At 68.1% G+C, this 57,671-nt stretch carries 36 protein-coding genes and 8 pseudogenes (1 of these 44 running past the window's edge); 29 read left to right on the forward strand and 15 right to left on the reverse strand.

From position 1 onward, the window contains the following. A pseudogene (locus F7R91_RS42310) lies at positions 1 to 209 on the forward strand (hypothetical protein); the annotation flags it as partial. A gap of 41 nt (positions 210 to 250) precedes the next feature. Here F7R91_RS42310 and F7R91_RS34380 read toward each other — a convergent pair. Next, positions 251 to 1,581 (reverse strand): annotated as a pseudogene (locus F7R91_RS34380) (APC family permease); the annotation flags it as partial. Positions 1,582 to 1,724: 143 nt separating this feature from the next. On the opposite strand from F7R91_RS34380, the gene F7R91_RS34385 reads away from it, so the two are divergent. The 3 genes from F7R91_RS34385 to F7R91_RS34400 all read left to right on the forward strand — a co-directional run bounded on the left by F7R91_RS34385 (position 1,725) and on the right by F7R91_RS34400 (position 4,454). Continuing rightward, positions 1,725 to 2,333 carry a TetR/AcrR family transcriptional regulator gene (locus F7R91_RS34385; RefSeq protein WP_191971761.1) on the forward strand — a complete coding sequence of 203 codons (609 nt, stop codon included), beginning with the start codon at positions 1,725 to 1,727 and terminating at the stop codon, positions 2,331 to 2,333. 397 nt (positions 2,334 to 2,730) lie between these two features. Next, positions 2,731 to 3,411: an RNA polymerase sigma factor gene (locus F7R91_RS34395; protein ID WP_150956196.1), complete on the forward strand. Its 681-nt coding sequence runs from the start codon at positions 2,731 to 2,733 to the stop codon at positions 3,409 to 3,411. Continuing rightward, positions 3,408 to 4,454, forward strand: coding sequence for a CU044_5270 family protein (locus F7R91_RS34400; protein ID WP_150956201.1), 1,047 nt, complete (start codon positions 3,408 to 3,410; stop codon positions 4,452 to 4,454). The genes F7R91_RS34395 and F7R91_RS34400 overlap by 4 nt, the downstream gene beginning before the upstream one ends. A 537-nt stretch (positions 4,455 to 4,991) precedes the next feature. On the opposite strand, the gene F7R91_RS34405 is transcribed toward F7R91_RS34400, so the two are convergent. Continuing rightward, positions 4,992 to 5,219: a hypothetical protein gene (locus F7R91_RS34405; RefSeq protein WP_150956203.1), complete on the reverse strand. Its 228-nt coding sequence runs from the start codon at positions 5,217 to 5,219 to the stop codon at positions 4,992 to 4,994. A gap of 197 nt (positions 5,220 to 5,416) precedes the next feature. On the opposite strand from F7R91_RS34405, the gene F7R91_RS34410 reads away from it, so the two are divergent. Together F7R91_RS34410 and F7R91_RS34415 are read left to right on the forward strand one after the other, a co-directional pair. Then, positions 5,417 to 5,641, forward strand: coding sequence for a hypothetical protein (locus F7R91_RS34410; protein ID WP_150956206.1), 225 nt, complete (start codon positions 5,417 to 5,419; stop codon positions 5,639 to 5,641). A gap of 170 nt (positions 5,642 to 5,811) precedes the next feature. Beyond that, the gene (locus F7R91_RS34415) at positions 5,812 to 8,655 is read left to right on the forward strand and encodes an AfsR/SARP family transcriptional regulator (protein ID WP_150956209.1); all 2,844 of its coding nucleotides are present in this window, start codon (positions 5,812 to 5,814) and stop codon (positions 8,653 to 8,655) included. Between the two features lie 84 nt (positions 8,656 to 8,739). On the opposite strand, the gene F7R91_RS34420 is transcribed toward F7R91_RS34415, so the two are convergent. After that, a complete protein-coding gene (locus tag F7R91_RS34420; RefSeq protein ID WP_150956211.1) occupies positions 8,740 to 8,922 on the reverse strand; it encodes a hypothetical protein in 183 nt (60 codons plus the stop codon). Positions 8,923 to 9,468: 546 nt separating this feature from the next. Between F7R91_RS34420 and F7R91_RS34425 the strand changes: the two genes are divergently transcribed. From F7R91_RS34425 to F7R91_RS34435, 3 genes and pseudogenes are all read left to right on the forward strand, one after another. Continuing rightward, complete coding sequence (locus F7R91_RS34425; RefSeq protein ID WP_150956213.1) at positions 9,469 to 10,503, forward strand: AraC family transcriptional regulator; 1,035 nt, start codon at positions 9,469 to 9,471, stop codon at positions 10,501 to 10,503. A gap of 297 nt (positions 10,504 to 10,800) precedes the next feature. Then, a complete protein-coding gene (locus F7R91_RS44430; protein WP_150956216.1) occupies positions 10,801 to 11,217 on the forward strand; it encodes a PAS domain-containing protein in 417 nt (138 codons plus the stop codon). Beyond that, positions 11,124 to 11,890: pseudogene (locus F7R91_RS34435) on the forward strand (SpoIIE family protein phosphatase); the annotation flags it as partial. The gene F7R91_RS44430 and the pseudogene F7R91_RS34435, both read left to right, overlap by 94 nt. 219 nt (positions 11,891 to 12,109) lie before the next feature. On the opposite strand, the gene F7R91_RS34440 reads toward F7R91_RS34435, so the two are convergent. Next, a complete protein-coding gene (locus tag F7R91_RS34440) occupies positions 12,110 to 12,991 on the reverse strand; it encodes a hypothetical protein (protein ID WP_150956219.1) in 882 nt (293 codons plus the stop codon). Between the two features lie 239 nt (positions 12,992 to 13,230). On the opposite strand from F7R91_RS34440, the gene F7R91_RS34445 reads away from it, so the two are divergent. Beyond that, positions 13,231 to 13,527: a WXG100 family type VII secretion target gene (locus F7R91_RS34445; protein ID WP_150956222.1), complete on the forward strand. Its 297-nt coding sequence runs from the start codon at positions 13,231 to 13,233 to the stop codon at positions 13,525 to 13,527. 226 nt (positions 13,528 to 13,753) lie between these two features. Here F7R91_RS34445 and F7R91_RS34450 read toward each other — a convergent pair whose 3' ends face one another. The 7 genes and pseudogenes from F7R91_RS34450 to F7R91_RS42315 all read right to left on the reverse strand — a co-directional run bounded on the left by F7R91_RS34450 (position 13,754) and on the right by F7R91_RS42315 (position 18,562). Then, a complete protein-coding gene (locus F7R91_RS34450; protein WP_225320953.1) occupies positions 13,754 to 14,248 on the reverse strand; it encodes a sigma-70 family RNA polymerase sigma factor in 495 nt (164 codons plus the stop codon). Positions 14,249 to 14,584: 336 nt separating this feature from the next. Next, complete coding sequence (locus F7R91_RS34455; RefSeq protein ID WP_150956228.1) at positions 14,585 to 14,998, reverse strand: DUF6009 family protein; 414 nt, start codon at positions 14,996 to 14,998, stop codon at positions 14,585 to 14,587. Beyond that, positions 14,995 to 16,513, reverse strand: a pseudogene (locus F7R91_RS34460) (DNA primase family protein). Before F7R91_RS34460 ends, F7R91_RS34455 begins: the two are co-directional and overlap by 4 nt. After that, a complete protein-coding gene (locus F7R91_RS43895) occupies positions 16,510 to 16,929 on the reverse strand; it encodes a bifunctional DNA primase/polymerase (RefSeq protein WP_225320958.1) in 420 nt (139 codons plus the stop codon). Before F7R91_RS43895 ends, F7R91_RS34460 begins: the two are co-directional and overlap by 4 nt. Positions 16,930 to 17,032: 103 nt before the next feature. Next, positions 17,033 to 17,341, reverse strand: a pseudogene (locus F7R91_RS44105) (bifunctional DNA primase/polymerase); the annotation flags it as partial. 151 nt (positions 17,342 to 17,492) lie between these two features. Then, the gene (locus F7R91_RS34470; protein ID WP_230989828.1) at positions 17,493 to 18,362 is read right to left on the reverse strand and encodes an IS630 family transposase; all 870 of its coding nucleotides are present in this window, start codon (positions 18,360 to 18,362) and stop codon (positions 17,493 to 17,495) included. Beyond that, positions 18,359 to 18,562, reverse strand: a complete 204-nt coding sequence (locus F7R91_RS42315; RefSeq protein ID WP_191971767.1) for a hypothetical protein — start codon at positions 18,560 to 18,562, stop codon at positions 18,359 to 18,361. Before F7R91_RS42315 ends, F7R91_RS34470 begins: the two co-directional genes overlap by 4 nt. A gap of 155 nt (positions 18,563 to 18,717) precedes the next feature. Here F7R91_RS42315 and F7R91_RS34475 point away from each other — a divergent pair. After that, positions 18,718 to 18,963 (forward strand): annotated as a pseudogene (locus F7R91_RS34475) (CGNR zinc finger domain-containing protein); the annotation flags it as partial. A gap of 988 nt (positions 18,964 to 19,951) precedes the next feature. Beyond that, a complete protein-coding gene (locus F7R91_RS34480) occupies positions 19,952 to 21,328 on the forward strand; it encodes a right-handed parallel beta-helix repeat-containing protein (RefSeq protein ID WP_191971762.1) in 1,377 nt (458 codons plus the stop codon). A 162-nt stretch (positions 21,329 to 21,490) separates the two neighbouring features. Here F7R91_RS34480 and F7R91_RS42320 read toward each other — a convergent pair whose 3' ends face one another. Beyond that, positions 21,491 to 21,652, reverse strand: a complete 162-nt coding sequence (locus F7R91_RS42320; RefSeq protein WP_191971763.1) for a hypothetical protein — start codon at positions 21,650 to 21,652, stop codon at positions 21,491 to 21,493. A 197-nt stretch (positions 21,653 to 21,849) separates the two neighbouring features. Between F7R91_RS42320 and F7R91_RS34485 the strand changes: the two genes are divergently transcribed. From F7R91_RS34485 to F7R91_RS34500, 4 genes are all read left to right on the forward strand, one after another. Beyond that, positions 21,850 to 22,872: an aldo/keto reductase gene (locus F7R91_RS34485; protein WP_150956234.1), complete on the forward strand. Its 1,023-nt coding sequence runs from the start codon at positions 21,850 to 21,852 to the stop codon at positions 22,870 to 22,872. Between the two features lie 367 nt (positions 22,873 to 23,239). Further along, on the forward strand, positions 23,240 to 24,442 hold the full coding sequence (locus tag F7R91_RS34490; RefSeq protein ID WP_191971764.1) for an MFS transporter: 1,203 nt from the start codon (positions 23,240 to 23,242) through the stop codon (positions 24,440 to 24,442). 194 nt (positions 24,443 to 24,636) lie between these two features. Next, the gene (locus tag F7R91_RS34495; RefSeq protein WP_191971765.1) at positions 24,637 to 25,749 is read left to right on the forward strand and encodes an FAD-dependent oxidoreductase; all 1,113 of its coding nucleotides are present in this window, start codon (positions 24,637 to 24,639) and stop codon (positions 25,747 to 25,749) included. Between the two features lie 175 nt (positions 25,750 to 25,924). Beyond that, the gene (locus F7R91_RS34500) at positions 25,925 to 27,253 is read left to right on the forward strand and encodes a DUF6461 domain-containing protein (RefSeq protein WP_225320955.1); all 1,329 of its coding nucleotides are present in this window, start codon (positions 25,925 to 25,927) and stop codon (positions 27,251 to 27,253) included. A gap of 198 nt (positions 27,254 to 27,451) precedes the next feature. On the opposite strand, the pseudogene F7R91_RS34505 reads toward F7R91_RS34500, so the two are convergent. Then, positions 27,452 to 27,745: pseudogene (locus F7R91_RS34505) on the reverse strand (carbohydrate ABC transporter permease); the annotation flags it as partial. A 104-nt stretch (positions 27,746 to 27,849) separates the two neighbouring features. Here F7R91_RS34505 and F7R91_RS43245 point away from each other — a divergent pair. The 6 genes and pseudogenes from F7R91_RS43245 to eccCa all read left to right on the forward strand — a co-directional run bounded on the left by F7R91_RS43245 (position 27,850) and on the right by eccCa (position 37,252). After that, entirely contained in the window at positions 27,850 to 27,984 is a 135-nt protein-coding gene (locus tag F7R91_RS43245) for a hypothetical protein (RefSeq protein WP_269144798.1), read from the forward strand. Between the two features lie 118 nt (positions 27,985 to 28,102). Next, positions 28,103 to 28,816, forward strand: coding sequence for a cysteine hydrolase (locus tag F7R91_RS34510; protein ID WP_150956245.1), 714 nt, complete (start codon positions 28,103 to 28,105; stop codon positions 28,814 to 28,816). Positions 28,817 to 28,994: 178 nt separating this feature from the next. After that, positions 28,995 to 30,292: pseudogene (locus tag F7R91_RS34515) on the forward strand (IS256 family transposase). 623 nt (positions 30,293 to 30,915) lie between these two features. Further along, the gene (locus tag F7R91_RS34520; RefSeq protein ID WP_225320956.1) at positions 30,916 to 31,407 is read left to right on the forward strand and encodes a helix-turn-helix transcriptional regulator; all 492 of its coding nucleotides are present in this window, start codon (positions 30,916 to 30,918) and stop codon (positions 31,405 to 31,407) included. A gap of 773 nt (positions 31,408 to 32,180) precedes the next feature. Continuing rightward, positions 32,181 to 33,020, forward strand: coding sequence for an RICIN domain-containing protein (locus F7R91_RS34525; RefSeq protein WP_150956251.1), 840 nt, complete (start codon positions 32,181 to 32,183; stop codon positions 33,018 to 33,020). A gap of 302 nt (positions 33,021 to 33,322) precedes the next feature. After that, a complete protein-coding gene (gene eccCa, locus F7R91_RS34530) occupies positions 33,323 to 37,252 on the forward strand; it encodes a type VII secretion protein EccCa (RefSeq protein ID WP_150956254.1) in 3,930 nt (1,309 codons plus the stop codon). 125 nt (positions 37,253 to 37,377) lie between these two features. Here the strand turns inward: eccCa and F7R91_RS34535 are convergent, their stop codons facing one another. Together F7R91_RS34535 and F7R91_RS34540 are read right to left on the reverse strand one after the other, a co-directional pair. Next, positions 37,378 to 38,565, reverse strand: coding sequence for a S8 family serine peptidase (locus F7R91_RS34535; RefSeq protein ID WP_150956257.1), 1,188 nt, complete (start codon positions 38,563 to 38,565; stop codon positions 37,378 to 37,380). A gap of 80 nt (positions 38,566 to 38,645) precedes the next feature. Further along, complete coding sequence (locus tag F7R91_RS34540) at positions 38,646 to 41,942, reverse strand: right-handed parallel beta-helix repeat-containing protein (protein ID WP_150956260.1); 3,297 nt, start codon at positions 41,940 to 41,942, stop codon at positions 38,646 to 38,648. Between the two features lie 483 nt (positions 41,943 to 42,425). Between F7R91_RS34540 and F7R91_RS34545 the strand changes: the two genes are divergently transcribed. From F7R91_RS34545 to F7R91_RS34575, 7 genes are all read left to right on the forward strand, one after another. Further along, positions 42,426 to 42,743 carry a hypothetical protein gene (locus F7R91_RS34545; RefSeq protein WP_150956263.1) on the forward strand — a complete coding sequence of 106 codons (318 nt, stop codon included), beginning with the start codon at positions 42,426 to 42,428 and terminating at the stop codon, positions 42,741 to 42,743. Between the two features lie 79 nt (positions 42,744 to 42,822). Then, on the forward strand, positions 42,823 to 43,143 hold the full coding sequence (locus F7R91_RS34550; protein WP_150956266.1) for a WXG100 family type VII secretion target: 321 nt from the start codon (positions 42,823 to 42,825) through the stop codon (positions 43,141 to 43,143). Between the two features lie 68 nt (positions 43,144 to 43,211). After that, on the forward strand, positions 43,212 to 43,655 hold the full coding sequence (locus tag F7R91_RS34555) for a type VII secretion system-associated protein (RefSeq protein ID WP_150956269.1): 444 nt from the start codon (positions 43,212 to 43,214) through the stop codon (positions 43,653 to 43,655). Positions 43,656 to 43,711: 56 nt separating this feature from the next. After that, positions 43,712 to 46,519, forward strand: coding sequence for an AAWKG family protein (locus tag F7R91_RS34560; protein WP_150956272.1), 2,808 nt, complete (start codon positions 43,712 to 43,714; stop codon positions 46,517 to 46,519). Between the two features lie 52 nt (positions 46,520 to 46,571). Continuing rightward, positions 46,572 to 47,021, forward strand: coding sequence for a YbaB/EbfC family nucleoid-associated protein (locus F7R91_RS34565; RefSeq protein WP_191971766.1), 450 nt, complete (start codon positions 46,572 to 46,574; stop codon positions 47,019 to 47,021). 4 nt (positions 47,022 to 47,025) lie between these two features. Further along, positions 47,026 to 47,370: a hypothetical protein gene (locus tag F7R91_RS34570; RefSeq protein ID WP_150956278.1), complete on the forward strand. Its 345-nt coding sequence runs from the start codon at positions 47,026 to 47,028 to the stop codon at positions 47,368 to 47,370. Between the two features lie 2 nt (positions 47,371 to 47,372). Beyond that, on the forward strand, positions 47,373 to 57,671 hold the 5' portion of the coding sequence (locus F7R91_RS34575) for a toxin glutamine deamidase domain-containing protein (protein ID WP_150956281.1). Its footprint extends 9,909 nt past the window's final position; the window shows 10,299 of its 20,208 coding nt (coding positions 1-10,299); its start codon is at positions 47,373 to 47,375; the stop codon falls past the right edge of the window.

Genomic DNA, 57,671 nt, shown 5'->3' on the forward strand with positions numbered 1-57,671 from the left:
CGGTTCTTAGGGGGCGGGGACGCAGCAATGCGTCCCCGCTACCCGACGAGCTGTTCTTCTCAGCGACGACCCGCCGGGTGCTGCGGCACGGCGACTTCTCCAGCCGCGACGACCTCATCGACAAACTAGACACCTACGTGATCAACCACAACACCACCGCCAAGCCCTACCGCTGGACCTACGACGGCACCCCGCTCAAAACTTCCTGATGCCCCAACACCCCTCCACGAACTTGCGCGGAGCAGCACTAGACCATTGGGAACAGGCCGACGGCGAGACCGCCGATGCCGATGGCGATCGAGGCGGCGCTGAGCTCACCGAGAGACTCGATGAAGATCCAGAACATGAACAGGGCGCCCAGGAACGGCCATAGCCCGCCGAAGAGGAAGTTGGCCGGGGACGCCAGCAGCATCTTGCGGTAGGCGACGACTACGGCCAGGCCGGTCAGCCTGTAGTAGACGGCGATCTGCAGGCCGATGGCGGAGATGGCGTCCGAGAGGACGTCGCCGACCGTGCCCAGGGAATTGGAGGCGACGAACAGCACCAAAGCCACTGCGCCGGCCACAGTGATGGCCACCCACGGGGTGTTCCACCTGCGGTGCACCTTGCCCAGTGCGGCGGGCATGGTGCGGTCGCGGCCCATGGCGAACAGCGACCGGGTGACCTGGAGGAGGGTGGTCTCCAGTGGCGATCGTGGACAGCATGACGGAGAGGACCATCAGTTGGCCGCCCCAGCCGGGCCAGATCTCCTCACCCAGCGCGGCCAGGACGTTGGTGTCGTTCGCCTGGATCTGCTCCGAAGTGAGGATGACGTTCACGGCGATGGTGAACCCCTCGAACAGGAGGAAGACGATACCCACGCCGATCAGCCCCGCGAGGCCCGTGGTGCGGCGGCTGTCGCGGGTCTCCTCACTGAGATTGCTCGTGACGTCCCAGCCCCAGTAGTAGAACGCGGCGATCAGTGCGCCGGAGGCGAATCCGTTCATCCCGTCGAAGTGCCCGACGCCGAGCCAGGACCAGTCGAAGGGCCGGGCGTGGCCGCTGTGCACGAGGGCACCGATCGCGAAGAGGGCCAGAATGCCCAGTTCCACGCCGGACATGATCAGTTGTGCGCGGACAGTGAGCCGTGCCCCGCCCAGCACGACGAGCAGCATGATCAGGAACCAGCCGGCGCCGACGACGGTGGTCACAGCGGTGTTGTCGGCCAGCGAGGGGGCGAAGAGCGAGAGGGTCATCGCCCCGGCGGGCAGCGAACCGGCGACCAAGAAGATCGTCGCGGACACCACCAGTGCCCAGCCGCTGATGAAGCCCAGGAAGGGGTGGAGCGTGCGCCCACCCACGAGTAACTGGCGCCCGCGTTCACGTCGATCCGGCCGAGGTAGCTGAACGCGAGCGCGATGCCCAGCATGGGTATCGCGCAGTACAGCAGGGCGGCAGGGCTGGCCAGGCCCACCGCGCCGACCAGACCGCGCTGGTCGCGGTCAGCGAGTACGCCGGGGCGCTGCCGGCGACCGCCATCACGACGGTGTCGAACGTACCGAGGGCGTTGGCCTGAAGCCCTCTGCCCTTGTGGTTGCCCATGGATCCGCTGCTTTCCGTCACGCACGATACGGGGGAGTTCACTCCCTGCTACGCAGCCGGTCCCGGAGGGGTTCTCACGCGGCGGCCCGATGCACAACCGTGACTCACTGAACGGATCCGTCGCCCAGCGTTAGGCTGTGCTTGTGCCCCGACCTGCCAATCCTCTCGTACGCGAGAGACTCCTCGACGCCGGACTGACCCTTTTCCATGCTCGCGGCATCAACGCGGTGGGCATCAAGGAGATCACGGACACGGCCGGCGTCCCGAAGGGATCGTTCTACAGCTACTACGACAGCAAGAACGCCTTCGTGGCTGCGGTCATCGACCACTGCTGGTCCGGAGTCATCGGTGATCACGGCCTTCTCCTCACCGACACGTCGACCCCGGCCGTGAGCCGCCTCCTGGCATTCTTCGAGGCTCTGGCTCAGGAACATGCCGAGCGGGGATTCGAGCTCGGGTGTCTCCTCGGCAATCTCGCTCTCGAACTGACCGATGACAACGGGGAAGCACGGCACCGGCTGGCGGACGTCATGGACCAGTGGTCGGCGCTCATCGGTGCGTGTCTGGAACAGGCTAGAAGCGAGGTCGACGTCACCGAGACCACCACGACGACGGAGCTGGCATCGATGATCATCGAGTGCTGGGAGGGAGCTGTCATGCGCGGCCGCGTCGACCGGAGCCGCGTTCCGTTCGATCGATTCCTTACCGTGTCGCTACCCCGTCTGCTGGACACGGCCCGGGTGTCTGTCTAGCGCCGACCGCTTCTGCTGACCTGCTTTTTCGCGCGCCCGCTTCGACACGCGGTTCCGGCGCGCATGCAGCAGCCACGCGAGCGACCTTTTCCCACCGGCGTGACAGAACCACGAACCCCTTGGTGCCCTTAGGTTCGACGCCCAAGATCCTGTCCGGCAGGTCATGAGGGAAGTCAGATGCCGGTACCACAAGCGGTCGGACGTCGCTGACTGCCGCGAGCTTCCGGTTCGCCGTGCTCTCCTCGCAGCGGTGCTCGACCGACGGCAGCACGGTGACCGCCCCGCCCCGCCCCGGCCCGGGCCGCGGGCGGCAGCCGCAGCCAGGCAATGAACTCGCCGACGTCTTCCAAACGCACCGCCCGGCCCGGGAGCCACATGTCTCCTGACCGTGTGACGTATGTCATGGGAACCTGCCCTGCCGCGCGGACAATTGCCGGACGTGGACTACCCATTGCACACCCGGATACGGGCAGGCGACCCCGAGGCGTTCCGCGAGCTCTTCCAAGACCACGCCCGACTGGTGCACCGGCACGCGGTGCGCGTGACCGGGGACTGGGCCGTCGCCGAGGACGTCGTCTCGCTGACCTTCCTGGAGGCGTGGCGGCTGCGCGCCAAGCTGCGGAACGAGGGCGACAGCCTGCGCCCCTGGCTGATGGGCATCGCCGTGAACGTGCTGCGCAACACCACCCGCGCCGCGCGCCGCCACCAGCGGGCCCTGGAGCGCCTGCCGGCAAAGGAGACGGTCCCGGACTTCGCCGACGAACTGGTCGGCCGCATCGCCGATGCCGACCAACTGGCCGCCGCCCAGCGGGCGCTGAAGAAGCTGCGCCGGAGCGAGCGCGAGGTCTTCACACTCTGTGTGTGGTCCGGGCTCAGCTACGCGGAGACGGCGGCCGTGCTCGGCGTCCCGGTCGGCACCGTTCGCTCCCGCCTGTCCCGCGCCCGCAAACAGCTGAGCAGGCGTGCCGACGAAGAACTGAGAAAACGTACGGAACCGCTACCACGCAACGGACAAGTACAGGGTGGCCGCACTTCTGCGGCCAGGTCACACGAGTCGCACGAGGAGAGCTCCGAATGATCCGCAAGAAGTCACGGCGCGAGGAGTCGCTGGACCACGCGGAGCTGGCCCGGTTGCTGCCGGCGCCGGGAGACCCGCAGCTGTCGCTCGACCGTCACCTTCTTCTGGAGGAGCACCTGATGAACGAGATCCAGTGCACTGCACCGGCCCCCGCCCCTGCGGCGTCCCGCCGCCCACGCCGTGCCCTGCTGATTGGTGTCCCGGTCACCGCCGCTGCCTTGGCCGGCGTATTCGCCTTCACCATGCTGACCGGTTCCCGGGGTGCCACGACCGCGGCCACCCCGCCTCCGGTCGAGGCACCAGTCGTCCGTATCGAGCCCGGCAGCACCGCCCAGCTCGCCTCCACCGTCCAGCGCATCGCCGCCGCCGCCTTGGCCCGCAAGACGCCCGAGCCCGGCCCGGGCCAGTACATCTACATCAAGAGCGAGGTCTCCTACCTGTCCGTTTCGCACACCGACACCAACCCGTCCAAGGCAATGGTCCAGCCCGTGCACATCCGTGAGTCCTGGCGTTCCCCCGACGGACGCAAGGGATGGCTCGATGAACCCGGCTACCAGCCCAAGGGAGGCGTCACCCTCGACAGTGACGTCACCCGCGACTCGTACAACGAGACCAAGACGCTGCCCACCGATCCCGCGGCACTGCTGAAGAAGATCTACGCCCGCACGAACGACGAGAGCGACCGGGACCAGCAGGCCTTCACCGCCATCGGCGACATCGTCATCGAGCAGCTGGTTCCTGCCGGTACCTCCGCCGCCCTCTACCGGGCCGCGGCCAAGATCCCGGGGGTTGTGGTGGTGGACCATGCCAAGGACGCCGCTGGACGCGACGGCATCGCCCTGGCCCGCGTGGACCAGCAGAGCGGCGAACGCACCGAGTGGATCTTCGACCGCAAGACATACGCCTATCTCGGCAGCCGAGGTGTCCAGGTCAAGCAGTTCGAAGACATCAAGCCCGGCACAGTCATCCAACGTACCGCCGTGCTGCAGCGGGCCGTCGTCGACGCCGAGAAGCAGCGCCCCGGCGAGCAAGGTGCCGTCTGACCGTTGTCAGGGCGCGTATCGGGTTGTGATCAATTGTGAGGGCGGTGGGGGTGGGGGGCCGTGAGGGCGGGGGAGCGCAGCGAACGGAGCGGAACCCTGGTTGTGCAACAGCCAAGTTGTTCGGGATGCTGCTCCTCCCATGTGAGTGGGTGGGGTGGTGTCAGCGGGTTGGGCGCCACCGAGCTCGTACTACCTCGTACTACTCGGTCCAGCCGGCCGAGCTGCAGGTCGCCCAGGGAGACGCGCCCCGGGTTCCGCGCGACAGCGTTGGAGGGGCCCGCCGAGGTCTACGCCGACGCCATCGAGGACGACCCCTTAACCGGCGTCGACCGGTTCGCCAACGGCCTCGACAACTCGAGCGCCCGGCCGGGCCGGAGCTGTGTCATCGGCTACGGCGACGACCAGGCCGTCGGCTACGCCTACGGCGCCGTCCCCCCGCCGAACGCCCGGTGGTGGGGCGGACTGCTCACCGAGGCCGACGAGGACCTGGTGTGCAGGGCGGGGGCGAGTCCGTCGCCGAGCCGGGCCGCGACGGTGTCACGGGGCGGCGTCCTGGTCGACTTCTCCGACCGCCGCCAGGATCCCGGCGGTCAGCGCGGCTGCCTTCTCCCGCGTGGCCTGGACGGGAGGGTCGGCATCGACGCGCTGGAGCACCGTGCGGTCGTTCCCGATCAACGCCTCGATGATGGCCTGCAGTTGTTCCCGGATGCTCCCCAGCTCCGCCTTTGCCCGCTTGACCTGCAACGCGACCCGCTTGCAGAACACAACACCCCATGCGCTGGTACGACTTCAGCGCCGGCAGCTGGGCCAGTAGATGCTCGTCGCAGTCGGCACGGGCGGCGGCCCACTCGACCTCGTCACGGTTCGGCGCAAAGAACCGGCTTCATTGACAGACGACTGGTCACTTATTATCTGGGAGGCTTCATCCGTCTCCCGAATCGATCCCGACCAGGAGTCCGACCATGACGTCCGCCCGGACCAGCCTCTATGCGGAACACTCCACGCCCGCGCTTCCGGCCGGGGGCCTGCAGCTGGACCTTGCTCACACGACCCTGGTCGTCACCGACCCGCAGATCGACTTCCTCAGTCCGGAAGGGGTCACCTGGGAGATCTTCGGCGCCGGCATGCTGGTGAGTGCCACCTGGTCGACCGCCGAGGCCGTCACGGCGCTGCGGGGCAGCCGATGACGACACCGTGGACGATCGCGCAGATTCTCCAGACGCCCGATCATGGACCATCCGGGCGGCGGATCGTAGCGTCGCAGACAGCCGCGCCGACGGCCGCAGCGACGTCATCCACGTCCAGAACACGCACCGGTGGAAGGCACAGCACGCGGTACGAGCAGGGGAGAACGTGAGTGGGGGAGCAACTTCGCTTCGCTGTTCTGGGACCCGTCCGTGGCTGGCGGGGGCCGGACGAGGTTGATCTCGGACCCCCGAAGCAGCGTGCCGTCCTCGCCATACTGCTGCTCGGCGAAGGCGCACAGGTCTCGGTCCAGACGCTGGTCGACGCCATCTGGGGCACCGAATCACCGGGGTCCGCGCTGAGTTCGCTGCGCACCTACGTGTATCGGCTGCGTCAACTGCTCGGGGCCCCCGCAATCCTTTCAGTGGGCGACGGCTACCAGATGTCCACCTGTCCCGACTCACTCGACCTGACCGCCTTCCGCCACCTCGTCGGCCGGGCGGAGCAGGCCCGATGCGACAACGACGGCAAGACCGCCGCCCGGTACCTGAACGACGCCCTCGCTCACTGGCAGGGGACAGCGCTGACCGGAATCCGCGGCGAGTACGCCCAGGCACAGCGCGACCGGCTCGAACGACTGCGGCTTTCGGCCATGGAGGCAAGCTTCGCGGTCCGGCTCGACCTGGGCGAGCACACCGACATCGCAAGGGAACTGGCCTCACTGGTGGCCGAGCACCCGATGGACGAACGGTTCCGGGAGATGCTGATGCTCGCCCTGTACCGGTCGGGACGCCAGGCCGAGGCGCTCATGACCTACGGCGAGGCCCGCTCGCTTCTCGCCGACGAGTTGGGAATCGACCCGGGACCTGAACTCCGCGCCATGTACGAGCGCATCCTGCGGGCGGACGTCGCGCTGACCACCCCACCGGCACCCACACCACCACACCAACCAAAGCAGGCGCCCCGACATGCGACGCCCGCACAGCTCCCCGCCGATCTGCCGGCCTTTGTCGGGCGCGCGGCCGAGCTCGCCCAGGTCGACATGATGCTCGACGGCGACGACGGACTACCCGCCCACGTCGGCGTCGCGGTCATCTCCGGCATGGCCGGAGTCGGCAAGAGCACGTTCGCAGTCCACTGGGCTCACCGCGTCGCCTCGCGCTTCCCCGACGGCCAGCTGTACATCAACCTCAGGGGTTTCGACCCGGCCGGACTCCCGGTCTCCCCGGACCGGGCACTGCGCACCGTTCTTGAGTCATTCGGCACCGAACCGATCAGCCTGCCGCAGGATGCCGACGCACTCGCGGCCTGCTACCGCACGCAACTCGCCGGGCGGCAAGTGCTGCTCCTGCTGGACAACGCCCGCGACGCCCAGCAAGTGCGCCCGCTGCTTCCCGCGAACCCGGGCTGCATGGTGATCGTCACCAGCAGGAACCGGCTGTCCAGCCTGATCGCCACCGACGGGGCCCGCCCCGTCCACCTCGACGTGCTCACCGTCACGGAGGGGCGCGACTTCCTCGCACGCAGACTGAGCGCCAACCGGGCAGCCGCCGAGCCCGCAGCCCTCGACGAGATCATCGAACACTGCGCCCGCCTGCCACTCGCCCTGTCCATCGCGGCCGCACGCGCGCTGGCCCGTTCGGCCTTTCCCCTCGCGACTCTCGCCGGTGAACTGGGCGACGGCCAAAGCCGCCTGAACACCCTGAGCGACCGCGACGCGGCAGCCGACGTACGCGCCGTCTTCTCATGGTCGTATCACGCCCTCACCCCCGCCTCCGCACGCCTGTTCCGGCTGATCGCCCTGCACCCGGGCCCGGACACCTCGCTCGCCGCCGCGGCGAGCCTCGCCGGCCTCACCGTCCCGCACACGCACCAGCTGCTGACCGAACTGACAGAGGCCCACCTCGTGGACGAGTCCGTGCCCGGCCGGTACGCCATTCACGATCTGCTGCGCGCATACGCCGACGAGCTGACCCACGCCACCGACGCACCGGACGAGCAGCATGCCGCCCGCCTCCGCGCGCTGGACCACTATCTGCACAGTGCGCACCACGCAGGGCGGGCGTACTCGCCCGACCGGCACGCCATCGCGCTGCCCGCACCCTCTCAGGGTGTCCAGGCCGAGGAATTCCCCGCGGGTCCAGAACGCGCCGGGTCGGCCGCAGCCTGGTTCGACACCGAACAAGCCGTACTGATGGCGGCCATCAGAACAGCGGCCGTCCACGGGTGTGACACGCACACCTGGCAACTCGCCTGGGCCATCGGCCACCATCTGGACCGGAAGGCTCACTGGCACGACCTAGAAGCGACCCAGCACATGGCGATGGAGGCAGCCAAGCGCCTTGAAGACCCCTGCGCCCAGGCGCACGTCCACCAGAACCTCGCACGGGCCGCGGCCCCTCTCGGCCGGGTCGAGGAGGCACGCAACCACATGGAGCGTGCCGTGGAACTCTTCACCGCCGCAGACGAGATCAGCGCCTGCGCAGACAGCCACCGGGCGCTGAGCTGGGTGGCCGAGCAGCAGGGCGACCTGGAGGCTGCGCTGTCCCACGCCCAGCAGTCCCTCGCTCGGCATCGGGCGACCGACGAGGAGGGCCCGCGCACCGCTGCGGCGCTCAACGCCGTCGGCTGGTGCCACGCCCTGCTCGGACAGCACCAACAGGCGCTCGATCACTGTCAGGAAGCCCTGGCCATAGCGGTGGTTCACCACCGTCCCTACCTCGCAGCGGACATCTGGGACAGCATCGGCCTCGCCCAGCACCACCTGGGACGGCATCCCGAGGCCGTCGCCGGCTACGAACAGGCCCTCGCTCTCTACCGCACAGTCGGCGTCCCTTATGCCGAGGCCGACACGCTGCGCCGCCTGGGGGACACCCACCTCTCGTCGGGCCGCCTGGAACAGGCCCGTGCGGCATGGACGCAGGCCCTCGCCGTTCTGGAACGACTCGACCATGCCGACAAGGAGGCCGTCCGAGCCCAGCTCAAAGCCCTCACGACGAACCCACCTTGTCGCTGACGCGCCGGTAGGGCTCCTCCGCCGACTCGCCCAGAAGAGGCCCGGCCAGCCAGGTGTTGTTGGTCCACCCAACAGATGTGTTGCTCACCAAGCGCCAACTCGCCGGCCGGGCTGCGGGCGAACCAGCCGCCCCCGGAGGAGCCCGGTGGCGTGGTACGTCGCCTTGTGCTGCTGTGCGGGCACCGGGCCGGGCTCAGGGTCCGTTGTGCCGGAGTCCTCGCCGATGCCGTTCGGCACACCGGTGTCCGCGGACCGGGCCTGTGCCATGCGCCGGATGCTCCACAGCCCTTCCACAACGGGGTTGGTGAAGGCCGACAGCCGTTCTGAGGAATCGCAACCGGTCCTCACCGCGACGAGCAACGGCGCGGTGACGCCATCAGCGACGCGTGTACGGAGGGTCAAGGGCATCCTTCAACTCGGGCGGAGCCCGGGGCGGGTGGAACTAAACGGGGGGGGGGAACCGCCCCACCCGCCCCGGAGATCAGGGGTTGCGGTCGGACACGGCGCCCACATGGCCCGCCCGATCGCTCGCTTTCTGCTGCGCGTTGTTCTGTCTGGCCCGTCCTGCGAAGCCCACGGGGCCGACACGGCGTGCTGCTTGGCGTCCGAAGCGGAGCCGACAACCCCCTCTACGGAGCCGGCCCCGGCCGGGTTCTCCCGCAGCCGACCGATACACAACCGTGATAAACGATCAGGCGGTGTCGGCCAGGTGCGGACCTCAATCGGCCCGGCCCGCCGCGGCGGCGACGGGCCGCGACCACTGTTCCGCAACGCGACGAGCGGCCCGGTCGAGACTCCGCTACCTTGCGCGACATGACACCATCGGCTGACCCACTGTCCGATGTCCTCGCCTCGTTGCACATAAGGGCCGGATCACTGTCCGGGCTGGAGGCACGGGGCAGCTGGGCACTTCGCTTCCAGGTCCACGAGCACATCAAGATCGGGGCCGTACTCGACGGGAGCTGCTGGCTGAGCGTCGACAACGCCGAGCCGGTACGCCTCGAGGCCGGCGACTGCTTTCTCCTCGCTGCGCGAGAATCCTTCACCATCTCCAGTGACAGAAGAACGCCGCACCGCAGCGCCGAGGAGCTCTACCGGGCGGCAGACAGCCGCATTGTGCAGCTCGGGCACAACCTCGCGACTGGAGCCCAGGAGCGGACACTTGTCGTCGGCAGCAGCATCGACTTTCTCGACACCACGGTCGCCCTGCTGCTCGGCGGCCTGCCGCCCATGGTCCACATCCGCGCCGGAACGCCCCAGGCGCAGGCGATCCAGCCGCTGCTGGGGGTCTTCCTCGACGAGGTGAGCGCCGTGCGCGCGGGCACCTCCGTGATGTCGGACCGGCTCACCGAGATCCTCTTCATCCAGGCGCTGCGAGCTGTCGTGGCGGCGGACATGCCGGACGGTACATCGCTGCCGGGCTGGCTGGGGGCCCTCAATGACCCGCGCATCAGCCGTGTGCTGCTGCTGATGCACCAGAAGGCCGGCCATCCATGGACGGTCTCCGCGCTCGGCGCCCAGGTGGGCATGGGCCGGGCGAGCTTTGCCGCCCGGTTCAAGGAACTCGTCGGACTGCCGCCGCTCGTCTATCTCCAACGCTGGCGGATACTGGCCGCCGGCCAGGAACTGCGACGCGGCGAGCGGACCGTGGCCTCGGTGGCTGCTCAGTGGGGATACTCCTCTGAGAGTGCTTTGAGCACCGCCTTCAAACGGATCACGGGCATCTCCCCAGCCCAGTACCGAAGCGCCCCGGCGGAAGCCGTGATCGCGACGCGGGTCGGCTGGCCCGCGGTCCCCTTCCGCGTCCCGACCGCATCAGAAACGCGCGCAGGTTCTCCGGACGCTTGATCACGGTCTGCCAGGCGGGCGGCCCGTGGCGTGGCAGGCAGCCGCGCGGAGGGCCGCGGCGCCGTCAACGACGAGCGGACGCGGTCAGCGCACAGCCGGACCCCTGTCCCGACTGGTGCCAGATCGATGCCTCCGACCGGATGCCCCTGAAGTCGTGACGCGCACGCGCATGCGGCCGGGGCACTGGCGCCGGCAGGCCCCCGTGGCCGCAGGCTCGCCGGGCCGGATCTTCCAACGGTTACTCTCTGTACATCGGCCATACCGGTGGGGTGCAGGCCGCAGTACTAGACTGACTGCGTGCATGCGAGCGGGGCCGCCGCCACAGTTCTCATCAACCCGAGCGGCACTGTTGCGGGCTGGAGCCAGGGCGCCCAGATCCTGCTGGGATGGAGCGCTGAGGAGGCTGTCAGCCGATCGGCGGACGAGCTGTTCGGCGTGGGTTTCTCAAGGGCACTCAGCCGGGTTCTCGATGAGGAGCTCAACCCCGTCCGACTGACCGTCCAGGCCAAGAACGGCACGGTGGTGAATGCCGAGTTGACCGCTCACCCGTGCGAGGACCGCGGCGGGCGTCCGCTGGGCGCCTTCCTGACCGTGTCTGGCGGGGGGCCGGCTTCCGTCAGCTGTATGCAGTGTACGACCCTGTCACCAGCCACTGCGCGATGGCCACCGCCGGCCATCCGCTGCCCGTCCTCGTCACGCCCGATGGCAGCGTGACACCCGTCTCGGGGGCCGTCGGACCACCCCTCGGTATCGGGGGCCTGCCCTTCGAAGTCACCGAGCTGGAACTGTCCCAAGGGAGCATCCTGGTCCTGTTCAGTGACGGTCTGATCGAGTCCCACCACCACGACATCGATCACGGGATGAGGGACCTGTGCCACCTTCTCGTACAACCGATGGAGAACCTGGAAGCCCTCTGCGACGCCGTTGTCGGAGCGCTTGTGGGCGGACGGCCCGTTGATGACGTCGCGCTGCTGATCGCTCGCACCCGCGTACTGTCCCCGGGGCAGGTCGCCACCTGCGACATCCCACCGGATCCCAGCACGGTTCAACGCGCCCGGAAGTGGGCAATCCAGCAGCTGCGGAAATGGGGCCTGACGGAGGAGGAGTTCGTCACCGAACTCGTGGTGAGCGAGCTGGTCACCAATGCCATCCGGTACGGCGCTCCACCGATCCAGCTACGCCTCATCCGCGACCGTACGCTCACCTGTGAAGTCTCAGACGGATCGAGCACCGCACCCCACCTGCGGCACGCCCGCGTGTTCGACGAGGGCGGACGCGGCCTGTTGCTGGTCGCCAGCTCACTGAGAACTGGGGTACCCGGCAGACCACCAAAGGCAAGACGATCTGGTGTGAACAGATGCCCGGTATGGGCGTGCCCCACGTGTGAGAGACGACCTGTTGACTTCCTCCTCCGGCTGAAGGCGGCAGCTTCACCAGGCGCACTTGTACCCCAGCATCATGCGGAGGTCTGTCCAGGCCGTGTCGGAGATGGCTCGCGCGAGCTTGCCGTACACCGGGACGGGCGAGTTCGGACTCTCAGGCGAATGCGCGGGCCCGCCCGCCCGAGGATTCGGACCAGGCGGGCCGGCGTTCGGCACCGAGCGTTTCAGCCGAGGAAGCGAACGGACTTCACCGTGCCGAATCCGATGGCGGAGAGATCCTGGACGTTCCCACTGACGACCTTTACGTTGCCCGTGCAGTCGGGTCCGTCCCAGATCTTGAGGGCGCCGCTGACCTGGAGCGAGCCGGAGAAGCGGACGTTCCGGCAGCCGGGGCCTGCCACTCCCTGGGAGGGGTCGGCGAAGTTCGGGCCCTGGAAGAAGGTGGCGCTGCTCGCGGGCGAGGCCTGCGGATCGACGCTGGCACCAGCACCGCCACCGGACTGACCGCCACCGGCCTTCTCACCGTCCGGCGTGACGCCGAACCAGGTGCCTCCCACGCCCTGGCCGTTGGTGTCCCCGGCCTTCGTGTCCTTGCTGAAGAGGTAGACGGGCCAGCCGCCGATGGTGACCTGGAACGCGCCGTCGCGCTCGATGAAGCCGATCGCCGACTTGTCGATCCCGTCGAGGAAGACCTTCCCGCCACGCGCGACCAGATACGGCGGCCAAGTGGTGGCGCACTCCCCGCTGCAGTTGGACTTCGACGGGTCTGCGGTGTCCTTGTCGAACCGGTACAGCGTGAAGCCGGCCCCATTGACCACGACCGGATCCAGTTGTCCGGCGCGTCCGGCCGACAGCTGCACCCACTTGCGGGCCACCGGCTTCTTCGCCGCCACAGCGGGTGCCGCGTCGGGTGACAAGTCACCGGTATTTGCGGGCGCGTTGTTCTGCCGTGCCGTGCCGTTCTGGAAGGACAGTTCGCCGGCCCCGGATGCGGAGGACGATGCGGATGCGCCCGCGTCGTTGGCGTCGTTTCCGCCGCAGGCGGAAAGCAGAAGAACACCTACTGCCGCGACAGAAGCGAGCGCTGCGGCTCGTGTACGGAACATCGAGAGATACCCCCGAAAATTGCTGATCGTTCCGCTCCGGACGTTCCGAAGCGATCAGCCCCTGCTACGGACCCGGCTCTTGAGGGGTTCTCAGCACATGGCTCCGAGACACAACCGTGACCCGTATCGAACGCCGCGGACCTTCCAACAGGTGCGGAGAACCCGTCAATAAGCCACCGCGTAGTCAGGGGCGTGACGGCAGTGGAAGCTGTCGCGAGCCCAACGCGGAAGGAACCCCAATGGCCGTTCCGAGAAAGATGGATCCAGAGGACATCGAGGAGGCGGCGAACTGGCTGCGCAACCAGAAGGAGACGCTCCGGCAGGGGCTCCTGGAGGCCGACACCAAGATGGCCGATGTCGTCGCCGCCGCGTACAGTGCGCCCGGCTCGGAAACCAGGTTCAGGCCGTACTGGAACGAGTACAACACCGGAACAAGGGACGCTCTTCAGGGTCTGGAGGGCGTCAGCCGGTTCCTGTCCTCCGTCGCCCGTGCCTTCGTGGACACGGACGACCAGACGGCCGGTTCCATCGGATGAGTCTGGCTCGCGAAGGGGCATTCACTGCTCCCACGGTCTGGGACCAGAGCCGACGGCGCTGACTTCCACGGAAGCGTGACCGAGGGGCGTGCTGACCGGAACGGCGGCCCGGGGCAGTTCGAGATCACGCTCACGCTTCCGGCGGCCCACCCCCGCAGGGCTGTTCCACGCATCGATGCCGCAACGGTGCCATACCAGGGACCGTGGTGAGCACCTGCGGGGCTTCTCACCGGTATGACTGAACTCCTTGGGACGCCAAGGCTCGGCGCAGGGCGTTCAGCGCGTGGCTGGTGCGGGACTTCACCGTGCCGATCGGCAGGGCCAGTGCTGCCGCGGTGTCCTCGACACTCTGATCGAGGTAGTACCTGTACACGAGTACCTCACGGTGGAACGGGGCCAGCTCGGCCATCGCCTGCTTCAGTACGTGCGCGGTCAGTGAGTGTTCTCCGGGGTCGAACACCACGTCGGTGTCCAGGGCCGACGGGGACACCTCGACAGGACGCGCACGACGGGCCCGGAGCGCGTCGATGGCCAGCCGCCGGACGACGGTGAAGAGCCACGGACGCGCCAGGCCTTCAGTGGAGACGAGCCGGTCCGCATGCCGCCAGGCCCGCAGAAATGCCTCCTGGACAAGGTCCTCTGCACTGTGGAAGTCACCCAGGGTGAGTGTATTGGCGAAGCGCAGCAGGTGAACGTCCTCGGCCGCACTGATCGCTTGCATGAAGGCTTGACCCTTGTGCGCGGCCGCTTTCCCGGAGGCCGTAGCGTGCTGCGAAGTGCTGGGGTGTGAGGCGGCACCTTCGTAAGGGTTCTCGTCCTTCTTCGCAGCGATCGCGGGCGACGTGGTGTGCATGAGGGATCTACCGAGCCTTTCGGTGCACGCCGAGGCCCCAACGGCGGGACGGCGCACGGGTGGCGACTGGGAAGTCCCCGGGAACGAGCACCGCGTCGGGAGGCCCCCGAGAACGTCTCGCATGCTGCTGGCCCGCGATAGAAGTCACATTGCTTTGTGATAGTCAGTCAGTTCTGCTGGCGGGTGGTGGTGCACCGCGGCCGGTCAGAATTTGGGGAGTGTCTTCCCGAGTTCGCGCATGGCATCAGAGGGAGGCCCGCCCTCGGAGCGCTGGGTCTTGTAGCCCTTGACGCCGGGAGCGAGGGTGCGGGGGTCGATGGCCTCGGAGGGTGCGCCGGACGCGTACAGGCCCTCGGGCTGTCCGTCCCGGTCATGGGGGAGGAGCCAGAAGACTCGGCGCAGGAACGTGCCGGAGGCGCGGGGGGCGCGGGAGGCGCGGGCGGTGGGGCCGAGGATGGCGTAGCCGACCATCCGGCCGTCGCGGTGATAGGTCGGCATGCCGCCGCGCGTGGGCAGGCGGTCCAGGCTCTGGCGGACGTACTCCAGGTCGGCGATGTCCTCGAGCCACACCAGGCCGGTCTCGTGGGCGAGCTGGGAAGGTTCAATGAGGGCGCTCATTCGTCTGCTCCGACCTCGGCCATTAGTGCAATACCGGGATAGAACCTGCGCTGGTTCGACCGGATCAATTCTTGCGAACTAGCAATGCCCACCGCCTCGCGGACCCGCGTGGCGAAGGCCCGGGACGAGAGCGGCACGGCGTCCTCCGAGCGGCACCAGTCCTCGTACGCGTCATACAGGCGGGCTTGCTCGGCTCGCCTGGCGGGGCCGAGGGTGCAGCACTCGCCGATGAAGCGGCCGGTATGGTCCTCGGTCTCGGCGTAGGTGTTCCTCGCGGTCTGCACGCGCTGGGGGCTGGTGGGTCGCGCGACCCGCTGAGGTAGCGCCGGGCGCCGTCGATCAGCCAGTTCAGGATGCCGGGTCCTTCCTCGGTGACCAGGACGTCAGCGAGGTTGTCCACCTTGCGGTCGTCGGTGACGATGCGGTCGAACGGGATGAGTTTCATCCGCCGCCAGAACGCGTAGCCGCCCAGGCCCACTTCGGGACGATGGTTGCCCAGCAGCCAGAGCTTGTGGGTGGGGTGGAAGCTGAAGAAGTCCTGCCGCATGCGGCGCGCCTTGATACGGTCGCCGCCGGTGAGCAGCTTGACCGCGCCTCGTCGAAGCGGTCGCCCGGCTTGAGTTCGGAACAGACGACGATGCGGCGGCCATGAAGTTCCGCGAGATCGGCGGGGTGGCCTTCGAAGGGCCGGGCCATGAGGAATCCGGGTGGAGCCGCGTCGGCGTAGTCACCGAGGAGCTTGACCATGACGTCCAGCAGCACGCTCTTGCCGTTCTTTCCCACCCCGTACAGGAACGGCATGATCTGCGGGCCGACGTCACCGGTGATGGAGTAACCGAACAATTCGTGCAGGAATGAGATCATTTCCGCGCCCTCGGCGTCCTCGCCGAAGGTATCGGTCAGAAAGCGCTGCCAGCGCGGGATGGGCATGAGCTGGGGCGCGACCGTGGTGGAACGGGCGTGGTAGTGCCTTTCAGGGTCCGGCGGTGCCAGGGTGCCGGTGTGCAACTCGACCACTCCGGCCGGCGTGCACAACGCATAGGGGTCGGCATCCAGCAGGGCAGCGCTGAGGATCATGCCGGGAGTTGCTTTGGCCTGCGTCAGCATCGCCTTTATCCCGGGCGTGGACAGGGCCCTGTGGCGGTGTCGGCGCAGCGCGGTGGTCGTATGACGGCCGGTGGAGGCGACCTCGGCAAGCGACTCTGCCAGTTCTCCGGCCGCCCACAGCACGGTGTCGTCGTCGATCTCCCACCGGTAGCCGCACCACCGGTACCAGCCCAGGCCTGGCACGTACCGGAAGTCGCGGCCGTAGAGGGAGACGAACAGTTTGGCGTTGCCGCGGTCGCTGAGGCCGTCCGGGATCAGGCCGTGCTCGGTCGCGGCATCCACCGCATGCTTCGACGGCTCGCCGGCGGCCTGGCGGGGCAGGGCGGTCGAATGCGCGCGCAGGATCTGCTGTGCGACTTCCGCCAGGTCGAACAGGGCCTCGTCATCCGGGCCGGCAAAGCGCCTCACGTTCGCTCTCCCGCAGCCCGGCGGGCTCGCCACGGCACACCGGCCTGCCAGGGGAGTGCAGTTGAGGGCCGGTGCCCGGTCCGGGCCGGCTCCGCCGCGAGCCACATCGGCAGCTCGGCCGGACGCCGGGCCGGACCAACGGCACGGTAAGCGCCTGCTGCGGTCCTCGTGCCGGGAGCGACGACGTACCCGCCGTGTGCGTGGACATCGATGTGCCATGACAGCGCCTGCCCCGTGCCGGAGCCGGACGAACACCGCCACCCCTGTTCCGGAGAGGTCGCGTACCAGGTGCGCATGCCGCCCTCCGGTGTACGCACCCGCAGCGTGGTGCTGTCCGCAGCCGGGTCCTCGGCGCCGCGCAGCGCCGCCGGCAGCGCCAGTGAGTGGAACTCGTGCCTCAGTCCCGCCAGCGACACCGACTCGGGGATGCTGACGCCGGGCAGCAGCCGATCCCGCGCAGGCAGCGCAGCCGCGTGCGTACACGTCGATCACCACCAGCCCCGCCGGGCCGCACACAACCCCGACCCCGAAGCGGGGCTGGGCGGTCCACCAGTCACGGATCCGGATCACATCGGTGGTCGCGGCGTGGAGACCGTGGCACCAGCGTCCCGAAGCAATGCAGGGACAGTCGCTGAGCCGATGGCGCTGCTCCTGACAGCGGCGGCAGCTCACCGCGGGAGTGTTCCGGAACGGTGCAAGCGGATGCATAGGCCAGCCCTGAGCTGCGCACCACAGAGCCGTCCGCAGCCCGGCATGAGCGGCCGATGTACCGTCGGTCGCTGCACACGGCGGTGGGTCGCTGCGAGAATTCCCCAGTTCAGAGGGCATTTCTCCTCCTCTCAGCGACCGAAGCGACTCAAAGTCCCAGAGCGGGTCAAGCACAGCCGCCGGGCGTGTGCCCGCCAGGTGCCGGTCGTCCGCTTGCCGACATGTCCTTCCCGCCCCGGCTCGGCTTGCCGTGCCAAAGCGAGTGGGGCCTCTACACCCACAACGGCCAGCCGCACGGAAGGGTTCTATGCCATGGTTCTGAGGCGAAAAACCCGGGCGGACGGAGTCGGCACGGGCCCGCGGCGAGCTTCTCCTGTTCCTGGGGCGGCAGAGCCTGGTCCTGCTCGCAGATGATGTAGGTGGAGGGAACGGTTCGCCACCCCGCTTTCGTCACAGGCTTTCGCCGACATCCAGTTGGGTAGAGGTGGCGCAGTTTCACGCGTGCGTCGTCGGTGGTGAAGTGCCAGTCGACTTGGCGCTGGTTGCTGTTGGTGTGCTGCTGCCAGGCGGCGAGTTCGGTGTTGAGCACGGCGAGGTCGTCGATGCGGCGGTCCAGGCACTGGCGGGTGAGGGCGGAGAGCTCGATCTCGGCGATGTTGAGCCAGGACCCGTGTTTGGGGGTGTGGTGGATCTCCAGGCGCTGGGCCAGCGCGAAGGCCTTTGCCGGGTCGAACGCCTCGTAGAGCGAGGCGGTGGTGTGGGTGTTGAGGTTGTCCATCACCAGCACGACCGTGGCGGCGTCGGGATAGTCCACGGTCAGCAGGTGCTCGACCTGGTGCGCCCAGTCGACCCTGGTCCGGCGGGGCTGGGCGTCCACGCGCCGCCATCCGCGCAGCGGCTCGACCCAGCAGAAGATCGAGCAGGTCCCCGAGCGGACGTACTCGTTGTCCTCGCGCCGGTCACGGCCCGGCCGCGCGGGAAGCGGATCGCGGACGTGGCCGAGCAGCTGGTACGGCTTCTCGTCCATGCACACCACCGGGCGGGCCGGGTCGAGGGGGCGGCGGTAGACCGCCAAGACGTCCTCCATCGCCGCGGCGAAGGCCGCATTCGCAGCGGGCGGGATGGTCCAGCACTTCTTCACGTGAGGACGCAGCTGACGGGATGGCACAGCAGCTCTGCATGGTCGGCTTCGTTGTGCACTACGGCCCGTGGTCGGCCGGGGTTCTGCCGATCGTGCTCCAGGGCGGCAATGCCTGGGCCGGCGAGCGCGACGCCCGCCTCAACCTGTTCCGCCGGCTGCACCGCTTCAACACCCGATGCCGCCACTTCAGCCTCGGACAACTCAGTCCCATCGCCTACGAGACCGCACTCGAAACAACATCAACTACCTTGACCCCAGCCGCATGGCCCGTGTCCGAAATCGCCGGTCAAGGCGTGATGCCGGCCCACGTCTCGCGCTGGGCCGCGTCTACGCGTCCTTCCGCCGCCGGCGAAGGGGCCTGTTCCGGGCCGCCTCGCACCCGATCACCCAGATCGTCGACCACGCCCTGGCCGCCGTCGCCGACAACGCCGCCGATCTGCTCACCGGCCCCGACGCGGAACGCCTTGCCGCCTGCGGCTCCAGCCCCTGCATTCGCTACCTGCTGCGCCACGGGCGCCGCCACTGGTGCTCCACCCGTTGCGGCGATCGCGTCCGCGCAGCCCGGGCCTACGCCCGGTGCACTCGACCGGAGTCGCACTGAGACTGCAAGGTCTCAGCGGGGGATGGACCGCCGGGGCCGGGTGCCGGCCGACATCGACATGGCCGAACTGTGGAGAGGCACGGCCGATTGCGTCGGCATCACCCGAGAATTCTGTGACGGCGGGAGCGGTCGGCACGACGTGGCCGTGGGAGCGGACGGCATACGCTCGAGCCTGCGGGAGTCGGTCGATCCGGCGGCCGGTGCCCGTTTCCTGGGACAGGTCTGCCGGCGTTCCCTGACCGATGACACCCCGGACATTGCCGGTGGAGCGTGTGGCTGGGCTCGGGGACGCCCCCTTGCTGGCTACCCCGTCAGCGGGGGGCCTGACGCCGATTCTCCGCCGACGACTGCGGGAGGGGCCAGTGCCGGGGGAGCACCCCGTGTGGTGTCCCCCCGGCAGGCACGGCGACACGCCTCCGGTTCTCCGGGGTGCGGCGTGCGGGTGCCGTCCACGGTGACCCGAGGTCCTGAGCGCTGTGCAACCACGACCATAAAGTCCCCGGCGCGGCAGCGGTGCGGCTGCGCCCGGGTTCTGCCCGGCAGGACGCGGATTGCTTCCCTCGCGTACGGAGGCGCGGGCGCGGAAGCGTCATTCTCTGCACCACGGCCCTAGCCTGCGGCCGCGAGAGTTGACGATGCGTCGGCCAGGGAATCCTGACGAGCCGCACCTTTCGCGTGCACTGCATCCTGCTCATGTCGAAGGACACAGATGAAGCTACGACCACTGTCCCGCCGATCACGCGAGGCCGCTCAAGGCCGAGACGCCGGAGTCAGAACCGCAGTCAGCGGGAGGCGAGAGGGACGTCTGGGTTCTGCCGGCGCGCCCCGCACTCGGCGGCGTTCGGCGCGGGTGATCGGAACCGTTCTGGGCATGGTCGTCACGGCCCTCACCTGGGTTGGCCCGGCCACCTCTCCGGCCTCCGCGGCCGGTTGCATAACGTCTGGGACGGACGCTGACATCACCGCTGCACTCGTAGGCCCTGGCGACGTGGCGGAACTCTGCCCGGGCGCTGTCTTCAACCTCAGCAAGACCATCTATTTCACTGCCGCGCAGCAGCGCATCGAGACCCAGGGGCTGCCCACCGACGGGACCCGCGCGATTCTGCGGGTCGACAGCCCCACCCTGGCGATGGCCGTCTTCGGGCACGACCAGTCCGGCGCGGTTCTGCAGAACGTCGAAGTGGATGGTTCCCTCCCGCAGTACGGACGGATTCCCAACTCTGACGCGCTGATCGAGATGGGTGGCAACAGCACCGGCCAGGCCGTGCGCGACGTCTACGCCCACCACACGCGCGGCTGGTCGGACCTCCACCTGTTCGGCGGCGACTCGACCGGCGGCGTACCCGGGTGCCAGCAGGCCACGTTGTCCGGCAATCTGCTCACCGACGCGGGCTCGGACGCTCAGGACACATGGGCGGACGGCATCTCCCTGGACTGCGGTCACACCCTGGTTGAGAACAACACCATCCGGGATGCCACCGACGGCGGCATCGTGATCTTCGGTGCTCCCGGCTCGACTGTCCGGAACAACACCATCATCGCCGCAACCAAGGTGCTGCTCGGCGGTATCAACATGGTCGACTACGGACCGAACGGAGGCAACTACACGGACACCGTGGTGTCGGGCAACACGATCGACGCCGCGGGTTCCCTGATCAAGATTGCCGTGCCCATGGGCCCGCTGCCCTGGGGATGTGGTGCCACCGTCGTCAACTACGGCGCCACCGTGACGGGTAACACGCTCAAGGGCGCACACATGGGCTACGGGTTCGTCGCCAACGGCGTCCGGGACTGGACGGTGACCGGCAACACCGACAGCTCCACGCATGTGGGCCATGTGAAGGGCTCCAACTGCTCCGGCTCCATCGCCTCAGCACCGAGTGGATTCCAGTCCGCATCCGTCACCAACAGCACGCTGCAGTCGGACTTCACCCCCAACCAGTCCCTGACGAGCCTGCTCGGGCTGACGGAACGCCCCACCACCGTGAGCTTCAAGGCGAACAACGGCAAGTTCGTCACGGCGGAGAACGCCGGGAAAGACCCGCTCATCGCCAACCGCACGCAGGTCGGCCCCTGGGAGGCGTTCGACGTGACCTATCTCGAGGGGGACCAGGTTCAACTGCGGGCGCAAGTCAACGGCCTGTTCGTCACAGCAGAGAACGCCGGAACGGAGTCGCTGATCGCCAACCGGGCTGTCGCCAAGGGCTGGGAGACATTCCGCATGATCAAGAATTCCAACGGGACCGTCAGTCTGATTGCCACGGTGAACAACATGTACGTGACGTCCAACAACGGCACGGCGCCCCTGATCGCAGACCGACCCGCCAACAACGGCTGGGAAAAGTTCTCCCTCTACGCCTACTGAGCACCTATGGACAAATAACTTCCGGGCGGTGCGGCCCGATCCCGTCCCGCGGATCGGTAGGACGACGAGCCCCGCCATGATCAAGGGACCGCGGTCCCCCGCCTGCGGCCAAGCCCGCAGGCGGGGGAGTGTACTTGGCAGCCGGGCCGAAAACCGGCGTCCCTAGATCGGCTGCGAATGTGGTGGCTCGGACGACCAGACTTCGCCGCCGTCAGGGCCGAGCAGGAGAAGCCTGCCGTCGTCGCCGAGCACCGCGCGCTGAACATCGCGACCCTGCGTTGCGCTGTTCCACACCTGTACGCCAGTTGGCGCGAACACCGCCATGTGCGCTGGGCTACGTCGGTGCGGGGCAAACTCCTTGGCCAGTTTTAGGCGTCTGTCGGCCGCCATGGACGAATGCGCAAGTTCTCGGGACGCTTGATCATGGTCAGCCAGGCCGGCCGCCCCTAGCGTGGCAGGCAGCCGTGCGGAGGGCCGCAGCGCCGTCAACGACCAGCGCACGGATCATCGGAAGGCGGAACATGCAGTACGAGCAGTTGGGCGCCACGGGGGTTTTCGTGTCCCGGATCGCTTTGGGTGCGATGACGTTCGGCGGGGCCGGGACGCCGCCGTGGAGCGTCGTCGGCGGTTTGGATGACAAGGCCGCGGATGAGCTTGTGGGCCTGGCTCTCGATGCCGGTGTCAACCTCGTTGACACCGCCGACATGTACGCGGCGGGGGAGTGCGAGGAGATCCTTGGCCGGGTGCTGGGCTCAAGGCGCCGTGACGTGCTGCTCGCCACCAAGCTGTTCGCCCGCATGGGCACCGGCCCCAACGACCTCGGCCTGTCGCGGCTGTGGGTCACCCGGGCGCTGGAGGACAGCCTGCGCCGACTGCGTACCGACCACATCGACCTGTACCAGATCCACAGTTTCGATCCGCTGACCCCGGTGGAGGAGACGCTGGCCGCTCTGGACGACGCTGTCCGGCAGGGCAAGGTCCGCTACATCGGCGCGTCGAATCTGGCGGCGTGGCAGATGATGAAGTTCCTCGGCACCTCGCAGTCGCGCGGCCTGGAGCGGTTCGTGTCCCAGCAGGTGTACTACTCGCTGGCCGGACGGGACATCGAGCGGGAGATCCTGCCGATGGCTGTGGACCAGAAGCTGGCCACGCTGGTGTGGAGCCCGCTCGCCGGGGGGTTCCTGTCCGGCAAGTTCGACCGCAACGGCGCCAGCGACGAGACCGCGCGCCGCGCCCTCGCCGACTACCCGCCCGTGGACCGGGTCCGCGGCTGGGGCATCGTGGATGTGCTGCGTGAGGTCGCTGCAAGGCATGGCGTGGGTGTGCCCCGCGTCGCCCTCGCCTGGGTGCTCGCCCGGCCGGGAGTCACCAGCGTGATCGTCGGCGCGAAGCGCCCCGACCAGCTCACCGAGAACCTGGCTGCCGTCGACCTGGTCCTCACCGAGGAGGACCTCGCCGAACTGGACGCGGTCAGCGCAGTACCGGACCCCTATCCCGACTGGGGTCAGGGCCGGCCCGAGGACCGCCTGCCGCTGCACTCCTGACCCGGCGCCGACCGCGACCGGCGTACGGCGGATGGTGGCCGTACGCCGGTCGCGGTCAGCCCATCGAGTGCCGCACCCACAGCCAGGCCCGTGGAGGGCCCGATCACTCGCATCCACGCAGCAGCGGGAGGTGTGCTCGCCGGAGCGGCGCAGCCGCCGTCGAGAGTACGGCGGACCAGGTCGGCGCCCCCGTCCGGCGGCGCGCTCATGCAGCAGCTCACAGACCCTCACATCTCCGAGCACTGACCCAGGCGCGAGCCATGCACGGCCAAGTGCCGTAGGTCCAGATTGTCGACGTGCTTCGCACGGCACCCGGACCAGACGGCCAAGAGCAGCATGCCGAAGGCATGCTCGAGGAGGCTCTCGGATGAGGACCTGTTTGATCACCTTGGCGGTGGGGACGTTCGCCATCGGCATCGACGTGCTCGTGACCGCCGGCCTCGTCGCTCCCATGTCCAGGGACCTCCAGGTCTCGGAGTCCGCCGCAGGTCAGCTCGTCACGGTCTTCGCCCTCTCCTACGCGATCCTGTCCCCGCTCCTGGCGGCCCTGACCGCCCGGGCGTCTCGTAAGCACGTGCTGCTGGCCGCCCTGACCCTGTTCGTCCTCGGCAACGTGGCCACTGCGCTCGCCCCCACCTACGCCCTCGTCATGGTCTCTCGGGTCGTAGCTGCCGCCGGCGCATCGCTCTACACCCCCAACGCCTCGGCCGCAGCAGCAGCCATCGCTCCGCCCGAAAGCACGGGGCGGGCCATCGCCACCGTCATGGGCGGTCTCACCGTGGCCACAGCCCTTGGCGTCCCCATCGGTTCCTTCATCGGTGGCAATGTGAACTGGCGCGGCACCATGTGGCTGGTCGCCGCACTTGGTGCCATCGCTCTGGTCGGCGTGACTCTCGTTATCCCGCATATCCAGCTGCCCGTTCCGATCAAGCTGCGTGATCGTCTCGCCCCGCTGGGCGATCGACGCGTGGTAGCTGCATTGGCTCTGGTGATGCTCGTCTTCAGCAGCTTCTACGCCCTCTACACCTACCTGGGGCCGGTGCTGAACCCGGCCACTGGCGGCAACGCCACCAAGCTCTCCGTGCTCCTGTGCGTGTACGGCAGCATGGCCGTTGTCGGCAATACCATCGGCGGCAGACTCGCCGACACCCGCGACCCGAGCAAGGTCCGCTTCACCGCTCTGGCTTGCTTCGCCGCTGTCCTGGCCATGGTTCCTGTGGGGCGTCATTGGTTCGTCGGGGCCCTGGTGTGGGTTGCGCTCCTCGGCGTGCCCGGTGCGATCCAGTACGTCTCACATCTGAAACTTCTCGTGGAGCTCGTCCCACAAGCCACGCCTTTGCTGCTGGGCCTGAACGCCTCCGCCCAGTACCTCGGGATGGGCATCGGAGGCGCGGTCGGCGGAGCAGCCTTGGGGGCCTGGGGCCCGTCCAGCCTCGGCTGGATCAGCACCACGACCTTGCTCGCCGCGGTCGTCCTCGCTCTCACAGCACTGCGTCATCCCGCATCCTTGCCGCAGTCCACCGCCCCGGAATCCGCATCGGTCCGCGGGCGGTCAGCGATGCCGAGCTGACCGAGAAGATCGCCGAAGTTCCCTCGGCTCCGCATCCCGCCGACGTCGTCCCATCCTGCCGGTGATCCCGGCGCTTGGGACAGACCAGGCGCCTCAACGTCGCCAGCGATGCACCGGAAGCAAGTGACCAAGAACCCTGCTGCGGAACAGGACGTAGTGCAGAGCGTACCTCCGCAAGCAGTACGGGAGACCTTGTGTCCAGTCACCTTGAAGTCCTTGTAGTCGGAGCCGGAATCGCCGGCCTGGCGACCGCCGCGGCGCTCGACCGCAAGGGAATGTTCGTCGACGTCATCGAGCGTCACCCCGAGCCCCGCTCCACGGGAGCCGGGCTCTTCCTGCCCGGTAACAGCGTCCGCGCGCTGACCGCGCTGGGGCTGGGAGAGCAGCTCAAGGCACTGGGATCCCCTGTGCCCGGTCAGCGGCTGATGGACCGCCGGGGCCGGGTGCTGGCCGACATCGACATGGCCGAACTGTGGAGAGGCACGGCCGATTGCGTCGGCATCACCCGCGCCGGCCTGCATGCGTCCCTGCGGGACATCGTGCGGGTGCCTGTCCGCCACGGGGTCACCCTGAGCTCGCTCAAGCAGTCCGACGACGGTGTGCACGTGGAATTCAGCGACGGCGGGCGCGGCCGGTACGACGTTGTCGTGGGAGCGGACGGCATACGGTCGAGCCTGCGGGAGTCGGTCGATCCGGCGGCCGGTGCCCGTTTCCTGGGGCAGGTCTGCTGGCGTTTCCTGACCGATGAGGCCCCGGACATCGACCGGTGGAGCGTGTGGCTGGGCTCGGGGACGGCCTTCCTGGCCTACCCCGTCGGCGGGGGCCGGGTGTGCTGCTATGCCGACGTGGCGGCCGCCTCACCGGAGGACCCGACCGCCGCCGCCGGCCTGCTCAAGCTCTTCTCGGGCTATGACCGGCGCGTACGGGACCTGCTGGCCGCGCCCGCCGCCGAGAAGGCGTACTTCTCACCGGTGGAGGAGGTCAGGGACGGGATGTGGGCGCACGGACGCGTCGTCCTCGTCGGGGATGCCGCTCACGCCAGCTCGCCCAACATGGCCCAGGGTGTCGCCATGGCGGTGGAGGACGCTCAGGTCCTAGCCGAGGTGCTGGCCATGGGGGGAGACACCGACGACCTTGTACGGCAATACGGCCAGCGCAGGCTGCCTCGCACCCAATGGGTGCAGCGGCAGACCCACCGGCGCAACCGGACCCGGTCCCTGCCGCTCGCCGTGCGCAACATCGCCTTCCGCTACGGGGCCAAGGCCCTGTACGAGCGGGGCTATGCCCCGTTGCGAGAACTGCCCTGACGCCGAGCCGGAATTCCACCAGGCCCGTCAGCAGTGACGGCAGCGGTGGTCGCTCCGATGAACAACCCGTTCACACCGACCGGAGATAACAATGCACAATGACGACAAGGTTGTGTTGCAGTCGGGGGAGTCTCTGTATCTGCAGTCCCTCCGCTCGCCCAACGGCGCATACGCTTTGCAACATCGCGCTGACGGGACGCTGGTGTTGCGGGACAACCGCGCCGGCCGGAACGTCTGGCACATCGGCACCCCGGTCTCGGCGCCAGGGCGGCTCACCCTTCTCCCTGAGGGCTTTCTGGTGCTGGAGGGGACCTCGGGGATTCCTGCGTGGTCGTCGGGACACACTGATCGCCGGGTGGTCGCCGCGATGGTCAGGGACGACGGACGTCTTGTCCTGGTGGATCCCGACGGTTACCCCCGCTGGAGCAGAGACGCCCTGAGCGCGGAGGATCTGGCCGCCTATCGGCCGGCGAGCGGTGACCGGCTGCAGCGGGGTGAGATCCTGGCGGATTCGATCGTGTCGTCGGACGGCCGGTACACGCTGACCCATACGGCGCTGGGCGAGACAATGCTCCATACGAAGTCCAATGACGGCGGGGACAGGCGCGTGTGGTCGCGCAAGGTGGGAAAGCCCGGTGCGGCGATCTCCCTCGGACCGGACGGCGTGCTGCGCGCGGGTACCGACTCCACGGTCCTGCAGAGGTGGACCGGCCGCTTTCTCCTGGACCACACGTCGTTCGTGGTTTCCGCGGTCGTTGTGCGCAACCAGGGCGACGTGGTGCTCCTGGACGAGGACGGCTCCGAGATCTATGACAGCAGAACCGCTGCCGAGGAAGCCCGGCTCGCCGAACTCGAACGGGAGTACGCCCGCCGGGAGGCAGAGGAGAAAGCCCGGCCGGCCCGCCCGGCCGGCAGCGGAACAGCGACGGGCTGGTTCGACCTACTGGACCTTGACGGGCCCTACACCATCACGTGGCTGGAGCAGGTCGACGAGAGGGAGGCCCTGCTCCGGCTGGGCGCCGGCCCTGAGACGATCAGACCGATGACCTACGACGAAGCCGTCGATGCCGCGTTCCCCGACAGCGGCGAATTGATGGAGTGCGCGCTGGCCGTGCCGGTCGGCAAATGGGTCATGGTGATCGAGCCGAACGGGGTCGAAGGCCTAGAACGTGCGCGGGAGATGTCGGCGCGGACCCAGGCCATCGTTTTCCATGAAGGCTTCGACGGTGAACGCGTCTTCGCCTGGTACCAGGACAACGAACCGGTCGCCGTGTACCAGGACGACGACTCCGACCTCTTGGACAGCGGCGCGCCTGCGCCCGAAGGCGCCGCCCCGGACGCAATGGTGCCGTTCATGCGGCAGATCGGCCTGGGCGTGTACCGCCAGGACACCGGAGATCTCCTTCCGCCACCGGTCGAGATCGCCTGCCTGATAGCCGGCATCGAGCCCGGGCCCGAACACTGCGCGGGGACACACCTGGGCGCCGTCTTTGGCACTTGGTGACGAAGCCTGTCGTATTCCGTCGCTCGACGAGACCACGTCCCCTCTCAGCCCTTCACCGCTCCGGACGTGAGGCCCTGGACGATGTGCCTGCCGGCGAAGGCGAACAGAAGCATCGTGGGCAGGATGGTGAGCACGGGCCGCCGCGGACATCGAGCCCCAGTCGATGTTGAAGCTCGAGATGAAGCCGTTCAGGGCCGTGGGGACGGTCTTGTTGCTGTCGCTGTTCATCAGCGTCACCGACGGGAACAGTTCGTTCCAGCAGTTGACGAAGTTGAAGATGAACGCGGCCACGATCCCTGGACGCATCACCGGCAGCAGCACCCGGAACAGTGCCCCGAACCGGGACAGTCCGTCGATCATGGCGGCCTCCTCCAGCGCGTCCGGGATGTTCTCGAAGAAGCCGCGCAGCATCACCGTGCAGAAGGGGATGCACACGGCGATGTAGACGAGGATCAGTCCGAGGCGGTTGTCGACCAGCTTCAGGTCGGTCATCAGCAGGGCGGACTTGGTGCGGAACTCGAAGCGCGCCAGTACGTAGGCCGAGAGCACAGGTGCACGTCGGGCAGACAGAGCGGTACTGCCGAGTGGACCCGTCAATGCGCCCCGTGCGCCTGCTGGACGCGCTGCCCGACATGGACCTCACCTGCCGCCCCGACGACGTGACTTGGCGCCCTGGCCCCTTCCACCGAGCCCTGGCCGCCCTGCCCGTCCTTTTCTCGACCACCGGCTGAGCATCACAGACGAAGAAGGCGTAACGGACAGGTCTGTACGGAGCCGCCCCCATACATAGACGACTGGACAGTTATTATTGGCCCCTTGCACCTTCAAGCTCCCGTCAGGAGTCCATCCATGACGTCCGCCCGAACTGACTTCTTTGCCGAGCCGTCCGCGCCCGCGCTTCCGGTCACCGGTATCCGGCTCGATCCGGCGCGCACGGCTCTCGTCGTCACCGACCCGCAGATCGATTTCCTCAGCCCGGCCGGTGCCACCTGGGAGATCTTCGGTGGCAGCGTGACCGACAACGACACCGTTCTTCACATAGGGCAGTTACTTGAAGCCGCCAAGGCTTCTGACATCACCGTCGCGATCTCCCCTCACTACTACTACCCCTCCGACGACGCCTGGCAGTTCGGCGGACCTCTGGAGCGGTACATGCAGAAGGTGGGCATGTTCAGCCGCCGAGGTCCCCTCGTTCTCGATGGCTTTGCCGACTCAGGGGCTGATTTCCTGCCGGCCTACCGTGAGCACATACTCGACGGCACAACCGTCATCGCCTCGCCGCACAAGATCGTGGGGCCCGAGTCGAACGACCTCGTCCTTCAGCTTCGCAAGCGCGGGGTCTCACAGGTCCTCCTCGCCGGAATGGCCGCCAATCTGTGTGTCGAGGGGCACTTGCGCGAACTGGTCGAGCAGGGCTTCGAGGTCGTGGTCGTCCGTGACGCCACGGCCGGACCCCGGCTCCCCGAAGGCGACGGATACCTCTCCGCACTCATCAACTTCCGCTTCCTGGCCAGCGCAACATGGACAACTGCCGAGGCGGTCGCAGCACTGTACGGGCACTGACAACCGCATCCACCACCGAAGGACATCCATGGTGAACCGGGCTGCCGCGGGGCGAGGGAGCCTGAAACGTCAGGACACGTGGGGAGCCATGGCCGGAGAGCATAATCCGAGCCGTAGGCCAGGGGGCCCACCGGGAGTGTCCAATAGACGGCGGATCCGATGATCAAGGAGACGCCTGATGAGCGAGACCATCACCGAGCACGAGGCCGTGGAGGAGGCAGTCGTTGAGTCGGCCGCGAAGGCAGTGTCGGACGAGCAGTTGATCGCGATGCTGGTCGACCGTGCCCGCTCCGACGGACTGCAGCTGACCGGAGAGGGCGGGCTGCTGCAGCAGCTGACGAAGCGGGTGCTGGAGTCCGCCCTGGAGGGCGAGATCACCGATCACGTCGGCTACGACAAGCACGACGCGACCGGCCGGAACAGCGGCAACAGCCGAAACGGCACCCGGTCGAAGACCGTGCTGACCGACGTCGGCCCCGTCGAGGTGAAGGTGCCCCGCGACACCGCCGGCACCTTCGAGCCGCAGATCGTCCGCAAGCGGCAGCGCCGTCTGACCGGCGTCGACGAGATGGTGCTCTCCCTGTCCGCGAAGGGCCTCACGCACGGGGAGATATCGGCTCACCTGGCCGAGGTGTACGGCGCGGAGGTGTCCAAGCAGACCATCACCACGATCACGGACAAGGTGATGGAGGGCATGGCCGAATGGCAGGCCCGGCCGCTCGATCGCGTCTACCCCGTCGTCTTCGTGGACGCTATCAACGTGAAGATTCGCGATGGCAAGGTCGCTAACCGGCCCATCTACGTCGCGATGGCTGTGACCGTCGACGGCACCCGCGACATCCTCGGCATCTGGGCCGGAGACGGCGGCGAGGGTGCCAAGCACTGGCTTCAGGTCTTCGCTGAGCTGAAGAATCGCGGAGTTGAAGATGTCCTCATGCTCGTCTGCGACGGGCTGAAGGGTCTGCCGGACGCGGTGGAGACGGTCTGGCCCCGAACTGTGGTGCAGACGTGCATTGTTCACTTGATTCGCAACAGCATCCGCTACTGCGCTCGCCAGGACTGGGACAAGGTCGCCAAGGACTTGAAGCCCGTCTGCACCGCCCCGAGTGAGGCCGCCGCGACCGAGCGGTTCCTGGAGTTCTCCGAGAAGTGGGGCAGTAAGTATCCGGCTGTGATCAAGCTGTGGTCCGACGCCTGGGCCGAGATGGTGCCCTTCTTGTCTTCGACGTTGAGATCCGCAAGGTCATCTGCAGCACGAATGCCATTGAGAGCGTGAACGCCCGCATCCGCAAGGCCGTGCGGGCCCGCGGACACTTCCCGTCGGAGGCCGCCGCGTTGAAGTGCGTGTACATGGCGCTGATGAGCCTGGATCCGACCGGCAAGGGCCGGCGCCGCTGGACGATGCGCTGGAAGGCGCCACTGAATGCCTTCCAGATCGCCTTCGACGGCCGTCTGACCCCCACTGACCAGCGATAACTCAACAACCAAGATCAGCCGTTAAGTTGACACACCCGCGCCTCGCGGGAGCGGGGTTGCGCGGGTCGGCCGTCCGGGCGAAAGCGGGGGCTGGGGTGCAGCGCACCGCGGCCTGCCCGGCCGGGCGGAGGTCGGGGACTGGCACAGCGGGCGGGAGAACCCCGAACGACAGCGGGTCGTAGTGGACAGAGAGGCCAATCAGGTGCCGTCCTCCGGGCTGATCCGGTGCACTCGTTCTCTTGGAGTCTCACTGTGCGACTGCTCTTCACCACCCATGACGAACCACACACCCACAAGGCCCACTGCGACTCGGAGCCGGAAGTTCCGGTCGGTGATGTCGCGCACACGCTCGTGAGTACGGCCGGTATGTCCGGCGACTTCTCGCTCTACGCCCAAGAGGCGGGAGCCTCCTCGGCCTTCAGGAGGGGTACGCCACGGTTCCCGGCCGCAGCCGCCAGGGCAATGCGCCCCAGGAAAGACGCTTGAGGATGATCTCGATCGCAATTCTCGCCAGCGACCCGGTTACTGGGGAAGGGGCCGCCTCCTGCCTGCAGAGACAGCGGGGACTGGGGCTGCTGCCTCAGCAGGAGCACGAACGGGCGGACGTGGTTCTGATGCTGACGGTGGACGTCGTCGAGGAGACGATGCGGCTCATGGAGGCGGTCGCCGCGCGCTCAGTCAATCCGGGAATGGGAATTGTGCTGGTCACCGGAAGCATGGCCGAAAGCCAGGTGGTGAGGGCCGTGCAGTTCGGCCTGCGCAGTGTGATATGGCGACAGGATGCCGGTTTCGACAGAATCGCCAAGGCCATCCGCAGTGTCGCCGACGGATGCGGCGTCCTGCCCGCTTCCGTCCAGGGCTGGCTGATCAACCACATCGGGGCGGTCCACCGTGACGTGTTGGGTCCGATGGGACTTACCGCTTCCGGACTGGAGGCCCGTGAGGTGGACGTGCTGCGGTTGCTCGCGGACGGCCTGGACACAACAGAGATTGCCCAGAAGCTGAACTACTCGGAGCGCACTATCAAGAACATCATCAGCGGGGTGATGAACCGCCTCGGACTACGCAACCGCACCCACGCGGTCGCCTTCGCACTGCGTTCCGGGGCCGTGTGAGGTCCACAGACTGGAGCGCCGTGCAGAGAGTGCCCAGCCGGCAGCGTGCTGTTGCTGACGGACGCCGACCGGAACGGTACTCGAGGGAACGTTTCCAGGTCCGCCCGGGCAGAGTCCGGCGCGACCGAGCCGCCTGTCGCGCTGTGACCTTCTACGGTCATGGCTACACGGCGTCCCGGAGCTTCGGGTCACCGTCGCCGGCATCCGCCGCACGGGCGGACCGGAGGCATGTCGCCGTGCAGGCCGGGGAGCACGCTCCCCCCTGTGCTCCCCGGCACTGGACCCGCAGCCGTCGTCGGCGGTCGCCATCACGCGTCGCGGACGGCAAACACCGCACGCGTGATTCGCCGAGGGCCGGCCACGCTCGGCCTGCGGTCGCGGTTGGGAACGAGGGTTCGGGCTGCCGCCGCACGAGGAGTGGAGCAACACACATGGAACGCACAACGAGGCCGGCAGCGGGGGGCGAGGAACCCGTTGTGGATTTGTTCGGCAACGTCGCAAGGCCGAGGGAGTCGTCGCCGACGCCAACCGCCGGGCACAGCGCGAGCGAAGGCTTCCGGGAGCGGCGGCCGCTCTGGAATGTCCGCCGCGCCGGCCGCCCCGAACGCGCAACCCAGGCGGAACCGGCCCCGCTCCACTCCGCCGACCTGCTCTCGGGGCAGCCCGCAGCAGACGTGGGGTACGGCTTTGTCCCTGAGCGGCGCCCTGGTATCGAGGGCCCGGAGGGCGGACCAGGGTGGCTTGCCAGACTACTGCCCGCGGACGGCGCCTCGTTGAGCGGCGAGACGCCGGCGGAACCTGGAGGAGCACCGGCGCTGCGCGGCGGGGCGTACGAAGGCGAGCCGGAGCGGAACGCCAGGATCTCCGGGCCGGTGGTCGCCGCCTGCGTACTGGTGGTCCTCGCACTCGGCGCCTTGTCGTTCCTTGCGTTCTCCGGCACGAGCGAGACACAGGCACGCCCTTCCGGGCAGTCGACCGTTGCCTCGGTCGGCGATCTCACCGCCGAGGGGATGCTGGGCGGTTCAGCGTCCGCCACGAGCGACCCCACCGCCGAGAGGGCCGGGGCGAAGCGTTCGGCGCGGGGGCCTGCCGGGCCGAACGGCACGGCCACCGCGCGGAGAACCGGAGCGCCGGGCACGGTCGCATCCGTCGGGACTGGGGACGTGACAGGAGCGTCGGCCGGTGTCACCGCCGAGCGGAGTACGTCAGCCACTGTGTCGTCAGTCGCGGCCGACCGCATGATTGTCGGCTACGGGTCGTCACGGTGCATAGAGGCGGCCGCGCGGAGCGGCACGGACGGTTCCCCGTTGCGGCTCTGGGACTGCGGCGGTGATGACTGGCAGAAGTGGGTGTTCCGGTCGGACGGGAGCATCCGTTCCATGGGCCTGTGCATGGACGTCGCCGAGGCCTCGGCGACGAACGGCACCACGATTCAGTTGGCCCGATGCAACGGCGGATGGGCTCAGGAGTTCACCCTCGACGGAGCACACCATCTGGTCAACACTCGGATCGCCAAGTGTGTTGACGTCACCGACGCGGCCACCGGCAATGGCGCACGACTGCAACTGTGGGACTGTGCGAGTACCTCGAACCAGAAGTGGTACCTGCGCTGAGCCGACAGCCGCGTGCCGATGAGTTCGGTTACGAGGTGGCCCCGAGACTTGGCCGATGCCTGCAACAGCCTCATTGCCCTTCAGGTCAGGGTTCGCTGTGCGCCAGGGCAGACCACGGTTCGGATGGCAGGAGCGTGTCCTGCGCCTTCCCTCTGGGCGTTGGAATGCACGGAGATTCCTGACCCGTGCCCATTCAGGGGCCGGTTCCCCATCATGGCGGTGCCTTTCCGTGACCGCGACAAGGAGACAATGCGTTGAGCGTGCTTCTCTTCCGACGTCCGGCTCGTCGTCGGGGTCCTGAGATGCCGGACGGCGAGCTGAGCCTGCAGGAGCCGCCGACCCTGCCCGAAGTCGTCCCGGACACCTCCGCGGTGTGGACTTATCTGCCGATGGCGATGATGTCGGTGTCGATGATGCTGATGTTCCTGCGCCCCGGAGGCGGCAACGGGGTCTTCAGCTACCTGGCGATCGGCGTGATGGTCCTGGCCTCCGGCGCCATGCTGGTGGGCCAGTGGATGCGGCGCAGCGGCGAGCGCAAGCAGCGGCTGCGGGGTGAGCGCCGCGACTACCTGCGTTATCTGACCCAGATTCGCCAGCGGGCCCGATCCGCCGTCCTGCAGCAGCAACTCGCGCTGGCCTGGCGTCACCCGGAGCCGGCCGCGCTGCGCAGCATGGTCCGCAGCACCCGGCTGTGGGAACGCCGCCCCGCCGACGAGGACTTCGGCGAGGCCCGGATAGCCGTCGGCGACCAGCAGCTCGCGCTGCGGATGGCTCCGCTGGCCACGAAACCGGTGGAGGATCTGGAACCGCTGAGCGCGCACGCGCTGCGACGCTTCGTCCGTGCCTACACGACGGTGCCCGACCAGCCGATCGCGCTGTATCTGCGTTCCTGGTCTAGGGTCCTGCTGCGTGGCGACGAGGCCGCGGGCCGCGCCATGATCCGTGCCGCCCTGTGCCAGCTGGCGGTGTTCCATCCGCCGGAAGAGCTGTGGATCGCCGTGTGCGTGTCGGACGAGCGGCGCCCGGAGTGGGAGTGGGCCAAGTGGCTGCCACACCACCTGCATCCGCATGAGCAGGACGGTGCGGGGCACGTCCGGATGATCGTCTCCGCCTTCGGTGACCTGGACGATCTGCTGGGCGCCGATGCCTTCGAACGTCCCGTCTTCGACCCGGAGGCCCTCCCGGGCCGGGACGAGCCCCTGACCGTCGTCGTGGTCGACGGGGTGCCGCTCAGCGCGGACCACCGGCTGGAGGGCGCCGGATACCGCAACGTGGTGGTGATCGACCTGTCCGGCGGCCTGGTCTGGCGGCCCGGCCGGACCACGCTGCGGCTCGACGTGCGGCCGGACCGGGTCGCCCTGGTACGCACCGACAAGAGCCGCAAGGAGCAGAGCACGGTCCTCGGCCGGCCGGACGCGATCGGTCCCGTCATGGCCGAGTCGCTGGCGAGGACCCTCGCTCCGTACCGGATGAGCCTCGGCGCCGATACCGCGGAGCCCCTGGCCACGGACGTCCAGTTGAGCACCCTGCTGTCCATTCCCGACCTGCGCCGGCACGACCCGTCGACTTTGTGGCGGCGCTCAACGGGCGCCGCCCGCCTGCGCGTGCCGGTCGCGGTGGGCGCCGACGGCCAGCCGGTGGAACTCGACATCAAGGAGTCCGCCGAGGGCGGCATGGGTCCGCACGGAATGCTCATCGGCGCGACCGGCTCCGGCAAGAGCGAACTGCTGCGCACCCTGGTGCTCGCCCTGGCGCTGACCAACTCCTCGGAGACGCTGAACTTCGTTCTGGTGGACTTCAAGGGTGGCGCGACCTTCCTGGGTCTGGACGCACTGCCGCACACCTCCGCGGTCATCACCAACCTGGCCGACGAGGTGGCGCTGGTCTCCCGTATGCAGGACGCCCTGCACGGCGAGCTGATCCGTCGCCAGGAACTCCTGCGCGCGGCGGGCAACTACACCTCGGCACTGGAGTACGAGAAGGCCCGCGCTCAGGGCGCCGGCCTCCGGCCGCTCCCCAGCCTCTTCGTCGTGGTCGACGAGTTCAGCGAACTGCTTGCCGCACAACGCGAGTTCATGGAACTGTTCGTGATGATCGGCCGGCTCGGACGGTCCCTCGGCGTGCATCTGCTGCTGGCTTCGCAGCGGCTGGACGAGGGCCGGATGCACCAGTTGGAGAGCCATCTGTCGTACCGGATCGGACTGCGTACCTTCTCCGCCATCGAGAGCCGCGGTGTGCTGGGCGTGCCGGACGCCTACGAGCTGCCGCCGCAGCCCGGCAGCGGATATCTCAAACACGGCACCGAGTCGCTCCTGCGGTTCCGTGCCGCCTATGTGTCCGGCGCCTACCGGCAACAGCGCCAGGCTGCCGTCCAGGCCCGGGTGGCCAGCCAGATCGTGCCCTGGACCTCGAGCTGGGTGGTGCCGAGAGACCCCGTCCAGGTGCCGGATCCGGACCCCGTGGAGCCGGAGGAGGGCTCCGAGTCCCTGCTCTCCGTCGCCGTGGAGCGGCTGCGGGACGCGGGACCGCCGGCCCATCAGGTGTGGCTGCCGCCGCTGGGCGAGCCGTCGGGGATCGACACTCTGCTGCCCCCGCTGAGGACCGACCAGGAGCGGGGTCTGGCCGCGGAGGGCCGGCCGGACGCCAGCAAGCTCCGGGTGCCGGTCGGGATCGTGGACAAGCCCTTCGAGCAGCGTCGCGACCCACTGCTGGTGGACCTGTCCGGCGCCGGTGGGCACGTGGCGATCGCGGGCGGTTCCCAGAGCGGCAAGTCCACGCTGGTGCGCACGCTGGTGACCGCGCTCGCCCTCACCCACACACCGCGTGAAGTCCAGTTCTACTGCCTGGACCTGGGCGGTGGAACGCTTGCGCAGCTGGCCGGACTGCCCCATGTCGGCGGAGTGGCCGCCCGGCTGCACACCGAGCGGATCAGCCGTACGGTCGCCGAGGTCAGCGCCGTACTCACGCACCGCGAACAGTTCTTCGTCGACCACGGCATCGACTCCATGGCCACCTACCGGCGGCGCCGTGCCCAGGGTGACTTCGCCGACGAGAAGCACGGCGACGTCTTCCTCGTCGTCGACGGTTGGCAGTCCATCCGGCAGGACTTCGACCAGTTCCTGCCGGTGTTCAACCGGTTCGCCGCTCAGGGCCTGAACTACGGGGTGCACCTCGTCGTGACCACCACCCGATGGGTGGAACTGTCGGCGCAGGTACGCGATCAGTCGGCGACCAAGCTGGAACTGCGCCTCGGCGACAGCATGGACTCCAGCGTCGACACGCGCAAGGCGAGGACGGTGCCCAGCACCGGCGGACGGGGCCTGACGTCCGAGGGCAAGCTGCATTTCCTGGCCGCGCTGCCCCGCATCGACGGACGACACACCACTGATGACCTCGCCGAGGGCGTCGCGGACCTGGTCACCCGGGTCTCCGCCGCATGGCAGGGGCCGTCCGCCCCAGCGGTGCGAACGCTGCCGTCCAGGCTGCCGGTGGAGGACTTGCCGGCTTCGCGGCTCGAGCAGGCCGCGCTCAAGGTGGCCTTCGGCCTGGAAGAGGAGACTCTGTCTCCGGTGTGGCACGACTTCGGCCGCACACCGCACCTGATGGCGGTCGGGGACTCCGAAAGCGGCAAGACCAATCTGCTCAAACTGTTCGCCCGGGCCATCACCGAGCACTACTCGCCGAAGGAGGCGCGCATCCTCCCCGTCGACTACCGGCGCAGTCTCGCGGACGCGGTGCCCGCCGAGTACCGGCTGGGACACGCGGTGTCGGCGGACACGCTGCGCGAGCTGGTGGGCGGAGCGGCCCGCGCCCTGAAACTGCGGATACCCGGCGAGGAGATCGCTCCCGCCCGGATGCGGCTGGCCGACTGGTGGCAGGGGCCGCGATTGTTCGTCCTCGCCGACGACTACGACATGGTCGGCGGAGTCTCAGCCGTGGACCACCCTTTCGCGGCGCTCTTCGAGTTCCTGGCGCTCGGCCACGAGGTCGGTCTGAACATGGTGGTGGCCCGGTCGGCCACCGGTGTGGGACGTGGTCTGGGCGACCCGCTGATGCGGCGGCTCGACGAGGTCAACACACCAGGGCTGCTGATGTCGTGCCCGCCCTCGGAGGGTTTCGTCTTCGGCAACATCAAGGCGCAGAACCTGCCGCCCGGCCGCGCCAAGTACGTCCTGCGCCGCAAGCCCCTGCTGATGCAGACGGCCGTCGTGGACGGGGAAACCCCGGCCTGACACCAACGGAGTGAGCGGACGCCCGGCTGCCGGTGAGGTGTGAGCCCTCACCCGGCAACCGGCGCCCTGTCTCCGCGCCCTCCGGCGTCCGCCACCAGGGCGCACCCGGGGGACATCACCACGGGTCAGCCGGAGGGGTCCTCACGGCGCCGGCCCCGGGCGCGTACCACCACGGCCAACCAGACCACCGCCCCCACAACGGCTGCCGCCACGACGCCCAGCGCCCCTGCCCGCCGGGTGGCCTCCGCGGCGACTGCGTCGGAGGGCAGCCGGGCGGGCTCCGTGGCGGGGCCCGAGGCGACCGTGGTGGTTCGGCCCGTGGAGGTCAGCGCGGCGTAGACGTCGAGCCGCGGCACATCGGCGGGATAGGCCATCATGGTCAGCCGCTCCGCGGTTTCCGCCGCGGACAGCTCCGGATGCCGATCGCGCACCAGCGCCGCCGCTCCCGCGACGAAACCGGCCGCGAGTGAGGAACCGCTGCCGATGAAATGCCCTGCGCCGCGCGGGCCGACACCGATCACACCGCTGCCGGGCGCGGCCAGGTCGGCGCGCCGGGGGGCGGCCGCGCCGTCGGGGAGAGAACCGTCCGAGGAGATCCCGACGACGGACAGGACTCCCTTCTGCGCGGCGGGCCAGTAGTCCTTGGCCGGTCCGGGATCCTTGTCCGCACCCTTGCGGGGCTTCGACTCGGGCGCCGCGGCGGCCACCACGAGAGCGTCACGGGCGATGGCGTGTTCCACCGCCCCAGTCAGCTCCCGCGATCCGCCGGCCAGCGCCGGGCCGACCACGATCACCTCGGCGCCCGCGTCGGCCGCCGCCCGCACCCCCGCCGCCACCGAGGCAGCGCTCGGCACACCGCGCTCGTCGGTTCCGCGCACCGCGAGAATCCTGGCCTCCGGAGCCACCCCACTGAAGTCCGTACCCGACGTCGGCGCGGCGGCGATCAGTGAGGCCACGAAAGTCCCGTGTCCCACGCAGTCGCCGGTGCCGAGGACCGTGGCCACCCGGCCGTTCAGACGGGCGGTACCGCGGGCGACGCCGCTGTCCACCACCGCCACCTTCACCCCGGCGCCCCGGCTGAAGCGCCAGGCCCGGGAGAGCGCCAGCGATTCCTGGTACGGCGGCTCGGCCACCGCGACCTTCGACGAAGCCGCCGTGCAAGGTGCCCCGTCGGCGAGCGCGGACGGTATGACCGGGAGCTTCTGCGGGTCCGCCTGCCGGACCCCTGCCTCGGCAGCGGCGGCGCCGGTCGAGGCCGCGAACGGGACGGCCGCCGCCGCGCACACGAGAGACAGGGCGAGCAGGCCTGTCATGATCGGGCACACAGCGGGGCCGCTGAGGAGGGAAACGGCCCGCTGTGCGGAACGCGGGCCCCGGCCGTGATCGCGCGCTGTCATCCCGCCGCCACCTCCAGACTGGCCAAGTCCTCGGGAAGCAGGGTGCGCAGCTCCTCCAGAGAGGGCGCCGACAGCGCGCTGAGCCTTCGTGCCTGGCGGGTGATCATTCCTTCCAGGACACGACGCGCGAGCCGGGCGTTGCCGAAGGCGCGGTCCCTGGGTACGGAGTCGAAGTACGCCCTCAGCACCGCGGACGTGCCGGGTGCGCAGTCGTAGTGAGCGGCAGCGGCCTGTTGCCGCACGATGGTGACCAGCTCGTCGGAGGAGTAGTGCCCGAACTCCACCCGGCGCGAGAACCTCGACGCCAGACCGGGGTTGGACGCCAGGAAGCCGTCCATCTCCCTGGTATAGCCGGCGACGATGACCACCACCTCGTCACGGTGGTCCTCCATCAGTTTCAGCAAGGTGTCCACCGCCTCGCGGCCGAAGTCGGAACCGGAGGCGTGCGCCGGCGTCAGGGTGTACGCCTCGTCGACGAACAGCACGCCGCCCCGGGCCCGTTCGAACACCGCCCGGGTCAGCTGCGCGGTGTGACCGATGAACCGGCCCACCAGATCGGCACGGGCCACCTCGACCAGCTGGCCGCGGGGCAGCACCCCGAGCGAGACCAGCAGCTCCGCGTAGAGGCGCGCCACCGTCGTCTTTCCGGTACCGGGCGGCCCGGTGAAGACCAGGTGGTGGCCGATGTGCGGAGCGGGCAGTCCGGCGGCCTCCCGGCGCCGCGCCGTGGCCAGCAGGTTGCCCAGGTCGGTGACGTCGCGTTTCACCTCGGAGAGCCCGATCATCTCGTTCAGCCGCTCCAGCGGAGTGCCGGACTCTGCGGTCCCGACGGCACCGGCGACCTCGGCTGCCTCACGCTCGCCGACGTCGACCGGAAGCAGCAGGGTCAGGTCCTTCTGTTCGGGGCTCCCCATGGTGGACAGACGGAACGCCTGCCGGTCCACCATCTCCTCGAACACCTGACGTGCCGCACGGCCGTTGCCGAAGCCCGCGTCGCGGGGCATCCGCTCGAAGTGCAGGACCAGCGCCTCACGCGTTCCGTCGCCCAGTTCGTACTGGTGCGATGTGCAGATGCTTTCCATGATCGATACGAGCTCCGGCACGCTGTAGTTCTCGAACTCGATCGTGCGGGAGAAGCGGGACTGCAGGCCGGGGTTGGAGGCGAGGAACTCCTCCATGCGGTCCGAATAGCCCGCCACCACGACGACCACGTCCTCGCGGTGGTCCTCCATCAGTTTCAGCAGGGTGTCCACCGCCTCGCGGCCGAAGTCCGCACCCGAGCGCCCGCCGTCCGACAACAGGGCGTACGCCTCGTCGATGAAGAGAACGCCGCCCAGGGCCCGTTGGAAGACCTCGGTGGTCTTGATGGCGGTGCCACCGATCACCTGGGCGACCAGGTCCGCGCGGGAGACCTCCACGAGATGCCCCGTGGGCAGCGCGCCCAGGTTCGCCAGCACCGAGCCGTACAGCCGGGCCACGGTGGTCTTGCCCGTGCCCGGCGGGCCGGCGAAGACCAGATGACGGCTCATCGGTGGTGCGGACATGCCCAGTTCGGCACGGCGCCGGGCCAACTGGGCGAGACTCACGAGCGTTCTCACCTGGTGCTTGACGTTGTCCAGACCGATCAGCCGCTCGAGTGCGGCGAGAGGTTCAAAGCCCGCGTTCCCTCGCGACGCGTCGAGGCCGTCCAGGGCTGCTTCGCCCCAGGCGTCCGGAGCGCCGTTGCCGCCGCTGGTCAGGTCTTCGACGGCCAGCCGGTCGCCGGGCCTGGTCTGAACCAGACCGGCCCCGCCGTTCTCCCGGGTGGAACAGCCGGCCAGCGAGACGGACTCGGTGCTGTCCACCCGGAAGCCGTCGCCGGCACAGGCACCGACCTCGCAGGAGTTGAACGAGGCGCGGGCACCCTCGCCGACCAGGACGCCGTGGTCGCCGGCGCCGCGCACCCGCAGCCGGATCGCGGTCAGTTCACCGCCCTGTTCGACCTGCACGCCGGTGCCCTTCGTCCCGGTGACCGCACAGCCCCGCACCGTGACCGTCCCGCCGGTGTCCACCAGCAGCCCCTGCGACTGCGATTCGACGAGCGTGCCACCGCCGATGTAGAGGCTGCCGCCGTCCGCGACGTGGACCGCCGCCTCGCCGGTACGCTCCACCACGCAGTCCTCCCATCGCCCGCGACCGGAGTCCACGACCTCCACGGCGTGACCGCGGCACGAACGGATCCCGGCCCGCCGTATCAGCGGGTTGGCGCCGTCGCGGATGGTGACGGCTGTGCCCCCGGCATCCAGCACCTCCAGCCGGTCCACTTCGGCGACCGCGCCCCCGGCGAAGGCGGCCCCGGCGGCGCTGTCGCGCACCGTGAGACCGATCAGGACCGGCGCCGCCGAGCCCGACACGTCCAGCGCGGCGACCTCGGCCGACTCCAGCCAGCAGTCCTCGAAGGTGCCTCGGGAGCGGTCGGTCACCAACAGCCCCGGCCCCTTGGTGCGCGCGGTGCGGCAGCGCCGCACCCGCGGATCGGTGCCGCCGGAGAGGACGATGCCCGCGCCGCTGGTGCCGGTGATCCGTACCTCCTCCAGCTCGTTACGGGCCGCGCTCGACAGCTGCACACCAACGCTTGTGTCGTGCACCACGGTGCGCAGCACCCGGGTGGTGCTGTTCTCCTCGAACGCGATCGCCGGCTTGTCGGTCGACGAGATGTCGCAGTCCTCCACCGAGCCCTGGGCCGTGCCGCTAGCCAGTACCCCGTTGCCCCGGGCGTCTCTGATACTGCACCCCCGCACGGTGATACGGCTCTGCTCACCCAGCACGATGCCGCTGGTGCCCAGGTGCTCGATGACGCACGCCTCCACGGAGGACGCCTCGCCCGAGGTGTCGACCACCCCGGCTCCCCGCGGGTTGCTCACCCGGCAGTCCCGCATGGCCAGCGTGCCATTGTCCCTGGCCAGCACCGCCGTCCAGGCCGCGCCGGCTATCTCACAGCCATCCATGGCCAGTTGCCCTCGCACGGCGGCCACCACGGGCACGTCCTCGTCCCGTCCGCGCAGGACCAGGTCGGTCAACATCATGGCGTCGGCCTTCAGTACCACCGCGCTGCCTTCGTGCGGGCAGATGTGCACGGTACCCCGCGCCTGTTCGGCGACGATGGTCACTCGCGAGGTGACGACCAGGTTCTCCGGGTACTGGCCCGGTCCGACGCTGATCACGGCGCCGCTGCGTGCCCGGCTCAACGCTTCGCCGATGGTGCGGCAGACGCCCGGTCGTGAAGGGTCGACGTGGAGTACCTGGCGTGACACGTGCGGGGACCTCCTTCGGGGGCACCGTCGCTTCGCGTGAGGTGGAGCAGGTGCGGGGCAAGACGCTGCCGATCGGACCTTCGGCAGCCGGTTGGTGCATGTCGCGGACACCTACATGGTGCTGTTCACGCGCTTCATGCCGCGCCGATATCTGCCGGGACGCGGTCGTGCTGCCCGTTCGATCACTCTTTGTTGTCCGCTGGGGCAGATCAGGGTCCGGGTTCCGGGAGGGTGCGCGGTCGCCTCCCTACTGTCGATCCCCAGGACAAGTAAAGATCAGAAAGGGAGCACGCTGAGCGCTGAGGTAGCGAAGCGCTCAACAAGTACCGAAGATCCCCAGATGCCGGAAGGCCAAGTCGAACTGGCCGAGGCCCGTATTGGGCACGAGCGAGATCGTCTGAACCGGAATCACGATCGTGGTTCCGTCCCCTAACGGCTGTTGCGGATAATCGGCGTTTCCGTCGTCAATGGAGAGGTGGGCTTATGCCTGGCCAGATGTCAAACGCGCAGGCTACGCGCAACGGGATCCTTGCGCTGCAGCAGGCGCTCGCCGGTGTCAAGAGGGCTCAGTCGGACGTGCTCGGAACCGGTGAAAATCTCTCGGCGGGTTACAGGGGCGGTGACGGCCATGCGTACCAAAACCTGCTGACACAGTGGAATGGGCACTGCGAAGTGATCCTCAAGAGCCTCCAGGACATGATCAACGAGCTCGAGAACACAGGGACTCAGAAAGCGAAACTTCAGCAGGCCAACCAGGACGCCATCAACCAGGCCAACGCGGCATACACCCAACTGGTCTGACGCCCACGGAAATGGTTCTGCCCGGGTTCCGGCCCGCGCCTGAACCACCCACCAGAGCATCGATACAAGGAGGCGCCTGATGCCCGACTTTACCGACGGACAAATCTATGTGGAATACAACCACATGGCGAACGCCGCCGACGACATGGTCTTCCAGACCAAGGCAATTGGCGAGACCCTGGAATCGCTCGAAATGGAGCTGAACGAGCTCAAGAAGTCCTGGGAGGGCGAAGACAGCAGCGTCTACGTGACGAAGCAGAACGAGTGGGACACGGCCGCAAGGAACATGCAGCATCTACTCGACAATAATCGCGTCCTGCTCACGGACATCTCCGATCAGTACCAGTACAGCGAGAGAATGCTCGCCCAGATGTGGTCCGAGGTCCAGATCGGCCGCTAGCGCGACCCCCGGCCGCCGCCACAAGGCCGACCGGCGTGACGGCGGTGGCCGGCTGAAAGGAGTAAGCCATGCCCGATCTCACCCACCTCGACGCCGGCACGCTGCAGGCATTCCTTGACCACGACGTCGCCGGGTTCAGCGAAGAACTCAGGAAGATCCGGCGAGACAACGAGTCCGCACCGGCGCTCAAAAGCATGCTGGACGGCATCACTACGACGGAATCGCTTCAACAGAACCCGTTCCTGGCCATCGGCCTGATGGCTACGAGCGAAGTGGTCGGCGGTAGTGGGCTCGTCACAACTGTGACCGACCAGGCGAAGTCCATCGACGACGTCCTCGAATTCCAGCAACAGCTGTTCAACGATTTCGACAGCAACATGCAGGAGACCATCGACACCCTGCTCAAAACCCAGGGGAGCAGCCTGGAAGCGATCGAAGGGCAGCAGCTTCTCGATGCCTTCGGCGAGGTGGAGGACACGCTGTCCAACGCCGGTGATACCGGCTCCGACTAAGAGATTCTCGCCAGCGATTTCCCATACCCCGCCAACGTCTCACCGAGAGCCTCGCGATGCCCGAACAAGCAACTGCCGGTACCTACGATGCCGATGACTACTGGGGCCAGGTCATCACCTTGATGACTGGATTCCCCTTGCCGGCACGCAGCAAGCTGTTCGACAATCTCAAAGGGAACGACGACATCAAGCTGTTCAGCGTCCGGATCGAGCAGATATCTCCAGTGCGCGCAGTGCTGCCGGGAGAGTACGGCTGGCAGGTGAGCGGCGACAGCGACTTCGACATCGTCTTCTACGAGCGCTCCGGCCAGGGCCGGGAAGTCATCATGCGCAAGGCGAAATTCGACTTCATCCGCACCGATGGTGGGGTTGGTCGCGCCGACCTCCTGGACCCCAACGAACGAATGGGGGCAGACTGGCCGTTGGACCAGTACGTCGCGGGTCCCATCAATACTCTTGACGCCCTGTTGAGTCCGCCGTCGTTCTCGACACGGGGATTCCAATCCAACGGACTCCCCGTGCCCGACGCGCAGGCAGTCGACCTCAATTCTTTCCGGAGGAGCGCTGAGGCATTCGACCGCGCTAAGCAGTTCTTCGTGGATCAAGCCACTGTGCTTGCCGATTGGGAAGACCGCATGGGCGGGGAACAGGCGCCGTGGAGAGGGCAGGCGGCCGGCGTTGTCTGGGAGCTGATCCATCAGCTCCGGAGGAACTACGACAGCTATGCCGAGCAGATGGGTGGCAGTGACTACCATGCCAGCCATTCGATGCTCGGCGGCTACACCCCTGTCTCCGAGCCCGGGGCTGCGCTGGCTCACGCGCAATCCGTCCTTGTCACGCACCTCGAAAGCCTCCGGACGGCATGGTACGACTGGACGAGGAAGTACTTCCATGACCCGCACCGTGTCTTGCTGGAGTCACTGGTGAATATTGCCAATTGGGTCATCAGTAACAACGCAACCCAGATTCTTACGGTTAATGGACAAACCGTCGTGAGCGGCACCGGTGCGAATATGGATGGACCCGATAGCTACGTCTTTGGGCTGGGCTTCTCCCAGAACCATCCCCATTACGGCGAGCTCGGGAGCATGGGAACCTGGAAGAAGGTCGGAGAGGAAGCCGTTCAGGGGTGGTACGACAGGGCCGACGTCGTGTTGGGAACTGCGGCAAGGGATGTGATTGTCGGCCTCAAGACCGACTGGGTGAGCGCCGGGGACGACTTTGACGGTCCACTGCGAACCGTCAACAGGGACACTCCCTCCGATTTCCTTCAGCAGGACGAGGCGGATGCTGCGACGGCCGATGCCGAGGCTATGAACAAAAACCTGCAGAACATTGGCGACGGTTTTGACAACCTCAACGAGAACGTCAGTTCTCTGGGTACCGGCCTCAACGACGGCCTCGATGGCTTGGGCACGAGTCTTAATGACGGTCTCGGCGGCTTGGGTACCAGCCTCAATGACGGTCTCGGCGGCTTGGGTACCAATCTCAACGACGGCCTCGGTAATTCACCGGGCGGTCTCCTCAACCCCGGCGGCGACTTGCCCTTGATGCCCGGCGTGGGGTCACCACTCAACCCCGACACGGGCCGGCTGACCGGCGGGCTGACCAACCGGGACGGGAGCGTGACGGAACTCAACCCGGACGGCTCTCTGACGACCACCTACCCGGACGGCACCGTCACCACGCTGAACCCGTCCCTCGGAACGGTCACCACCACCAGGCCGGGCGGGTCGGCCACGACCACCGATCTCGCCGACGGATCGCTGGTGAACCCCGACGGAAGCGTCACCGTCGCGCATCCCGACGGGACCGTCACCACCACCCACCCCGATGGGACCGTCACCTCGCTTGACCCCGACACAGGTGTCCTGACCGCTCTGAACCCGGACGGCACCCTCACCGCCACCTACCCGGACGGCGGTTCCACCACGGTCGACCCCGACACGGGGCTCGCCACCACCACCGGCCCGGACGGCTCGACCACCACCGCCGATCTCCACAACGGTCCGCTGCACGCGCCGGACGGCAGCACCATCACCCTCGACCCGGACACGGGCGCCCTCACCACCTCGTATCCCGACGGCAGTTCCGCCACCCTCGATCCCCATACCGGGACCCTCACCACCACACATCCCGACGGCACCGTCACCACCCTGAACCCCGACACCGGCACCCTCACCACCACCAAGCCCGACGGGTCCACGGTCACCACCGACCTCAACGGCCCCTCTCTGCCGTCCACCGACACGGGCACCGGTGATCCGTCAGGGCTCAACGACGGTCTGCATCTGCCCAGTGACCTCAACACCGAACTCCCGGACTTCACCGGAGGCGGCGTCCCCGATACGGGCGATGGCGGCTACGGATCGCTGAACGACGGGCTGGATGCCGACGGCGCAGGCAACGGCTACGAAGATCCGTACTTCGACGGCGAGCAGGACCCCGGTCAGGCCGGGCGCGGCATCGGCTCCCCGGCCGCCGCGGCGCCCGCTGGTGTGCCGCTCAATCAGGGCTTGGGGGGATATCCCATGGGCCCGGGGATGGGAATGCCGGGCATGGGAGGGGGCGGGGGCCAAGGCGGCAACTCCGAACGGACCCGTAACGTCTTCACCGGTTCCGGCGGAGCGTCCATCACGTCCCGGCGCAACAACCGGCCTGCCGCTCTGGACGACGAGGACGTGGTGATCACCAGGGGTCGTACCGCCACGAGTTCCGCCACGGCGTTTGCTCCGGCCGGTACCTCTGAAGCCGGCAAGCAGCGCACCGAGAGCGCCTCCCAGGCTCGCACCAGCTGGGTCACGGAGGACGAGGACACCTGGGGTACGGAAGAGGGCGGCGCTCCCGCCGTGATCGGCCGATGAACGCCACTCGCGGTCCGAACGGCTGCACAGCGGCGCGGACGAGGAGGAACTGATGGACGGCACCATAAAGCAGCGCCTGGCCCAGGCCATGGAGGAGCTGAAGGCGACCGAGGCCGCCGTGGCCGAGGCCGAGCGTGAGCTACGCGGTTCCTCCTGCACGGTCAAGTCCAGGGACCGTTCGGTGGAGGTCACGGTCGACGCCCAGGGCGGGCTGGTCGCCCTCCGCTTCCTCGACAGCGCCTACCGGGACATGGGCCCGGCCGAACTGGCCGCCAGTGTGCTGGAAGCGGCGGAACGGGCGCGTACCACGATGGCGCGTCAGGTGATGCAGGTCCTTGGCCCGCTGACCCAAGCGAGCCAAGCGGTGCCGGAACTTTCGGGAGTCGCCGTCGACTGGGTCAAGATCTTCGGTCCCGGCGTCATGGAGGAGTCGGACGACACCGCGATACCGCCTTCCCAGCGGAGGCTGCGGGACGAGATCAATGAGGACGGGGAGGAGTAGAGCCATGGCCGACTCGAACGGGTACATCGCGGACCCCAACCGCCTGCGTACCGCGATCCGTCAGATCGAGGAGATCAGCGAGATGGCGCGCGACATCGTCCGTGACTTCGCCGGCGAGGTCGCCCGGACCCAGGGCTGGCCCGGAAGAGACGACAGCTTTGCGCGAGAGGTCCTGCCGAGTGAGCGCAAGGAGCGGGAGTCCGCACTGGAAACCGGTGAGAACATCGCCGGGGCCGGCGAGCAGATCGCATTGAGCACCCTCGAAAATCTGGACAACATTGAAGGCACCCAGCTCGGTGCGCTGGAAGGCATCCAGGCCGAGCTGCACCGGGGTCGGCCCGGCCGGTAGACATGGCAATCCAGAGTACGCCCCAACTCGACGCCCTTCTCTTCGCATTGATCGGCGAGAAGCTTCTTCAGGCGAACGAGGACATGGCGTACGAGAGCCGGCTCGCCTACGCGGGGATGGCCCGCCGGCTCAGGGATCTGTCGGACCTCATTGAGCAGTCGGGGCTGAACTCGGCACGAGCACTGCCCCCGGCTGTGGGCCAGAACTACCTCAAGGCGATACGGTCGTTCTACGACGACGGCGGAACCAACCACCTCAAGGCGTTCGCCGACCAGTTGGACCAGATCGCCGAAGGCCGGGCAGTAACATCCTCGAACATCATCGAGTCCAAGTGGCAGATCATCGCGGAACTCATCCGCCTGCTCATCGAGCTTATGGTGACGTTGATTCTGTCAGCGTTCAGCGGCGGCACCGCTGTAGGCGGCATGGCCGTCTCACGGGCGCGGAGCACGGTCCTCATTCTCACCATCCTGGACGCGCTGTTCATGCATACGGGCTCCTTGATGGGGATCCTGACCGGTGCGGTCAGTGAGGCGTTCATGGAGCTGATCGTCCGCCTGGCGATGATGAGCTTCGGTCCGGATGGGCGGCGCCCCGACGGCGTCGACTGGTTGAACGTCTTCAAGGCAGCTGCCTTCGGCGCGTTTAACGGGCTGTTCGGCGGTATTCTGTCAGGTGTAGGTTCCCAGATTGGAAACGCCTTCACGAAGGGTTTCAAGAACAACAGCGCATTCGGGGACGGCGTTTTCAACAACCACAGCACCGGCTTGGGGAGTAGGGCCGGCATCGGCGTCGGCGGGGACGCTGCGAAGGGCATCGGGGCCAAGACAGAACCGCTTTCCTTCCTGTCGAGGACGGGTGACGCACTCGCTGGTGACGCCGGGACGTTCGCCGTCGCGGGGCTCTCCGAGGCTGCGTCCGAAGTGGTCGTCAACGGGCTCTTCGACGGCAAGTGGCAGTGGAATTGGGACACGTTCGTGGGCGCGGGCATCAGTTCCGTGAACGAAGGCAGTCTCAATGCCGGTGCGGTGAACGTGGGCGAGTCCTTCCGTGACCAAGGCGGATTCGACGCCGGCTTCCCGGCACCCCAAGCCGGTGGCGGCGATGGTGACGGTGTTCGCGGCGCCAGCAACACCGGCGAAGGTTCGCCCAGCGGAACTGGCGGCGTTGCCGGGGGAGGCGGCTCAGCCGCGGGTGGGCCGCGCGGCATCAACACCGTCGGCAGGAACCCGACGGTCACCGACGCCCCGACCGCGGAGTCGAACGGGATCACCGTCCCGGCCCTGGACAGCCAGAGGGACGCTTCGAACCCCGGGGCGGCTTACCCGAACGGCCGGCCCTTTGATACGACCGGTGCAGACACCGGCAACGGGCCCGGCGCCTCCGTGCCGACCCAGAGCCGGGACACGGGCAGCCACAGCCCCGCCACCGGCAATACCTCGGACCTCGAGGAAGAGATGTCCGGGAACGACCCGGAAGGCGCGCCGTCCATCAGCGCATTGCCGCCGCCCGGCGCACCACTCATGCGGTCAGGGCCCGGCAGCCCGCCCGGCGCCGACCTGCACCAGGTTCCGCCGTCAGGGGCCAACGGCGCCACGGCTTCCCCCAGCACCCCCACGCAGACACCGGGTGCCCAGGGCGACGGCAATCCGGCCCTCGCGGGCGACACCGGCAACCGCAACGCCGTCACCGGAACCGACACGAACACCAACACCAACGCTCCGGACACGGAGGATGGCACCCCCGACGCGACGCACGCCCCGACTCCCGGCTCGGACCTGCTCGCCGCCGACACGGTCGGCGCCCTGCCGACGCCTGCGACGACACCGGACACCGGGACGACCGCCCCGGGGAGCCAGGACAGCGGCGCGCGGGACACCGGCCAGGACACCTTCGCCGCACCGATCGGCCTCGGCCTCGCCTCGGCCCCACCCACCGTCTCGGCACCGGCCGCCGGTGCCACGCCAAGCCCCGGCACGCCAGCCCCGCCCGCCGCTCCAACCTCGGACACTCAAAGCCCCCGACTCGGCCGTACCGGCACTGCGGACACGGCGCCCCCACCTCCGGAACCCTCCGCCGACGCGACCTCGGGGAACCGGGATGCCACGAACACCCCCGAGCCGTCTTCCGCTCCCGACAGTGCCCCGGACACGTCGTTGTCGACGCCGATCACGACCTCGTCGAACACGGGCCCCGCCCGGACCGAGGACCCGGCCACTGCAATCCACGGCGCCGGGACCGGCGCCGGCACCGACTCCGGCGTACTCACTGCGGTACCGGCAGGGTCCCATCAGGCACGCTCCGGGCCTCCGAAGGGCCCCCTGACCGAACACAATGTGACCGATCAGGACCTCACTCCCGAGATGACAGCGCTGCTGACCGCTCCGGAGGTCCAGACGGGGCGGGTGGCGCGCCAGGATGTGACGGGCCTGTGCCATGAGCCCGGGCTCGACGTCGCCTGGGAACTGAGCGGTGACCTGCCGGTGGGGGAGCTGCGGCTGAGCGCGCTGGACACCGCCCGGCTGGTGTTGCGCCGCCCGGATCTGTTTCCCGACGCCGCGGCAGCGCTGACCTTCACGCAGACTGCTTCGGGTGTGCGGGTGGTGTCCGCTGATGAGCCTGATCCGGTGGTGCGCTCCGGATACGCGTGGCTGTCCCAGATCAACCCGTTGCGGGGGCAGGGCGGCGAGTTCGCGACCAACTGTGTGTTGGCGGCCATTGTCGTAGACATGTCGTTGGCGGATGGTGTACCGCATCAGGCGCCTCCTTCGGAATTGGGTTCTCGTGGTCGGCCGGAGGGTGAGGTTGACGGCCTGCGGAACTATCTGACGCGTTACCTGGACCGGGATCCGGATCCGGTGGATGGTCCGGCGGCCGTGGTGGAGGCGATGTCCGGGGCACCGCTGGGTGCGCGGGGCATGGTGGTGGTCGAGGACGGCAACGGTGGGATCGCCCATGTGATCAATGTGACGCGCGATCACAACGGTGTGGTGTTCCTGGACGGGCAGACGGGTGCCCTGGCTCCGGTGCCGGCCGGCGCGGTGTCCTTCCTGCCGACCACGGACGGCATCCCCGGATTCCCGCTGCAACGGCAGGTCGAGGCGGGCGAGTTCCCGGCAGAGCATGCCCCGCTCGGCGGCGTCGGCTTCGTCGGAACCTCGCGTCCCGCCGATGCCTCGACACTGCTGTCCACCCAGATGCCCCAGGCGCCTGTCGGAATGTCGCTGGACGATGCGGTGGGCCAGTTTATCGGCGACCCGGTTGTTTTCGCACATCATTTCCTTTTGTCCGCTGATTTTGTGGACGGCATCAGGGCGCGCACGACTGGTTTGTCGGGTGAGCAAGCCGGCCGTTTCGTAAAACACCTGATGCCGCACTTCGAGCAGCACTGGTTCACCTTGGTCGTGGACCCACGCCGTCAGGGGTGCCACCGGCAACGTAACGCTTTCTATCTCACACCAGCCCTGGAAAAGTACGCCGAATACGCAGCCGCGCAGCCCGATCGGGTACCGCAAGAGGCTCACGGGTTCTTTGACGATTTGCGTAACAAGCTTCCGCTCGTGAATGCGCCCCGTTACATCGAGGCCGGCTACGTCCAATACAAGACTGGCCGCCCGAGTGACATGCAGCAGGATGTGGGCCACACACGGGTCCACCGAAACCGGGACAACAGCAACTTCAATCCCGATTTCGTTTTCACGGACACCATGAACGGTTGCGCGTTCGCCGTGACTGACGTGACCGACGAAATTTTCACCGCATGGCACTTCCAATCCCCTACCTCCAACATCCAGGCAGCCTCCAGCTTCCGTCGGCACAACCGCCCGATCGACTGGTTCGGCGACGACGAATACATGACGCCGGCTCCTGCGGGACTGCCTGAAGCAGTCAACTTCCTCTGGCGTGACCACCCCGACGGGAACTGGCAGTTCATCAGCCAGGATAACGTCGTGAACAACTTCTCCATGGCCGATGTGTTGCAAACAAAGGTCTACTCCCGGCCTTTGATCGCGAATCCGGGGAAGGAAGCCGTCAACACCGCCCGGATCTACCGCGGAATGGTGAACTACTATCTCGGCACACTTCGCCAGGATCTCGCCCGGATAAAGGTTCCCGGAAGTAACCTCTGGAAGGATGAGCGTGACATATGGGAGAGTTTCAAGAACCTCCTCGCAAGCCAGCTGGAAGGTGAGGTCAAGAAGCTTGCGGAGATAACAAATGCAGATTCGCCTCACCAGGGAAGCGTGCGTGAAACTTTCGCTCTCCTCGCCACTGCCGCGCGCAATTTCCAACGGAGTCGCGTGGTGCTTGGCGACATGGCCCGGTTGCACATAGCAAAGGCCAAGGACAAAGGCAATAGTGCGGCATCCCAGTCGATCTGGTACCTCACCCGTACAAGCGCAGAAAACCTCAAAGGCGAGGTCGCCCGCCGCGTGACAACCGCCGAGGGAATCCTCCGTAGCTTCGAAGGCACCTGGGCCACCTGGATCGATGACCTGCAAGCCGAGGCAGACTCCTGGATGTCCACCCCAGACGTGGGCACCCTGCCGGGCGAGCCCACGGCCCCGGCCCCAACGTCGCCCCCGCCCCCGGGCCCGGAACTGGAGGACCTGGCCTCCGGGCAAGCCGGATCCAGCACACATGGCGTGGTGTCGACGCCACACCAACTGAGCCTAATCGGTGCGTCATCGGTGTCGCACGGCGGGCCGCAGGGAGTGTCGCCGGTTGTGGTGTCCTCGTCGGGTGATCCGTTGGTGGATCTGGCGGGGCGGTTGCCGGGGATGTCGGCGGATGAGCGGGCGTCGGCGCTGGAGCTGTTGTCGTCGGCGGATCGTGAGCGGTTGGCGTCGGATGCGGTGCTGGTGGATGGGTTGCGGGCCGGGTTGCCGGCGTCGGAGTTCGCTGGTGTGGCTGCGTGGTTGATGGTGCGGGTGCCGTCGGGTGTGGATCGTCCGGTGTCGGCGCGGCATGAGGTGCGGGCGCAGGTAGAGCGGATGCTGGGTGATCCGGAGGTGGCGGCGAGGCTGCTGAAGGGTGGTTCGCGGGTGGTGGTGGTGCCCAAGGACGAGGCGATGACGTCGCTGGACCCGTTCCGGTATCTGGCGGGCGGCACGGCGGGTGGGGCGTCGGGTGGTGGCCGGTCCTGGGACGGGGTGCGGGGTTCGGGTGGCCGGCAGACCGCGGTGACGGAGGAGAACCTGCTGGGTGAGCACACCAGCGTGGGTTCGTCGCCGCATTATGCGGACGGGTACTCCACGACGACGCACGAGTTCGCGCACACGATCCACCAGCACGGGCTGAGTGATGCGGACAAGAAGGTGGTCGCGGACGCGTACCTGGCGAAGCGTTACCAGGGTCCGGATGCGCAGTGGGCCGACGGGCCGCGCCGGGACACCCTGGGCAACGAGGTCGACAACTACGCCTCCAGGGACGAGTTGGAGTACTTCGCGCAGGTGACCAACGCGTACCTGGGGACGAACGCGGGCACCGACCCGTACACCGGCCGGCGGCGCAACAACGGGGCGGACTGGGTGCGGGCGCACGAGCCGGCGTTGCTGCCGATCATGGAGCGGCTGTACGGTCCGGACCCGCAGGCGGTCCATCCCGGCCAGGCGAACCCGGTAAACCGTACGCAGGCGGAGAACGACCTGTACGAGGGCTACCGGGCGTTCTGGGACCAGGTCGAGGGCACCCACCGGCCCGAGCCCCACACCCCGGCACCCCCCACAACCTCCCCCACACGGGCGCAAGGCACGACCAGCCCCGACGCGACCCCCGGCCAGCCATCGCCTTCACCACTGGGATCCGAAGCGGTCTCCGCGGATCATTCCGCTCCGCCTCCGCCGGATCTGGCGGAGGTGACGGCCCCCCTTGAGCGAGCGCATCCCAGTAGGGAGGCGTCCGACGAGCACGCGTCGATGCCGGCGATTCCCGATGAGCGGGGTGTGGACGAGCTGCGACAGGCGGCATCCTCCGCGGGTCCGCACCTCGCGAGCGTGCCCGCCGACTCCGCGTCGCATTCGGCCCTCCCGGATGACGGAATTCAGGAGACCGAGGAGTCACACCGGCCGGACAACGAGCAGCCGGCCCCGCCCCCGGCCGCCGCCTCCCAGACCTCGCCCCCCACGGCCGCTCACGGCACGACGGAGACGACCGCCGCCGCAGCGCCGCCCAAGCGGCTGGACGAGACCCTGGCCGAACACACCCAGGCCTTGCGCGACCTCCAGCGGCTGGAGGCCAGCCGATCCCAGGTGGGCAAGTCCGAGGGGGCCATCACGGCGGCGGAGGCCGACATGAAGGCGGCCGAGCGGCGGGTGACGGATGCCGCCACCGCGCTGGACGACGCCCTGCGCCGCGACGTCACCACCGGCCACCTGTCCCAGCGCGAACTGAACCAGCTGGTCGACCAGTTCGCAGGCGCCGGCGACATCGAGCGGGCCCGGACTCTGCAGGAGCACGCACGGAAGCTGAACGAACAGACCCGCGGCCTGACCGATGGTTCCGGCCGTCCGGACCAGGTCATCTGGACCGGCGAGGAGATCGATGTCCGGTCACACGATGTGCAACAAAAAGCCCAGGAACTCGAAGCCCTGGTGAAGACGGGTGAGAAGACCCCGGAGGAACTCCGCAGCCTGGCGGGCGACCTCATCCGGTCCGCCGACGAGCTCGACGCGATGCTGCAGGGCTTCGTCAAAGACGCCGCCCGGTTCGGCGGCACGTACACCCTGCGCAACCAGCACGCCCCAGTCGCCGTCGTCGCCCGGCAGCTCGCCAAACGGGTCGACGAGGCCGCCCAGGTCGCGGAACCGAGCACTCCCATCGTGCTCAAGGGCTTCCGGGGCACCAAGGCCTCCGTGGCCGACGTTCGCCGACTCGCCGGTGTCGCACGGCGCTATCGCACCGACAAGGCGTTCGCCGAGGTGCCCACCGGACAGCAGTGGAAGGCAGTCCTCCCCGGCGAGGAGGGCCAGTGGAAGGCGGTGGCCGCGGACTTCGACAAGATGTCGCAGGCCGAGCAGATCTCCTTCGTACGCAAGCTGTCCGAGGAGAACATCAAGAATCTGCGCAAGGAGGTCGGCACGCTCCTGAACGGCATGTCTCCGGCGGAACAGGAGGCGTTCGTGACCCTGCGGGACCGGCTGGCGAACCTGCCGTACCGCATCAAGCACGCGACCCCCGCCTACCACGCCATCGCCAACAGCGGTGTGATGTCCTCCCAGGGCGACCTGGCCCGCCGGGGCGTCAGGTTCCTCGCTTCCGGCAAGAGTTCGGTGAAGAACACCTCCAACCTGGGCAACGACGACTTCGTCTTCTTCCGTATGGAGGTCGGCGACGAGGCGATGGCCTCCCGCTATGGTCCGACCACGCTGATCTTCGACGCCAAGGTGCTGGAGGAGAAGGGCGGTTGGGTCTCGCTGCACGACCAGCTGCACCCGCTGGACCGCAAGACGATGCGCCAGCTGGACCACGAAGGGGAGACGGTCCGCAGCGCCACGTACGACGATGGGTTCGACGAGGTGGGCAAGCGTGCCCGCTGGACTTACAAGTATTCGGACGGCAGCATCCGGAACGTCTCCTTCGAGCAGGAAGTCTTCCACGGCGAGCATGCGCGGGAGGCGCTCGCCCTGTCGGTGGTGCGCGAAGTCGCCCGGATCGGCGGCGACTTCAAGACCGCCGTCTACAAGCTCGCCGGCGACCTCGACAATCCTCAGGCGCTGGGCTCGGTCGTCTCCAAGCTCTACCGCCCCGAGGCGAAGTTCGGCTCCGGGCTGCCCATCAATCCGGTCGCGAGCCATGTCCGTACCGAGTGGCCGATGCCGGTCAAGGTCGTCAACGAGAACGGCGACGGGCGATATCTGCCCGACGGCACGGTCGACCCGGGCGCGCGGGCCGCGGGCAAGCAGTTCGACGAGGCGTCCGACCGGGTGCGCCAGGCGGACAACGCCAAGAAGTCCGTCGGCTATCACCTCAGGAAGGCACAGCTGCACGCCCAGCAGTCGGTCGACCTGACGCTGGAGTTCCACACCTCCGCGATCGGCGACCGCAAGGAGCTGGCACAGACCCTGCTCGACGAGCGCAGGAAACTTCTGGACGACATCACGACGCGGCTGAGCGATCCGAAGCCGCGGCCCAGGCGGGCCGCGACCGATACTCCGGGGGCCAGTGCCTCGACGGCGGGCGCCGGCACATCCGCTCCCCTGATGGCAGACCTGGAGAAGAAGCTGCCGCAACCCGTGGAGGACGCGCTGAGCGCAGCGGTGCCGCAGGCCACCAACCAGATGAAGAAGATGGCCCGGGTGCTCGCCAACGCGGGCGGGTCCCGGCCGCTTGACGACCCCAAGAAGGGCGACAAGACCAACGCGGCGGTCGGCCTCGGCAGGAACGCCTTCGACAAGGCGTACAAGGCCCTGAGGGATGCGGGCCTGGTGATGTGGGAGGGCGACGACCTCCACCTCACCAAGGAGGGCTACGGTCTCCTGCTGCCGCACCAGGTCAAGACCGAGACGACACCGCCTGCCACGACGACCGTGACCGAGGGCCACATGAACCCGGGACATGGTGAACAGCCGTTCACAGAAGCCCAGGTGAGCCCTTCCGATCAGGCACCCTCCGGAACTCCGGAGCGCCCTCTGGCCGACCCGGAACTCCAGGCGGGGCGGGTAGCGCAGCAGGATGTGACGGGCCTGGCGAGCAGCCATGCCAAACCCCCGGCGGCCGAGCTGCTGGGCGGGCTTGAGACGGCGCTGCCGGAGCTTTCCGGACCGGACCGGAACGAGGACCTGCCGCCGCTGCCGGACCGGAACAAGGATTTGCCGCTGCCGGGGCCCGCAGCAGTCCCCTCGGATCATTCCACTCCGCCTCCGCCGCCTCCGCCGCCTCCGCCGCCTCCGCCGCCTCCGCCGCCTCCGCCGCCTCCGCCGGATCCAGCGGAGGCGGCGCAGAAGACCTGGTTCGCGGAGGCAACGCGGCCGTTGCTGGAGCACATTCAGGCGGCCTCCGGCAGTCGTGTCCCGGATGTCGAGTTGGCCCTGGTCGCACATCCCGGCGGCCGTGTCCTTGTCGCTGTTCTGCCGCCCGGCTTGTCGAAGCCCGTGACGATGGGGCCTGACGCGAACGACCCAAACAGCCTGACTGTGGACGCGAGCGATTCTCTTCTGCGACCTGATGTCCGTGTGCTGACCGTGCATCGGGTCACAGCGGCGCAGTTGGAGGTTGCTTACGAGTATGCAGAGAGAAGTTTTCAATCTGGCGATGATCTGGTGGGCTCTGATGGTCTCGGGTTTTCTGGAACGTTTGTATCCGAGGCACTGCAGCGGGAATGGGTGCACCGAGGGACGGACTCGCGTCAAGTTGTCGAGGCGATGACGCGTGACTGGAATTGGGACTGGGCTGACAGTCTTGCTCCGCGGATCGAACTGACGGCTGAGGACGAGGCTGCGCACGGCGCGGCGGGCGCGTTTTTCGCGGACCCGGTGAATCTCACGCGGCAGCAGTTCAGGCAAGCTGTGTCGTGGGCGCGTTATCGGGTGGTTTTCGACCACCAGCGTCCTTTGATTGTGGGTGCTCCGACGCCAGTGCAGAACGAGCAGTTGAAGCTGCTGGATCGGTTCACCTTGTTGGTCGCGTGGACTCATGTCGCGCGGGGCGAGGACGCCGCAGCCGAGTTGTCCCACGAGCTGGGCACCCGCTACGGGACGTTGCGGGTCCCGCGGCTCACTGGCACGACGGTGCCGCCGGTGAATGCCGGCGTGGGGGACAGCGGTCCGGTCGATGATGTGGCCGGTGGCGAGACGGAGCCGCCTTTGCGGAGCGGGCTCGAAGACGACGACGATTCGGTGGACATTCGTGCCGGGCTGGAGGACGAGACCGACGAACTGGATGGTCTCGCGCGGTTCGTGCGCATGATCCGGCCCCTGCGGGAGCATGTGGAGAATTCGCTGCATGATCCTGCTGAGAACATCGAGGTCGCGATCATCGCGAATCCAGGTAGCAGGACCTGGCGGGAGTTCGCGCACGACCCTGACGTGGGGCATGCTGCGGTGGCGGTGTGGCTGCCGGGTAGACCGGCCCCTGTGGCGCTGGGGTTCTATCCGCAGCCGGAGTCGAACATGCTTACCCAGCCAGGCCAAATCGTCGATGACAGCGAATATCCGTTGGCGCTGCACTTCCAGGTGCTGGGTGTTTACCGGATTACGGCCGCGCAGTTGTTCGATGCGTACCGGTATGCGTTGAACAACTTCGACACCGTCTACAACCTCTGGCGTTACAACTGTGTCCGGTTCGCTCAACGGTTTGTTTCT

Source organism: Streptomyces luteolifulvus (genome assembly GCF_008806595.1).
Classification (GTDB): domain Bacteria; phylum Actinomycetota; class Actinomycetes; order Streptomycetales; family Streptomycetaceae; genus Streptomyces; species Streptomyces luteolifulvus.

What these genes read in the sequence shown, in the direction of transcription:
- F7R91_RS34395 (WP_150956196.1), top strand. Translation starts at nt 2,731, where the DNA reads ATGTCATGGGAACCTGCCCTGCCGCGCGGACAATTGCCGGACGTGGAC.
- F7R91_RS34400 (WP_150956201.1), top strand. Translation starts at nt 3,408, where the DNA reads ATGATCCGCAAGAAGTCACGGCGCGAGGAGTCGCTGGACCACGCGGAG.
- F7R91_RS34410 (WP_150956206.1), top strand. Translation starts at nt 5,417, where the DNA reads ATGACGTCCGCCCGGACCAGCCTCTATGCGGAACACTCCACGCCCGCG.
- F7R91_RS34420 (WP_150956211.1), bottom strand. Translation starts at nt 8,922, where the DNA reads ATGGCACAGGCCCGGTCCGCGGACACCGGTGTGCCGAACGGCATCGGC.
- F7R91_RS34425 (WP_150956213.1), top strand. Translation starts at nt 9,469, where the DNA reads ATGACACCATCGGCTGACCCACTGTCCGATGTCCTCGCCTCGTTGCAC.
- F7R91_RS34440 (WP_150956219.1), bottom strand. Translation starts at nt 12,991, where the DNA reads ATGTTCCGTACACGAGCCGCAGCGCTCGCTTCTGTCGCGGCAGTAGGT.
- F7R91_RS34445 (WP_150956222.1), top strand. Translation starts at nt 13,231, where the DNA reads ATGGCCGTTCCGAGAAAGATGGATCCAGAGGACATCGAGGAGGCGGCG.
- F7R91_RS34450 (WP_225320953.1), bottom strand. Translation starts at nt 14,248, where the DNA reads ATGCAAGCGATCAGTGCGGCCGAGGACGTTCACCTGCTGCGCTTCGCC.
- F7R91_RS34455 (WP_150956228.1), bottom strand. Translation starts at nt 14,998, where the DNA reads ATGAGCGCCCTCATTGAACCTTCCCAGCTCGCCCACGAGACCGGCCTG.
- F7R91_RS42320 (WP_191971763.1), bottom strand. Translation starts at nt 21,652, where the DNA reads ATGGCGGTGTTCGCGCCAACTGGCGTACAGGTGTGGAACAGCGCAACG.
- F7R91_RS34485 (WP_150956234.1), top strand. Translation starts at nt 21,850, where the DNA reads ATGCAGTACGAGCAGTTGGGCGCCACGGGGGTTTTCGTGTCCCGGATC.
- F7R91_RS34490 (WP_191971764.1), top strand. Translation starts at nt 23,240, where the DNA reads ATGAGGACCTGTTTGATCACCTTGGCGGTGGGGACGTTCGCCATCGGC.
- F7R91_RS43245 (WP_269144798.1), top strand. Translation starts at nt 27,850, where the DNA reads ATGCGCCCCGTGCGCCTGCTGGACGCGCTGCCCGACATGGACCTCACC.
- F7R91_RS34510 (WP_150956245.1), top strand. Translation starts at nt 28,103, where the DNA reads ATGACGTCCGCCCGAACTGACTTCTTTGCCGAGCCGTCCGCGCCCGCG.
- eccCa (WP_150956254.1), top strand. Translation starts at nt 33,323, where the DNA reads ATGCCGGACGGCGAGCTGAGCCTGCAGGAGCCGCCGACCCTGCCCGAA.
- F7R91_RS34535 (WP_150956257.1), bottom strand. Translation starts at nt 38,565, where the DNA reads ATGACAGGCCTGCTCGCCCTGTCTCTCGTGTGCGCGGCGGCGGCCGTC.
- F7R91_RS34545 (WP_150956263.1), top strand. Translation starts at nt 42,426, where the DNA reads ATGCCTGGCCAGATGTCAAACGCGCAGGCTACGCGCAACGGGATCCTT.
- F7R91_RS34550 (WP_150956266.1), top strand. Translation starts at nt 42,823, where the DNA reads ATGCCCGACTTTACCGACGGACAAATCTATGTGGAATACAACCACATG.
- F7R91_RS34555 (WP_150956269.1), top strand. Translation starts at nt 43,212, where the DNA reads ATGCCCGATCTCACCCACCTCGACGCCGGCACGCTGCAGGCATTCCTT.
- F7R91_RS34560 (WP_150956272.1), top strand. Translation starts at nt 43,712, where the DNA reads ATGCCCGAACAAGCAACTGCCGGTACCTACGATGCCGATGACTACTGG.
- F7R91_RS34565 (WP_191971766.1), top strand. Translation starts at nt 46,572, where the DNA reads ATGGACGGCACCATAAAGCAGCGCCTGGCCCAGGCCATGGAGGAGCTG.
- F7R91_RS34570 (WP_150956278.1), top strand. Translation starts at nt 47,026, where the DNA reads ATGGCCGACTCGAACGGGTACATCGCGGACCCCAACCGCCTGCGTACC.